Source organism: Streptosporangium sp. NPDC002721, from assembly GCF_042888905.1.
In the GTDB taxonomy this organism is placed as follows: Bacteria; Actinomycetota; Actinomycetes; order Streptosporangiales; family Streptosporangiaceae; genus Streptosporangium.
On sequence record NZ_JBIAQI010000041.1, the window covers coordinates 1 to 57,671 of the forward strand.

Annotated in this window: 2 protein-coding genes (1 of these 2 running past the window's edge); both read left to right on the plus strand. The window is 73.9% G+C overall.

Going from position 1 to position 57,671, the window contains the following annotated elements; genetic code table 11:
* Positions 1–16 precede the first annotated feature (16 nt).
* Positions 17–9,181, plus strand: a complete 9,165-nt coding sequence (locus tag ACFYWM_RS40040; RefSeq protein WP_389925590.1) for an SDR family NAD(P)-dependent oxidoreductase — start codon at positions 17–19, stop codon at positions 9,179–9,181.
* Positions 9,182–9,219: 38 nt separating this feature from the next.
* Positions 9,220–57,671, plus strand: partial view of a type I polyketide synthase gene (locus ACFYWM_RS40045; RefSeq protein ID WP_389925593.1) — the 5' portion only. Its footprint extends 598 nt past the window's final position; the window shows 48,452 of its 49,050 coding nt (coding positions 1–48,452); its start codon is at positions 9,220–9,222; the stop codon falls past the right edge of the window.

The window sequence follows — 57,671 nt, forward strand, 5'->3', positions numbered from 1 at the left end:
GCTGGCCGGGCTGCACGTGCACGGGGTACCGCTCGACTGGCAGGCGGTGTTGCCGGGTGGGCGGCGGGTGGAACTGCCCACCTACGCCTTCCGGCGTCAGCTGTTCTGGCCGGCCGGCAAGCGGGCCGGTGATGCCCGAACCCTGGGCCTGGCCGCGGCGGAGCATCCGCTGCTGAGCGCCTCCGTCGACCTGGCCGACTCCGACGGTGTGCTGCTGACCGGCCGGTTGTCCGTGCGGTCGCACCCGTGGGTGGCCGATCACGTCGTGGGCGGGATGGTGGTGTTCCCCGGCACCGGGTTCCTGGAGCTGGCGATCCGGGCCGGTGACCAGGTCGGCTGCGACCTGGTCGAGGAGCTGACGCTGACCGCGCCGCTGGTGCTGGGCGAGGACGAGGCCGTCGCGCTGCAGGTGTCGGTGGGGGCCCGGGACGAATCGGGCGGGCGGGTGCTCGGCGTCTATGCCCGCCCGGCCGAGGCTGAAGATCACACACCGTGGACACGGCACGCCACCGGCATACTGGCGGCCACCGGCCCGGTCGCCGGCGGACGTGGGCGGGATGCCGGGTTCGACGCCACGGAGTGGCCGCCGCGGGGCGCGACCGCGATCGAGCTGGACGGGCTGTACGACCGGCTCGCCGAGGGCGGCCTCGGCTACGGACCGATCTTCCAGGGCCTGAGGGCGGCCTGGCGGGGCGGGGACGGCGAGGTGTTCGCCGAGGTCGCCCTGCCGGAGCATGTCGCCGACGCCGGCTCGTTCACCATGCATCCGGCGTTGCTCGACTCCGCGCTGCACTCGGTGCCGTTCGCCGGGCTGGAGGCGGCGGGCGGCAGGTTGCCGTTCTCCTGGAGCGCGGTGAGCCTGCGGGCCGGAGGCGCGTCGGCACTGCGCGTGCGGCTGGCCAGGATCGGCGCCGACGCGGTGTCGCTGACCGCAGTGGACGCCGCCGGGGCGCCGGTGTTGTCGGCGCGCTCCCTGGTACTGCGTCCGGTCTCGGCCGACCAGCTCGCGGCGGCCTCCCATGACCGTGGGGTGGAGCGGGACTCGCTGTTCCAGCTGGACTGGGTCACCGTGCCGATGACGGTCTCACCGGTGGACGCCGTGATCGGGCTGGAGGTGGCCGAGCTCACCGGCGATCTCGATTCGCTGGAGCTGCCGTTCGGCAGGGTGCCCGAGCTGGTGACCGTCGAGGTCGACGTGGCCGGCTCCGCGGATGTGGTGGGGTCGGCGCACGCGCTCACCGCACGGGTACTGGGCCTGCTGCAGCAGTGGTTGGCCGACGAGCGGTTCAGCGACTCGCGCCTGGTGTTCGTCACGCGGGGCGCGGTCGCGACCGGTGCCGGCGAGACCGTGCCGAATCCGGCCGCGGCCACCGTGTGGGGACTGGTCCGTAGCGCCGAGGCGGAGAATCCGGGTCGCTTCCTGCTGCTCGACGTGGAGGAGCAGGAGACGGCCCTGTCGGCGCTGCCCGTCCTGCTGGCCTGCGGTGAACAGCAGGCGGCGGTGCGTAACTACGAAGCGCGGCTTCCGCGCCTCGCCCGGCTGTCGCGGGATGAGCATGCCGCCCGGGCCTGGAACCCGGAGGGCACGGTGTTGATCACCGGCGGCACCGGTGGCCTGGGCGCGCTACTGGCCCGGCACCTGGTGACCGAGCACGCGGTACGGCACCTGCTGCTGGTGAGCCGCAGCGGCCCGGACGCTCCCGGTGCGGCGGAGCTGCGGGCGGACCTGGTCGCGTACGGGGTCGAGGTGGAGATCGTCGCGTGTGACGTGTCCGATCGGGATCAGGTGGCGGACCTGCTGGCCGGGATCGACGCCGGGCATCCGCTGACGGCGGTGGTCCACACCGCGGGGGTGCTGGACGACGGGACGATCGCCTCGCTGACCCCCGGGCGTCTGGGCGAGGTGCTGCGTCCCAAGGTGGACGCGGCCTGGTACCTGCACGAGCTGACCCGGGACGCGGACCTGGCGGGGTTCGTGGTGTTCTCGTCGGTGGCGGGGACGTTCGGCGGGGCGGGGCAGGGCAACTACGCGGCGGCCAACGCCTTCCTGGACGGACTGGTCCAGCACCGGAGGGCCGCGGGGCTGCCGGCGGTGTCGCTGGCCTGGGGTCCGTGGTCGCAGGAGGTCGGGATGACCAGCCGGTTGTCGCAGGCGGACCTTCAGCGGTGGAACATGAGCGGCCTGTTGCCGATCTCGCCCGCGCAGGGCATGGCGCTGTTCGACGCGGCCGTGGCGTCCGGCGAACCGGCGGTGGCCGCGGTCCGGCTGAACATGCCGGCGTTGCGGGCGCACGAGGAACTGCCGCCGATGCTGACCGGCCTGGTTCCCGCCGTACGCCGCTCGACGGCTGCCGCCCCGCGGGCACGGAGCAAGCTGCTGGAGCGACTGGTTTCGCTGGGGGCCGCGGAACGCTTCGAGATCCTGCTGGATGTGGTGCGGATCGAGATGGCGCTGGTGCTGGGCCACACCACGCCGGACGCGGTGGAGGTGCGGCGGGAGTTCCGCGAGCTGGGCTTCGACAGCCTCACCGCGATCGAGTTGCGCAACCGGCTGAACACCGCGACGGGACTGCGCCTGCCGGCCACGCTGGTGTTCGACTACCCCACGCCGACCGTGCTGGTCAGACATCTGCTCGACGAACTGCTGGGGGCGCGGGCGGACGTCCCGGACACGGCGCCGCCGGTGCTACCGCCGGTGGCCGACGACCCGATCGTGATCGTGGGTATGGCGTGCCGCTATCCGGGCGGGGTCGCTTCCGCCGAGGACCTGTGGCGGCTGGTGATCGGGGGTGAGGACGGGATCAGCGAGTTCCCGACGACCCGAGGCTGGGATCTCGACGGGTTGTACAACCCGGACCGGGAGCGCCGAGGGACCAGCTACGTGCGCGAGGGTGGTTTCCTGCACGAGGCGGGGGAGTTCGATCCGGGGTTCTTCGGGATCTCCCCGCGTGAGGCGCTGGCGATGGATCCGCAGCAGAGGTTGTTGCTGGAGGTGTCGTGGGAGGCGATCGAGCGGACCGGGATCGACCCGGCCTCGCTGCGCGGCAGCCGTACCGGTGTGTTCGCCGGAGTGATGCACCATGACTACACGTCGAGCCGTCTGGAGTTCCCCCCGGACGTGATGAGCTTCATGGGGACCGGTACCGCCGGAAGCGTGCTGTCCGGCCGGGTCTCCTACCTGTTCGGGCTGGAGGGCCCGGCGGTGACGGTGGACACCGCGTGCTCGTCGTCGCTGGTGGCGACGCATCTCGCGGCGCAGGCGCTGCGCGGCGGCGACTGCTCGCTCGCCCTGGCCGGTGGTGTGACCGTGATGGCGACCCCGGGAGCGTTCATCGACTTCAGCGCCCAGGGCGGGCTGGCCGGTGACGGCCGGTGCAAGTCCTACTCCGACGCGGCCGACGGGGTGAGCTGGTCCGAGGGGGTGGGCGTGCTGGTGCTGGAGCGGCTGTCGGACGCCCAGCGCAACGGCCACCAGGTGCTGGCGGTGGTACGGGGTTCGGCGGTGAACCAGGACGGTGCCTCCAACGGATTGACGGCGCCGAACGGCCCCTCGCAGCAGCGGATGATCCGCCAGGCGCTGGCCGGTGCCGGGCTGTCGCCGTCCGAGGTGGACGTGGTGGAGGGCCACGGTACGGGGACGACGTTGGGTGACCCGATCGAGGCGCAGGCGTTGCTGGCGACGTACGGGCAGGACCGGCCGGAGGACCGGCCGCTGCTGCTGGGTTCGATCAAGTCGAACCTCGGTCACACCCAGGCGGCGGCCGGTGTGGCGGGTGTGATCAAGATGGTCATGGCGATGCGTCATGGGGTGCTGCCCCGGACGTTGCACGTGGACGCGCCGTCCTCGCATGTGGACTGGTCGGCGGGCGCGGTGGAACTGCTGACCGAGCCAGCGGAATGGCCGCGGACCGGTCGTCCGCGCCGGGCGGGGGTGTCGTCGTTCGGGATCAGTGGCACCAACGCGCACGTCATCATCGAGCAAGGGCCGTCGGAAACCCCGGAGGTGGCGGCCGAGGGTTCGGTGCCGGTATCGGATCAGGACGTGCCGGTGCTGGTGTCGGGCCGGTCGGTGGAGGCGTTGCGGGCGCAGGCCGGGCGGCTGGCGTCCTTCCTGGAGGACACGCCTGAGCTGGCCCTGGCCGACGCGGCGTTCTCGCTGGCGACGACGCGGTCGGCGTTCGAGCACCGGGCGGTGGTGGTCGCCGGGGATCGCGACGGCCTGCTGGCCGGCCTGCGGGCCGTGGCCGAGGACCGCCCGGGCTCGGGTGTGGTGCGCGGGGTGGCCGGGAGGCAGCCGAGGCTGGCGTTCCTGTTCACCGGTCAGGGCAGCCAGCGGGCCGGGATGGGCCGCGAGCTGTATGACCGTTTCCCGGTGTTCGCCCAGGCATTGGACGAGGTGATCGCCGAGCTTGACCCGCTGCTGGAGGGGTCGCTGCGGGACGTCATGTTCACCGATGCGGAGGCGCTGGATCAGACGGGTTGGGCGCAGCCGGCGTTGTTCGCGCTGGAAACCGGGCTGTTCCGGTTGGTCGAGTCGTGGGGGGTGCGGCCGGAGGTGCTGGCGGGCCACTCGGTCGGGGAGATCACCGCTGCTCACGTGGCCGGGGTGTTGTCCCTGAAGGACGCGTGCGCGCTGGTGGCAGCACGAGCCCGGCTGATGCAGGCGCTACCACAAGGTGGGGCGATGGTGGCGATCCAGTCCTCTGAGGAGGAACTGGCCGGGTTGCTGGCCGGGCGGGAGAAGGAGGTGTCGGTCGCGGCGGTGAACGGCCCGTCCTCGGTGGTGGTCTCCGGGGTGGAGGAGGCGGTTGTGGAGATCGCCGCGGCTCTGGAGGGGCGGGGAATCAGGACGAAGCGGCTGCGGGTGTCGCACGCGTTCCATTCGCCGTTGATGGACCCGATGCTGGAGGAGTTCCGCTCGGTGGCGCACGGGCTGACCTACGATCGGCCGCAGGTTCCGGTGGTCTCCACCCTGACTGGGGAAGTCGCCTCCGCCGAGCGGTTGTGTTCGCCGGAGTACTGGGTGGAGCAGGTGCGTGGCGCGGTCCGGTTCGCCGATGCCGTCCGGACGCTGTACGCGCAGGGAGTGCGGGCGTATCTGGAGGTGGGCCCCGACGGTGTGCTGACCGCGATGGCCGCCGACACGCTCGCGGCCGAGTCCGACACGGACGCGGACGAGCCGGACGCCGTGCTCGTACCGTTGTCGCGCAAGGACCGTGACGAGCCGACGGCGGCCATGACGGCCCTCGCCGGGCTGCACGCGCACGGGGTGGCGATGGAGTGGCAGGCCGTCCTCCCCGGCGCCCGCCGGGTCGACCTGCCGACGTACGCCTTCCAGCATCGGCGGTTCTGGCCCAAGGGACCGGCGTCTCGCGTGGGGAACGTGGCCGCCGCGGGGCTGGTGGTGGCCGGCCATCCGCTGCTGGGTGCGGCCGTGGGATTGGCCGACTCGGACGGGGTGCTGCTGACCGGGCGGCTGTCGCTGCGGTCGCATCCGTGGTTGGCCGATCACGCGGTGGGCGGGACGGTGATCTTCCCGGGGACCGGGTTCCTGGAGCTGGCGATCCGGGCCGGGGACCAGGTCGGCTGCGACCGGGTGGAGGAACTGACCCTGACCGCGCCGCTGGTGCTGGGCGAGGCCGACGCGGTCGCGCTGCAGGTGTGGGTGGGCGCCGCACAGGAGACGGGTCATCGGAGCGTGAGCGTTTACGCTCGCTCGGCCGAGGCCGCCGACGACGTGCCGTGGGTGCGGCACGCCACCGGCACGCTGGCCGTCGGGACTTCGGCCGCCGGTGTCCCCGGTGTCGGGCCGTTCGATGCGGCGGTGTGGCCCCCGGCCGGTGCGACCGTCGTTGAGGTGGACGGGTTGTACGAGGGGCTGGCCGCGGGCGGGTTCGAGTACGGCCCGGTGTTCCAGGGGTTGCGGGCGGCCTGGCGGGGTGAGGGTGGCGAGGTGTTCGCCGAGGTGGCGCTGCCCGAGCAGGCGGTGTCGGGCGCGGGCGCGTTCGGGGTGCATCCGGCGTTGCTGGACGCGGTGCTGCACGCGGTGAGCTTCGCCGGGCTGGAGCCGGTGGAGGGCGGCCGGTTGCCGTTCTCCTGGAGTGAGGTGAGCCTGCACGCGGGCGGTGCGTCGGTCCTGCGGGTACGCCTGGCCAGGACGGGTGACGACTCCGTGTCGCTGACGGCGGCGGATCCCGCAGGGAAGCCGGTGCTGTCGGCACGTTCGCTGGTGCTGCGGCCGGTCGCGACCGACCGGCTCGCCGTCGGCCGTGGTCGTGACGCAGAACGGGACGGGCTGTTCCGGCTGGAGTGGAGTGCGCTTCCCGAGGTTTCGACTGCCGATCCGGTGTCGGTGGCGGTGGTGGGTTTCGCGGGATGCGAGGCGGATGTGTTGGGTCTCGCGGCGGCGTGGGAGCCGGTGACGGTCCATCGCGACCTGCGGGCGCTGGGGGAGGCGGGGCCGGTGCCGGGGGTGGTGCTGGCCGAGGTCGCGTCCGGGCGGGACGGGGATGCCGCGGTCTCGGCGCGTACGGTGACGGCCGGGGTGCTGGGGTTGTTGCAGGGGTGGCTGGCCGATGAGCGGTTCGCCGGCTCGCGGCTGGTGGTGGTGACGCGGGGCGCGGTGGCCGCCGGGGACGGTGAGGCGGTGGCCGATCTGGGCGCGGCCGGGGTGTGGGGGCTGGTGCGGTCGGCCCAGTCGGAGAATCCGGGCCGGTTCGTGCTGGTGGATGTGGAGGAAGGGTTGTCCTCGCCGGTGCTGGCCGGGGTGCTGATGTCGGGCGAGCCGCAGGTGGCCGTACGTGACGGCAGGGTGAGGGCGCCGAGGCTGGCGGCCCTGACCTCGGGGGCGGGTCTGCTGCCTCCGCCGGGTGAGGTGGCGTGGCGGCTGGGCAGCCGGGCGAAGGGCAGCCTGGACGCGCTGGAGCTGCTTCCGTTCCCGGAGGCGGCCGGGCCGCTGGGAGCCGGGCAGGTTCGGGTGGCGGTGCGTGCGGCGGGGGTGAACTTCCGGGATGTGCTGGACGGGTTGAACGCGCTGGGCTGGTTCCAGGACAGGGTCGGCCTGATGGGCGGCGAGGCCGCGGGCGTGGTGTTGGAGGTCGGTCCCGGCGTCGAGGACCTGCGGGTGGGCGACCGGGTGGTCGGCCTGGCCGAGGGCGGCTTCGGCCCGGTGACGGTCACTCACGCCCGGGCCCTGGTCAGGATCCCCGACGGGATCTCGTTCGAGCAGGCGGCGACGATCCCGGTGGTGTTCCTGACGGCCTTCTACGGGCTGATGGACCTGGCCGGGTTGCGGGCGGGCGAGTCGCTGCTGGTGCATGCCGGTACGGGTGGTGTGGGCATGGCGGCGATCCAGCTGGCGCGGCGGCTGGGCGTGGAGGTGTTCGCCACGGCGAGTCCGGCGAAGTGGGAGGTGCTGCGCTCGCTGGGCATCCCGGAGGACCACATCGCCTCCTCGCGGAGTCTGGAGTTCGAGGAGCGGTTCCGCGCGGTGTGCGGCGAGGGCGGGATCGACGTGGTGCTCAACTCCCTGACGGGGGATTTCGTCGACGCCTCGGCGCGCCTGCTGCGCCCGGGTGGCCGGTTCGTCGAGATGGGCAAGCTCGACATCCGGGAACAGGAGAGCTTCCCCGGACTGGTGTACCACTGGTTCGACGTGCTGGACGCCGAGCCGGAGCGGTTGCGGCGGATCCTGGCCGAGTTGATGGAGCTGTTCGCGGCCGGTGAGCTGCGGCCGCTTCCCGTCACGGCGTGGGATGTGCGGCGGGGGCAGGAGGCGTTCCGGTTCATGAGCCAGGCCCGCCACACCGGCAAGATCGTGCTGACCATGCCCCGGAGCAGGGAACCGGAGGGCACGGTCCTGATCACCGGCGGGACGGGTGGTCTGGGCGCGGAGGTGGCCCGGCACCTGGTGACCGCGCGCGGCGTGCGGCACCTGCTGCTGGCCGGTCGCCGGGGGATGGACGCTCCGGGGGCGGAGGAGCTGCGGGCCGAGCTGGTCGCGTACGGGGCCGAGGTCACGGTCGCCGCCTGTGACGTGGCCGACCGGGACGCGGTGGCGGCCCTGCTGGCCGGGGTTCCCCGGGAGCACCCGCTGACCGCGGTGATCCACGCGGCCGGCGTGCTGGACGACGGGACGATCGCCTCGCTGACGCCGGAGCGGCTGGAGAACGTGCTGCGGCCCAAGGTGGACGCGGCCTGGCACCTGCACGAACTCACCGCGGAGCTGGACCTGGCCGGGTTCGTGGTGTTCTCCTCGCTGGCCGGGCTGATGGGCGGCGGCGGGCAGGGCAACTACGCGGCGGCCAACGCCTGGCTGGACGCGCTGATGGCCCGGCGCCGGGCACAGGGGTTGCCGGGACTGTCGCTGGCCTGGGGACTGTGGGCGCAAGCCACCGGGATGACCGGGAACATGTCGCGGGCCGACGTGCAGCGGATGGCCGCGGCCGGGCTGCCGCCGATCACCACCGAACAGGGACTGGCACTGTTCGACGCGGCCATCGGCTCGGACTCACCCCTCGTGATCCCGGTAAGGCTCGACCCGCCCGCACTGCCGCCGGAGCAGGTGCCACCGCTGTTCCGCGGTCTGGTGCGCGGCACCCGCCGTACGGCCGCCGCGCCGTCGGCGAACGGGGGTGGTGGCGCGGGCGAGGCGCTGTCCCGGCAGCTGGCCGGCCTGGCGCACCCCAAGCGGATCCGCCTGCTGTCCGACCTCGTCCGCACCCAGGCCGCCGCCGTCCTCGGACACGCCGACTCCACGGCGGTGGAGGTACGGCGGGAGTTCCGCGAGCTGGGCTTCGACTCGCTGACCGCGATCGAGCTGCGCAACCGGCTCAACGCCGCCGCCGGGCTGCGCCTGCCGGCCACCCTCGTCTTCGACTATCCGACGCCCGCCGTCCTCGTCGACCACCTCCTCGCGGAGATCGCCCCCGGCGAACCCGTGGCCGCGAAGCCGTCGTTGCTGTCTGACCTCGACCGGTTCGAGGTCGCGCTTTCCGAGGACACGCTCGACGAGATCACCCGGAACGGCATCGCGACACGGCTCCGGCAGCTGCTGGGGAAGGTGAGCGGGGGCGGCTCAGAAACTAGTGAAATCGCTGTCGAGGACATGCTCGAATCGGCGAGTACCGAGGACATTCTCGGCTTCATCGAAAGCGAACTGGGTCACCTGAAAGAGCTGTGATCCCGGCTCGCCTCGGAGTACTTCGGAGGTACGCGCCGATGTCGCAGGACCGGAAGCTCGTTGACTACCTCAAGTCGGTTGCCGCCGATCTGCGCGAGACCCGTCGGCGGCTCCAGGAGGTCGAGTCGGGCAGGCACGATCCGATCGCGATCGTGTCGATGGCGTGCCGCTTCCCGGGCGATGTCAGCTCTCCCGAGGACCTGTGGCGTCTGGTGGCCGAGGGTGGCGACGGGATCGGGGAGTTCCCGACGTCGCGGGGCTGGGACCTCGGGATGGTGTACAACTCGGACCGGGAGAGCCGGGGCACCAGCTACGTGCGTGAGGGCGGTTTCCTGCACGAGGCCGGTGAGTTCGATCCGGGGTTCTTCGGGATCTCCCCGCGTGAGGCGCTGGCGATGGACCCGCAGCAGCGCCTGCTGCTGGAGGTGTCGTGGGAGGCCTTCGAGCGGGCCGGGATCGACCCGGTCTCGCTGCGGGGCAGCCACACGGGCGTGTTCGCGGGTGTGATCTACCACGACTACGGCCCGAGCGTCGAGTTCCCGCTGGACGTGCGGGGCTTCGTCAGCACCGGGACCGCCGGGAGCATCGCCACCGGCCGTATCGCCTACGCGCTGGGCCTGGAGGGGCCCGCGGTCACGGTGGACACCGCCTGCTCGTCCTCCCTGGTGGCGCTGCACCTGGCGGCGCAGGCGCTGCGCTCGGGCGAGTGCGACCTCGCCCTGGCGGGAGGCGTGACCGTGATGGCCACGCCCGGGATGTTCATCGACTTCAGCGCCCAGGGCGGGCTCGCCGGCGACGGGCGCTGCAAGGCGTTCGCCGAGGCGGCCGACGGCACGAACTGGTCCGAGGGCATCGGCATGCTGGTCCTGGAACGGCTGTCGGACGCGCAGCGCAACGGCCACCAGGTGCTGGCGGTGGTGCGTGGCTCCGCGGTGAACCAGGACGGCGCGTCCAACGGCCTGACCGCGCCGAACGGCCCCTCCCAGCAGCGGGTGATCCGCCAGGCCCTGGCCGGTGCCGGGCTCACCCCCGCCAGCGTGGACGCGGTGGAGGCCCACGGCACGGGGACGACGCTGGGCGACCCGATCGAGGCCCAGGCCCTGCTGGCGACGTACGGACAGGACCGGGACGTGGACCGTCCGCTGCTGCTGGGCTCGGTGAAGTCGAACATCGGCCACACGCAGGCGGCGGCGGGTGTCGCCGGTGTGATCAAGATGGTCATGGCGATGCGCCAGGGGCTGCTGCCCAGGACGTTGCACGTGGACGCCCCGTCGTCCCACGTGGACTGGGCCTCGGGCGCGGTGGAGCTGCTCACCGAGACCAGGCCCTGGCCCCAGGTGGATCGGCCCTGGCGGGCCGGGGTGTCGTCGTTCGGTTTCAGCGGCACCAACGCGCACGTCATCCTCGAACAGGGCCCGGCGACTCCCGACACCGAGCCGGACGCGGACGAGCGGGCACCGGAGACCGCGGGTGTGGTGCCGGTGCCGGTGCTGGTGTCGGGCCGTACGGCGGAGGCGTTGCGGGCGCAGGCCGGGCGGCTGGTGTCGCTCCTGGACGGCGAGGCCGGTCCGGGCCTGGACGACGCCGCGTTCTCGCTGGCCACGACGCGGTCGGCGTTCGAGCACCGGGCGGTCGTGCTGGCCGGTGACCGTGACGGCGCGCTGACCGGGCTGGGCGCGCTGGCCGGGGACCTGCCGGGCGCCGGTGTGGTGCGCGGGGTGGCCGGGGCGCAGCCGGAGCTCGCGGTGCTGTTCACCGGCCAGGGCAGCCAGCGGGCCGGAATGGGCCGCGAGCTGTATGACGGCTTCCCGGTGTTCGCGAAGGCGCTGGACGAGGTGATCGCCGAGTTCGACCCGCTGCTGGAGGGGTCGCTGCGCGAGGTGCTGTTCACCGAAACGGAGGCGCTGGATCGGACGGGGTGGGCGCAGCCCGCGCTGTTCGCGGTGGAGACCGCGCTGTTCCGGCTGGCGGAGTCGTGGGGAGTGGTGCCGGACGCGCTGGCGGGCCACTCGATCGGCGAGATCACCGCCGCGCACGTCGCCGGGGTGCTGTCGCTGAGGGACGCGTGCGCCCTGGTGGCGGGCCGGGCGCGGCTGATGCAGGCGCTGCCGGCCGGCGGGGCGATGGTGTCGGTCCGGGCCGCCGAGGAGGAGGTCGCCGGCCTGCTGGCGGGCCGGGAGAAGGAGGTGTCGGTCGCGGCCGTCAACGGTCCCGCGTCGGTGGTGATCTCCGGGGTGGAGGAGGCGGTTCTTGAGGTCGCCGCCGCCCTGGAGGAGCGCGGCATCAAGACGAAGCGCCTGCGGGTGTCGCACGCGTTCCACTCGCCGCTGATGGACCCGATGCTGGAGGACTTCCGCGCCCTGGCCCGGACGCTCACCTACGACCCGCCGAAGATCCCGGTGGTCTCCACCCTGACCGGTGAGGCGGCCACCGACGAGCAGCTGTGCTCGCCGGACTACTGGGTGGACCAGGTCCGTGGCACGGTCCGCTTCGCCGACGGCGTGCGGGCCCTGCACGCTCAGGGGGTACGGGCCTATCTGGAGCTGGGCCCCGACGGGGTGCTGACCGCGATGGCCGCCGACACCCTCGCCACCGGCTCGCACGAGTCGAGTGCCGTGCTCGTACCGATGCTGCGCAAGGACCGCGACGAGCGGACGGCGTCCATGACGGCGCTGGCCGAGCTGCACGTGCACGGGGTGGCGGTGGACTGGCGGGCGGTGCTCCCGCGCGGACGCCGGGTCGACCTGCCCACCTACCCGTTCCAGCACGAGTGGTACTGGCCCCGCGAGCGGCGGCTGGGCGACGCCCGGAACCTGGGACAGGCCGCGGCGGGACACCCCCTCCTGGGAGCGGCCGTGGCGCTCGCCGCCTCGGACGGCGTGCTGCTGACCGGCCAGCTGTCGCTGCGGTCGCAGCCCTGGCTGGCCGACCACGTCGTGGGCGGACGGGTGCTGTTCCCCGGCACCGCGTTCCTGGAGCTGGCCGTCCGGGCCGGTGACCAGGTCGGCTGCGACCTGGTGGAGGAGCTGACGCTGGCGGTGCCGCTCGTGCTGAACGAGACCGACGCCGTCGCCGTGCAGGTGTGGGTGGGCGCGGAGGAGTCGGGCAGGCGCGACCTGAGCGTCTACACCCGGCCCGCCACGGCCGACGACGACGAGCCGTGGGTACGGCACGCGGTCGGTGTCCTCGCCGCCGGGGGCCAGACCGCCGAGCGGCTCGACACCGACGTCTGGCCGCCCCGGGGCGCGTCCGCGATCGAGCTGGACGGGCTGTACGAGCAGCTGGCCGAGGGCGGGCTGAGCTACGGGCCGCTGTTCCAGGGCCTGCGGGCGGCCTGGCGGCGTGACGACGAGATCTTCGCCGAGGTGAGCCTGCCGGGCAGGCTCGAATCGGACGCCGGTTCGTTCGGGGTGCACCCGGCCCTGCTGGACGCGGCACTGCACGTGGTGACGTTCGCGGGGCTGGACGAGTCCGAGGGCAGCCGGTTGCCGTTCTCCTGGGACCGGGTGAGCCTGCACGCCGGTGGCGCGCCGGCGCTGCGGGTGCGGCTGGCCAGGACCGAGGGCGACGCCGTCTCGCTGACGGTGGCCGATGTCACGGGTGAGCCGGTGCTGACGGCACGGTCGCTCGTACTGCGCCCGATCGCGGCGGCCACCGGCGAGGGCGGCCGGAGGAACGAGCGGGAACCCCTGTTCAGGGTGGAGTGGACGGCGCTGCCGTCGGCGCGGGTGGTACCGGCGGCCGACCCCGCGCCGACCGTGGCCGTGGTCGGTATCGACACGCTCGACCTCGCGGGCCCGGCGGCGTTCGGGGACACGGACCGGGCGCCGGGCGTCGTGGTGACCGAACTGGTCTCCGGCCGGACCGGTTCGGTGGTGGACGCGACGCACGCGCTCACCGCGCGCGTTCTCGACCTGCTGAGCGGGTGGTCGGCCGACGACCGGTACCGCGATTCACGGCTGGTGTTCGTGACGCGGGGCGCGGTCGCGGCCGAGGACGGCGAGGTGGTGTCGGACCTGCCCGCCGCCGCGGCGTGCGGACTGGTCCGCTCGGCCCAGTCGGAGAACCCGGGCCGGTTCCTGCTGGTCGACCTGGACGAGGACGGGGAGTCGCTGTCGGCCCTGCCCGGGATGCTGCCCATGCTGTTCGCCTCCGGTGAGCCGCAGGTGGCGGTACGCGCCGGTGCGGTGCGGGTGCCGAGGCTGGTGTCGCTGGCCTCGGGGGCGGGCCTGCTGCCCCCCGCGGGCGGAGGGCCGTGGCGGCTGGGCAGCCGGGCGAAGGGCAGCCTGGACGCGCTGGAGCTGCTTCCGTTTCCGGCGGCGGCCGAGCCGCTGGAGGCCGGGCAGGTTCGGGTGGCGGTGCACGCGGCGGGGGTGAACTTCCGGGATGTGCTGGACGGGTTGAACGCGCTGGGGTGGTTCCAGGACAGGGTCGGCCTGATGGGCGGCGAGGCCGCGGGCGTGGTGTTGGAGGTCGGTCCCGGTGTCGAGGACCTGCGGGTGGGCAATCGGGTGGTCGGCCTGGTCGAGGGCGGTTTCGGCCCGGTGGTGGTCGCCGGCGCCGGTGGGGTGACGAGGATCCCCGACGAGGTCTCCTTCGAGCAGGCCGCGACGATCCCGGTGGCGTTCCTCACCACCTTCTACGGGCTGATGGACCTGGCCGGGTTGCGGGCGGGGGAGAAGCTGCTGGTGCACGCGGGCGCCGGCGGGACCGGGATGGCCGCGATCCAGCTCGCCCAGCGGCTTGGGGTGGAGGTGTTCGCCACCGCGAGCCCGGCCAAGTGGGAGGTGCTGCGCTCGCTGGGCATCCCGGAGGACCACATCGCCTCCTCGCGTTCGCTGGAGTTCGAGGAGCGCTTCCGCGAGGTGGTCGGCGACCAGGGGATCGACGTGGTGCTCAATTCGCTGACGGGTGAGTTCATCGACGCCTCGGCGCGCCTGTTGCGGCCGGGTGGCCGGTTCGTGGAGATGGGCAAGCTCGACATCCGCGATCAGGAACAATTCCCGGGGTTGGAGTATCACTGGTTCGACGTCCTGGATGCCGGGCCGGAGCGGCTGCGGGAGATCCTGGTCGAGTTGATGGGGCTGTTCGCGGCCGGTGAGCTGAAGCCGCTGCCGGTGACGGCGTGGGATGTGCGCCGGGGCCGGGAGGCGTTCCGGTTCATGAGCCAGGCCCGTCACACCGGCAAGATCGTGCTGACCATGCCCTGCCGGTGGGACCCGCAGGGCACGGTCCTGATCACCGGCGGTACGGGCGGTCTGGGGGCTCTGTTCGCGCGGCACGTGGTGGCCGAGCGCGGCGTACGGCACCTGCTGCTGGCCAGTCGGCGAGGACTGGACGCTCCGGGTGCGGCGGAGCTGCGGGCGGAGCTGGTCGCGCACGGGGTCGAGGTCGAGGTCGAGGTCGCGGCGTGTGACGTGGCCGACCGGGAGCAGGTGGCGGCGCTGCTGGCGCGGGTGGACCCCGAGCATCCGCTGACCGCTGTGATCCACACCGCGGGCGTGCTGGACGACGGGACGATCGCCTCGCTGACGCCGGAGCGGCTGGAGACGGTGCTGCGGCCGAAGGTGGACGCGGCCTGGCACCTGCACGAGCTCACCCGCAACGAGGACCTGGCCGACTTCATCGTGTTCTCGTCGGTGGCGGGCGTGATCGGAACTCCCGGCCAGGGCAACTACGCCGCGGCCAACTCGTTCCTCGACGCGCTGGCCCAGCACCGGAGGGCCGCCGGGCTGCCCGCGCTGTCGCTGGCCTGGGGCGCGTGGGCGCAGGACGGCGGGATGACCGGCACGCTGAGCGACGGGGACATGGAGCGGCTGGCCCGTGCCGGTACGCCGCCGCTCGCACCCGACCAGGGCGTCGCCCTGTTCGAGGCGGCGGTCCGTGCCGCCGACCCCGTCGTGGCCCCGGTCCAGCTGGACCTGCCGGTGCTCCGCGCGCGGGGCGAGGTCCCGCCGCTGTTGCGCAAGCTGGTGCGGGGAAGGCGCCGGTCCGCCGCGGGAAGGTCGGAGACGGCAGGCACGCTGCTGCAGCGGCTCGCCCCGCTCACGGCGGCAGAACGCGCCGAGGTCCTGGTGGACCTGGTGCGGACCGAGGTGGCGATGGTGCTGGGCCACGTCTCGCCGGAGACGGTGGAGGTGCGGCGGGAGTTCCGGGAGCTGGGCTTCGACTCGCTGACCTCGGTGGACCTCCGCAACAGGCTGAACGGCACGACCGGGTTGCGGCTGCCGTCCACGCTGGTCTTCGACTACCCGACGCCGGCCGTGCTGGCGGAGTTCCTGCTGGGCGAGCTGCTCGGCGAGCACGGCGACGCGGTGGTCCCCGCCGCGATCCGGCCGGTGGCCGACGACCCCATCGTGATCGTGGGCATGGCCTGCCGCTACCCGGGCGGGGTCGCCTCACCGGAGGACCTCTGGCAGCTGGTCAGCGAGGGTACGGACGCGATCTCGCCGTTCCCGACGACGCGGGGCTGGGATCTGGCGGCCTTCTACAACCCCGACCGGGAAAGCCGGGGCTCCAGCTACGTGCGTGAGGGTGGCTTCCTGCACGAGGCCGGGGAGTTCGACCCCGGCTTCTTCGGGATCTCCCCGCACGAGGCGCTCGCGATGGACCCGCAGCAGAGGTTGCTGCTGGAGACGTCCTGGGAGGCGATCGAGCGGGCCGGGATCGACCCCGCTTCGCTGCGGGGGAGCCGCACCGGCGTGTTCGCCGGGGTGATGTACCACGACTACGCGACCAGCGTGTCGTTCCCGCCGGAGGTGATGGGCTTCGTCGGCACCGGCACCGCCGGAAGCGTCGCGACCGGCCGCCTGTCCTACACCCTCGGCCTGGAGGGTCCGGCGGTCACGGTCGACACCGCCTGCTCGTCCTCCCTGGTGGCGTTGCACCTGGCCGCGCAGGCGCTGCGCTCGGGTGACTGCTCGCTGGCCCTGGCCGGTGGCGTGACCGTGATGGCGAACCCGGGGCCGTTCATCGACTTCAGCGCGCAGGGCGGGCTCGCCGGTGACGGGCGCTGCAAGTCCTACTCGGACGCGGCCGACGGGGTGAACTGGGGCGAGGGCACGGGCATGCTCGTGCTGGAGCGCCTGTCGGACGCGCGCCGTAACGGCCACGAGGTGCTGGCGGTGGTGCGTGGCTCCGCGGTGAACCAGGACGGCGCGTCCAACGGCCTGACCGCGCCGAACGGTCCTTCCCAGCAGCGGGTGATCCGCCAGGCGCTGGCCGGTGCCGGGCTCTCGGTGTCCGAGGTGGACGCGGTCGAGGGGCACGGCACCGGTACGACGCTGGGCGACCCGATCGAGGCGCAGGCGTTGCTGGCGACGTACGGCCAGGACCGGGACGAGGACCGGCCGCTGCTGCTCGGCTCGGTCAAGTCGAACCTCGGCCACACCCAGGCCGCCGCGGGTGTGGCGGGTGTGATCAAGATGGTCATGGCGATGCGGCACGGCGTGCTGCCCCGGACGCTGCATGTGGACGCGCCGTCCTCGCATGTGGACTGGTCGGCGGGCGCGGTCGAGGTGCTGACCGAGCCGGTCGAGTGGCCGGAGACGGGTCGTCCGCGCCGGGCGGGTGTGTCGTCGTTCGGGATCAGCGGCACGAACGCGCACGTGATCCTGGAGCAGGGTCCGGTGGAGGTCGCGGGCCCGGTGTCTGAGGAGCCTGCGGGTGTGGTGCCGTGGGTGGTGTCGGGCAAGAGCGAGGAGGCGGTACGGGCGCAGGCTCGTCGTCTGGGCGCGCACCTGGAGGCGAACGGCGATCTTGGCCTGGTGGATGTGGGGTCGTCGCTGGTGGTGTCGCGGTCGGTGTTCGAGCACCGCGCGGTGGTGGTCGGCGGCGAGCGCGAGGGCCTGCTGGCGGGACTGAGGGCGATCGCCGATGGCGAGCCTGCGGCCGGTGGTGTGGTCGGGGGTGTGGCCGACGTGGTCGGCAGGTCGGTGTGGGTGTTCCCGGGTCAGGGTGCGCAGTGGGTGGGGATGGGGGCTGCTCTGCTGGAGGAGTCGGCGGTGTTCGCGGGCCGGATGGCCGAGTGTGCGGCGGCGTTGGAGCCGTTCGTGGACTGGTCGTTGCTGGAGGTGGTGCGGGGGGGTTCGGGGTTGGATCGGGTGGATGTGGTCCAGCCGGTGTCGTTCGCGGTGATGGTGTCGCTGGCGGCGGTCTGGGAGTCGCTCGGGGTCCGCCCGGATGCGGTGGTGGGCCACTCACAAGGAGAGATCGCGGCGGCGGTGGTCGCGGGCGGTTTGTCGTTGCAGGACGGCGCCAGGGTGGTGGCGCTGCGTAGCCGTCTGATCGGGGAGAGGTTGGCCGGGCTGGGGGCGATGGCGTCGGTGGCGTTGCCGGTGGAGCGGGTGCGTGAGCGGGTGGCGGCGTGGGAGGGGAGGGTGTCGGTGGCGGCGGTCAACGGCCCGGCCTCGGTGGTGGTGTCGGGTGAGGTCCGCGCGGTCGAGGAGCTGGTCGAGCGGTTGGCTGGGGAGGGGGTGCGGGTCCGGCGGATCGCGGTGGACTACGCCTCGCATTCGGCGCAGGTGGATCTGATCGGTGAGGAGTTGGCACAGGTCCTGGCGGAGGTGGCGCCAAGACCAGTGCGGGTGCCGATGTTGTCGACGGTGACCGGTCAGTGGCTGGAAGGGCCGGAGCTGGGAGCCGGGTATTGGTGTGAGAATCTGCGGCGCACGGTCGGTTTCGCCGCGGCGGTGGAGACGTTGCTGGAGCAGCGCCACCGCGCGTTCGTGGAGGTGAGTCCGCATCCGGTGCTGACGGTCGGCGTCGGGGAGTGCGTGGACGCGGTCGAGGTGGAGGCCGTGATCGCCGGGACGTTGCGTCGTGACGACGGCGGCCTGGACCGGGTGCTGACCTCGGCGGCCGAGCTGTTCGTGCGTGGCGTGACCGTGGACTGGCGGCAGGTGCTGCCGGGCGGTCGCCGGGTCGACCTGCCGACCTACGCCTTCCAGCACCAGTGGTACTGGCCGGCGAGGGCGGGTTCCCAGGTGGGGAACGTGGCGGCGGCGGGTCTGGCTCCCGCTGGACATCCGCTGCTGGGTGCGGCCGTGGGCCTCGCCGACTCCAACGGGGTGCTGCTGACCGGCCGCCTGTCGCTCTCGTCGCACCCGTGGCTGGCCGACCACGCGGTGGCCGGAACGGTGATCTTCCCGGGGACCGGGTTCCTGGAGCTGGCGATCCGGGCCGGTGACCAGGTCGGCTGCGACCGGGTGGAGGAGCTGACCCTGACCGCGCCGCTGGTGCTGGGCGAGGACGACGCGGTCGCGGTGCAGGTGTGGGTGGGCGCCGCGCAGGAGATGGGCCACCGGAGCGTGAGCCTCTACGCCCGCTCGGCCGAGGCCGCCGACGACGTGCCGTGGGTGCGGCACGCCACCGGCACGCTGGCCACGGGCACCCCCACGGCCGGTCCCGTCCCGACCGTGCCGTTCGACACGGCGGTGTGGCCTCCCCAGGGCGCGACCGCCATCGAGCTCGACGGGTTGTACGAGGGACTGGCCGCGGGCGGGTTCGAGTACGGCCCGGTGTTCCAGGGGCTGCGGGCGGCCTGGCGCGGTGCCGGAGGTGAGGTGTTCGCCGAGGTCGCGCTGCCCGAGCAGGCGGCGTCGAGCGCGGGTGCGTTCGGGGTCCACCCGGCGCTGCTGGACGCGGCGCTGCACGCGGTCGCCTTCGCCGGGCTGGACGATTCGGAGGGCGGCCGGTTGCCGTTCTCCTGGGACCGGGTGAGCCTGCACGCCACCGGCGCGACGATGCTGCGCGTACGGCTGATCCGGGCCGCCGGCGACTCGGTCACGCTGACGGCGGTGGACGCCGCCGGGGAGCCGGTGCTGTCGGCGCGCTCGCTGGTGCTGCGCCCGTTCTCGCCCGGCAGGTTCGCAGGCGGCGGCCAGGTGACGGAACGGGACGGGCTGTTCCGGCTGGAGTGGAGCTCGCTCTCCGAGGTCCCGGTGGCCGATCCGGCGCCGGTGACGGTGGTGGGTTTCGCGGGGTTCGAGCCGGACGCGCTGGGTCTCGCGGCGGCGTGGGAGCCGGTGACGGTCCATCGCGATCTGCGGGCGCTGGGCGAGGCGGGGCCGGTGCCGGAGGCGGTGCTGGTCGAGGTCGCGTCCGGGACGGCCGGGGACGCGCTGGTCTCGGCGCACGAGGTGACCGCCGGGGCGCTGGGCCTGCTGCAGGAGTGGCTGGCCGACGAGCGGTTCGGGGCCTCGCGTCTGGTGTTCGTCACGCGGGACGCGGTCGAGGCGCGGGAGGGCGACGTGGTCGCCGATCTGGCGGCCGCGGCGGTGTGGGGTCTGGTGCGCTCGGCGCAGTCGGAGAACCCGGGCCGGTTCGTGCTGGTCGACGTCGAGGACGAGCTTTCCTCGTCCGTGCTGGCGGGGGTGCTGGCGTGTGGCGAGCCGCAGGTGGCGGTACGTGAGGATGGGGTACGGGTGCCGAGGCTGGCGTCGCTGGCCTCGGGCGCGGGGTTGTTGCCCCCGCCCGGTGAGGTGGCGTGGCGGCTGGGCAGCCGGGCCAAGGGCAGCCTGGACGCGCTGGAGCTGCTCCCGTTCCCGCAGGCGACCGAACCGTTGCAGGACGGGCAGGTCCGGATGGCGGTGCACGCGACCGGGGTGAACTTCCGGGACCTGCTGGACGGGCTGAACGCGCTGGGCTGGTTCCAGGACAAGGTCGGCCTGATGGGCAGCGAGTCCGCCGGGGTGGTGCTGGAGGTCGGCCCCGGTGTCGAGGACCTGCGAGTGGGTGACCGGGTGGTCGGCCTGGTCGAGGGCGGTTTCGGCCCGGTGGTGGTCACCGGCGCCGGTGGGGTGACGAGGATCCCCGACGAGGTCTCGTTCGAGCAGGCCGCGACGATCCCGGTGGCGTTCCTCACCACCTATTACGGGCTGATGGATCTGGCCGGGTTGCGGGCGGGGGAGAAGCTGCTGGTGCACGCGGGCGCCGGCGGGACCGGGATGGCGGCGATCCAGCTCGCCCAGCGGCTTGGGGTGGAGGTGTTCGCCACCGCGAGCCCGGCCAAGTGGGAGGTGCTGCGCTCGCTGGGCATCCCCGATGACCACATCGCCTCCTCACGCACCCTGGAGTTCGAGGAGCGGTTCCCCGCGCAGGGGATCGACGTGGTGCTGAACTCCCTGACGGGTGAGTTCATCGACGCCTCGGCACGCCTGCTGCGGCCGGGTGGGCGGTTCGTGGAGATGGGCAAGCTCGACATCCGCGATCAGGATCAGTTCCCGGGGTTGGAGTATCACTGGTTCGACGTCCTGGATGCCGGGCCGGAGCGGCTGCGGCAGATCCTGGTCGAGTTGATGGGGCTGTTCGCGGCCGGTGAGCTGAAGCCGCTGCCGGTGACGGCGTGGGATGTGCGCCGGGGCCGGGAGGCGTTCCGGTTCATGAGCCAGGCCCGCCACACCGGCAAGATCGTGCTGACCATGCCCCGCCGCTGGGACCCGCAGGGCACGGTGCTGATCACCGGAGGCACCGGTGGCCTGGGCGCGGAGCTGGCCCGGCACCTGGTGGCCGAGCGGGGCGTACGGCACCTGCTGCTGGCCAGCCGGAGAGGCCCCGACGCCCCCGGTGTGGCAGAGCTTCACCGGGAGCTGAGCGACCAGGGGGCCCTGGTCACCGTCGCCGCCTGTGACCTGGCCGACCGGGACGCGGTGGCGGAGCTGCTGGCCGGGGTGCCGGTCGAGCATCCGTTGACGGCGGTGATCCACGCGGCTGGAGTCCTGGATGACGGGACGATCGCCTCGTTGACGCCGGAGCGGCTGGAGACGGTGTTGCGGCCGAAGGTGGACGCGGCCTGGCACCTGCACGAGCTCACCGCAGACAGTGACCTGGCGGGGTTCGTGGTGTTCTCCTCGCTGGCCGGGTTGATGGGTGGTGCGGGTCAGGGCAACTACGCGGCGGCCAACGCCTGGCTGGACGCGTTGATGGCCCGGCGGCGGGCGCAGGGTCTGCCGGGGTTGTCGCTGGCGTGGGGGCTGTGGGCGCAGGCCACCGGGATGACCGGCGGCATGTCGCGGGCCGACGTACAGCGGATGACCGCCGCGGGGCTGCCGCCGATCACCACCGAGCAGGGGCTGGCACTGTTCGACGCCGCCATCGGCTCCGACGCCTTCCTCGTGGTTCCCGTGCGCCTCAACCCGCAGGCGATGTCCGCCCAGCTGGTGCCGCCGCTGCTGCGCGGCCTGGTGCGCGGCACCCGCCGTACGGCCGCCTCGGCGTCCGCCGGTGAGGGGATGCTGAAGCGGCAGCTGGCCGGGCTGACGCAGGCCGACCGGACCCGGTTCGTGGTCGATCTGGTCCGGGCCCAGGCCGCCGCCGTCCTCGGCCACCCTTCCCCGGAAGCGGTGCAGGTCCGCCGCGAGTTCCGCGAGCTGGGCTTCGACTCCCTCACCGCGATCGAGCTGCGCAACCGGCTCAACACCGCCACCGGGCTGCGCCTGCCCTCCACCCTCGTCTTCGACTACCCCACCCCCACCGTCCTCGGCGAGTACCTGCTCGGCGAGGTGCTCGGCGCGCACGGCGACGCGATCCTCCCGGTGGCCGCGGTCCCGGTCGGGGACGACCCGATCGTCATCGTCTCGATGGCCTGCCGCTACCCCGGAGGGGTGAACTCCCCGGAGGACCTGTGGCGGCTGGTCGCCGAGGGGCGGGACGCCATCACCCCGCTGCCGACCGACCGTGGCTGGCAGGCCCACGGCCACCTCGACCTGAAGGGCGGGTTCGTCTTCGACGCGCCCGAGTTCGACGCGGAGTTCTTCAGGATCTCGCCGCGCGAGGCGCTGGCGATGGACCCGCAGCAGCGCCTGCTGCTGGAGGCCGCCTGGGAGGTCCTCGAACGCGCCGGCGTCGATCCGGACTCGTTGCGCGGCAGCGACACCGGCGTCTTCATCGGCTCCGTCGGCTCGGGCTACATGCCCGGCGAGGAGTCGCGCGGGCACATCATGACCGGCCAGCTGGCCAGCGTGGCCTCCGGCCGGATCTCGTACACCTTCGGGCTGGAGGGCCCGGCGGTGACGGTCGACACGGCGTGCTCGTCGTCGCTGGTGACCATCCACATGGCGGCCCAGGCGCTGCGCAACGGGGAGTGCTCGCTCGCCGTGGCCGGCGGGGTCACCGTCATATCGACGCTCGCGGCGTTCGGTGAGCTCGGCGAGCAGGGCGGCCTGGCGCCGGACGCCCGGTGCAAGGCGTTCTCCGACTCGGCGGACGGCATCGGCTGGTCCGAGGGCGTCGGCCTGGTGATGCTGGAGCGGCTGTCGGACGCGCGCCGCAACGGGCACCGGGTGCTGGCGGTCGTGCGCGGCTCGGCGATCAACCAGGACGGCGCGTCCAACGGCCTGACCGCGCCGAACGGCCCATCGCAGCGGCGGGTGATCAGGAAGGCCCTGGCCGTCGCCGGTCTGTCCCCCGCCGACGTGGACGCGGTGGAGGCGCACGGCACCGGTACGGCACTGGGCGACCCGATCGAGGCGCAGGCGGTCCTGGCGACGTACGGCCAGGACCGGCCGGAGGACCGGCCGCTGCTGCTGGGCTCGGTGAAGTCGAACATCGGTCACACCCAGGCGGCGGCCGGTGTGGCGAGCGTGATCAAGATGGTGATGGCGCTCCGGCACGGGGTGCTGCCCCGGACGCTGCACGTGGACGAGCCGTCGTCCCACGTGGACTGGGCCTCGGGCGCGGTGGAGGTGCTGACCGACCGGGTCGACTGGCCGGAGACCGGCCGTCCGCGCCGGGCGGGTGTGTCGTCGTTCGGGATCAGCGGCACGAACGCGCACATGATCCTGGAGCAGGGACCGGCGGAGGTCGCGGAGCCGGCGGCGGAGCGGCCCGCGGGTGTGGTGCCGTGGGTGATCTCGGGCAAGACCGATCAGGCGCTGCGCGATCAGGCGGCTCGTCTGGGCGCGCACCTGGAGGCGAACGGCGATCTTGACCTGGTGGACGTGGGGTCGTCGCTGGTGGTGTCGCGGTCGGTGTTCGAGCATCGCGCGGTGGTGGTCGGGGGCGAGCGCGAGGAACTGCTGGCGGGGCTGGGCACGCTGGCCTCCGGTGAGCCGGCGCCCCGGGTGGTCACCGGCGTGGCGGACATCGAGGGCAGGTCGGTGTGGGTGTTCCCGGGTCAGGGTGCGCAGTGGGTGGGGATGGGGGCTGCTCTGCTGGAGGAGTCGGCGGTGTTCGCGGGCCGGATGGCGGAGTGTGCGGCGGCGTTGGAGCCGTTCGTGGACTGGTCGGGCTGGTCGCTGCTGGAGGTGGTCCGGCAGGCGGAGGGCGCTCCGGGGCTGGATCGGGTGGACGTGGTGCAGCCGGTGTCGTTCGCGGTGATGGTGTCGCTGGCGGCGGTGTGGGAGTCGCTGGGGGTTCGTCCGGATGCGGTGGTGGGTCACTCGCAGGGGGAGATCGCGGCTGCGGTGGTCGCGGGCGGGTTGTCGTTGCAGGACGGTGCGCGGGTGGTGGCGTTGCGCAGTCGTCTGATCGCCGAGAAGTTGTCCGGGCGTGGGGTGATGTTGTCGGTGATGGCTCCGGTGGAGCGGGTGCGTGCGGCGCTGGCCGCCGACGACCTGCTGGACCGCATCTCGATCGCGGCGGTCAACGGGCCCGGGGTGGTCACGGTCGCCGGTGACGGCGAGGCGGTGCGGGTGCTGGAGCGGAGGTTGTCGGCCGAGGGGGTCATGCGCTGGCAGCTTGCGGGTGCGGACTTCGCCGCGCATTCCCCCCAGGTCGAGCGGTTCCGCGAGGAACTGTTGACGGACCTGGCGGAGGTGGCACCGCGCACGAGCCGGGTGCCGATGCTGTCGACCGCGACCGGGCGGTGGCTGGACGGCTCGGAGCTGGACGCGGGCTACTGGTACGAGAACGTGCGGCGGACGGTGGAGTTCGGATCGGCGGTCGAGCAGCTGTTGCGGGAGCGCTATCGGATCTTCCTTGAGGTGGGTTCGCATCCGTTGCTGGCGTTGGGGATCGAGCAGGCGGTGGACGCGGCGGGGGTCGGCGCTGCGGTGGTCGCCGGGACGTTGCGCCGCGACGAGGGCGGCCTGGACCGGGTCCTGCTGTCGGCCGCCGAGCTGTTCGTGCGCGGGGTGACCGTGGACTGGCGGCAGGTGCTGGCGGGCGGCCGCCACGTCGACCTGCCCACCTACGCCTTCCAGCACCACAGGTTCTGGCCGAGCGGGATGCGGATCGCCGACGCCCGGGGCCTGGGGCTCGCCGCGGCGGGGCATCCGCTGCTGGGCGCCGCCGTCGGGCTCGCCGACTCCGACGGCGCGCTGCTCACCGGCCTGATGTCGGTGCGGACGCACCCCTGGCTCGCCGATCACGCGGTGGCCGGTACGGCGCTGTTCGCCGGCACCGGGTTCCTGGAGCTGGCGATCCGGGCGGCGGACCAGGTCGGCTGCGACCGGGTGGAGGAGATCACCCTGGCCGCCCCTCTGGTGCTCGGCGCGGACGACGCCGTCGCCGTCCAGGTGGTGGTGAGCGCGTCCGACGAGACGGGCCGCAGGAACCTGGCGATCTACGCCCGGCCGGCCGACGCGCCGGACCGGCCCTGGGTGCGGCACGCGGCCGGCGTGCTGGGGGTCGGGGCGCGCACGGCGCGGCTCGACACGGCCGTGTGGCCGCCCGAGGGCGCGGTGCCCGTCGACCTGGACGGGCTGTACGACGACCTGGCCGGGAGCGGCGTGGTCTACGGGCCGACCTTCAGGGGGCTGCGGGCGGTCTGGCGGCGCGACGAGGAGATCTTCGCCGAGGTCGCGGTGCCCGAGGAGGTCGGCGACGCGGGCTCGTTCGGTCTGCATCCCGCCCTGCTGGACGCGGCGCTGCAACCGGCCGCGTTCATGGACCTGGTGGAGCCGGGCCAGGGACGGCTGCTGTTCTCCTGGGGCGGGGTGTGCCTGCACGCGGGCGGCGCCTCGGCGCTGCGGGTGCGGCTGGTCAGGACCGGGAGCGGTTCGGTGTCGCTGGTGGCGGTGGACGCCGAGGGCGCGCCGGTGCTGACGGCGGAGTCGCTGGTGTTCCGCCCGGTGTCGGCGGACCAGATGCTCGCCTCCGGCGGTGGAGGACCGGAGCGGGACGCGCTGTTCACGCTGGAGTGGACGGTCGCGCCGACGGTCGTCTCCCCGGTGGACGCGGTGGCCGGGCTGGACTGCGTCGAGCTGGACTGGTCGGAACTGAACTCGTCGGAGCTGGACTGGTCGGAACCGGACGGCTCCGGGCCGGGGCGGCCCGGACTGGGCGACCTGCGCTGGTCCGAACCGGGCAGGGGCGAGCCGGTGGCGGGCCTCGTGTCGCTGGACCGGGTGCCGGACGTCGTGGCCGTCGAGATCGCGCCGCCCGCGGAACTGACCGGCGCGCCGGCGGCGCGGGAACTGACCGGCCGGGTGCTCGACCTGCTGCGGCAGTGGCTGGCCGACGACCGGTTCACCGAGTCGAGGCTGGCACTGGTCACCAGGGGCGCGGTCACCGGCATCAACGCCGGCCCCGAAGACAGGACCAAGAACGGGACCGAAGCCGGGACCAAGGACAGGACCGGGGGCGGCACCGAAGACGGGGCCAAGAACGGGACCAAGGACAGGACCGAGAACGGGACCAAGAACGGGACCGAGGGCGGCACCGAAGGCGGGACCAAGGACAGGACCGAGGGCGGGGCCAACAACGGGATCGAAGGCGGGACCAAGGACGGCGCCGAGAACGGCGCCGAAGGCGGGACCGGGGACGGGACGACCGTGGACCCGGCGGCGGCCGCGGTCTGGGGTCTCGTGCGCGTCGCGCAGGCCGAGAACCCCGGCCGCTTCCTGCTCGTCGACGTGGACGGGCGGGAGACCGCGCTGTCGGCGCTGCCCGAGGCGCTGGCCTGCGGCGAGCCCCAGGTGGCGATCCGCGATCACGTCGCCCGCGTTCCCCGGCTGGTCCGCCTGGCGCCGGGCGGGGACGCCGCGCCGAGGCTGGACCCCGACGGCACCGTCCTGATCACGGGCGGCACGGGTGGCCTGGGCGGCAACCTGGCCCGCCACCTGGTGGCCGAGCACGGGGTACGGCACCTGCTGCTGGCCGGCCGCCGGGGCCCGGACGCCCCGGGCGCGGTGGCACTGCGGGCCGAACTGATCGCCCACGGAGCCGAGGTCACCGTCGTCGCCTGCGACACGGCCGACCGGGACCAGGTGGCGGAGCTGCTCGCGGGCGTGCCCGCCGAGCACCCGCTCACCGCGGTCGTCCACGCGGCGGGCGTACGTGACGACGGGATGATCCAGTCGCTGGACGCGCGGCGGCTGGCCACCGTGTTCGAGCCCAAGGCGGACGGCGCCTGGCACCTGCACGAGCTGACGCGGGACCTCGACCTGGCCGCCTTCGTCATGTACTCATCGATGGCCGGCCTGTTCGGCGGCGCCGGGCTGGGCGGCTACGCGGCGGCCAACGCCTACCTGGACGCGCTGGCCCAGTACCGCCGGGCCCAGGGCATGCCGGGCCTGTCCCTGGTGTGGGGCCCGTGGGCGGCGGACGCCGGTATGGCCGGCGAGCTCACCGAGACCGACCTCCGCCGGTTGACGGCCGCGGGATTCCACCTGTTCTCCTTCGCGGAGGGGCTGGCGCTGTTCGACGCTGCCCTCGGCTGCGACACGCCGGTGGTGGCCCCGGTCCGGTTCGACCTGCCGGCGCTGCGGGCGTTCGGCGAGGTTCCGCCGCTGCTGCGCTCGCTGGTGCGCGGCACCCGCCGTACGGCGGCGGCCCCGGTGTCCGGCGCGGACAGGGCGCTGCTGCGGCAGCTGGCCGGGCTCGCCCCCGCCGACCGCCTCCGGCTGGTGATCGAGCTGGTCCGGGCCCAGGCCGCCACCGCGCTGGGACACACCTCCCCTCAGATGGTGGACGTGCGGCGGGAGTTCCGCGAGCTGGGCTTCGACTCCCTCACCTCGGTCGAGCTGCGCAACCGGTTGAACGCCGCGACCGGGCTGCGGCTGCCCGCCACCCTGGTGTTCGACTACCCGACACCCGTGGTGCTGGCGGAGTTCCTGCTGGCCGAGATGCTGGGCGAGCACGGAGACGGCATCGCCCCGGCGACGATCGCGTCGGTGGCCGACGACCCGATCGTGATCGTGTCGATGGCGTGCCGCTACCCGGGCGGGGTGCGCTCGCCGGAGGACCTGTGGCGGCTCGTCACCGAGGGGCGTGACGCGGTCTCCCCGCTGCCGCTCGACCGGGGCTGGCAGGTGAACGGCGAGCTGGACTTCCAGGGCGGGTTCATGGCCGACGCCGCGGAGTTCGACGCCGGGTTCTTCGGGATCTCGCCGCGCGAGGCGCTCGCGATGGACCCGCAGCAGCGCGTGCTGCTGGAGACCACCTGGGAGGCGGTCGAGCGCGCCGGGATCGACCCGCTCTCGCTGCGGGGCAGCGAGACGGGCGTCTACGTCGGCGCCAGCGGTTCGGGCTACATCCCGCCGGACGAGGCCCGTGGCTTCATGGTGACGGGCCAGGCGGGCAGCGTGACCTCGGGCCGGCTGTCCTACACCCTGGGCCTGGAGGGCCCGGCGCTGACGGTGGACACCGCCTGCTCGTCCTCCCTGGTCGCGATGCACCTGGCCGCGCAGGCGCTGCGCTCGGGCGAGTGCTCGCTGGCGCTGGCGGGAGGCGTGACCGTGGTGGCCACGCCGATGGGGATCGCGGAGTTCAGCGCCCAGGGAGGGCTCGCCGCCGACGGGCGGTGCAAGTCCTACTCGGACGCCGCCGACGGCACCAGCTGGTCCGAGGGCGCGGGCATGGTCGTCCTGGAGCGCCTGTCGGACGCGCGGCGCAACGGCCACCGGGTGCTGGCGGTCCTTCGTGGTTCGGCGGTGAACCAGGACGGAGCCTCGAACGGCCTGACCGCGCCGAACGGTCCCTCGCAGCAGCGGGTGATCCGCCAGGCGCTGGCCGGCGCGGGGCTTTCCCCCGCCGAGGTGGACGCGGTCGAGGGCCACGGCACCGGTACGGCGCTGGGCGACCCGATCGAGGCGCAGGCGCTGCTGGCGACGTACGGCCAGGACCGGGACCGCCCGCTGCTGCTGGGCTCGGTGAAGTCGAACATCGGCCACACGCAGGCGGCGGCCGGTGTCGCCGGTGTGATCAAGATGGTCATGGCGATGCGGTACGGCACGCTGCCCAGGACCCTGCATGTCGACGAGCCGTCCACGCACGTGGACTGGGCCTCCGGCGCGGTGGAGCTGCTGACCGAGCCCGCCGAATGGCCGCGCGCCGACCATCCGCGCCGGGCCGGGGTGTCGTCGTTCGGCATCAGCGGCACCAACGCGCACGTGATCATCGAACGGGCCGAGACGCCGGACGCGGAGCCCGAGAGCCAGGAGCCCCAGGCGGACGGTTCCGTGCCGATCCTGGTCTCCGGCCGGTCGGCGGAGGCGTTGCGGGCACAGGCCGGACGGCTCGCGTCGTTCGTGGAGAACGAGCCCGGACGGCTCGCGTCGTTCACGGAGGGCGAGGCCGGACAGCCGGCGGCGTACGTGGACGGTGGGCCCGGTCCGAGGCTCGGCGACGTGGCGTTCTCGCTGGCCACGACGCGCTCGGCGTTCGAGTACCGCGCGGCCGTGGTGGCCGCCGACCCCGGGAGCGCGGTCGCCGGCCTGCGGGCCCTGGCCGAGGACCGGCCGGGCGCGGGCGTGCTGCGAGGGCAGGCCGCGGCCGACCCGAGGCCCGCGGTGCTGTTCACCGGCCAGGGCAGCCAGCGAGCGGGGATGGGCCGCGAGCTCTACGACCGGTTCCCGGTGTTCGCGACGGCGCTGGACGAGGTGATCGCGGAGCTGGACCCGCTGCTCGACGGATCGCTGCGCGAGGTCCTGTTCGCCGAGCCGGGCATTGAGCAGGCGCGGGCACTGGATCGGACCGGGTGGGCGCAACCGGCGTTGTTCGCCGTGGAGACGGCGCTGTTCCGGCTGGTCGAGTCCTGGGGCCTGCGGCCGGAGGTCGTGGCCGGACATTCGATCGGGGAGATCACCGCCGCCCACGTGGCGGAAGTGTTGTCGTTGAAGGACGCGTGCGCGCTGGTGGCCGCGCGGGGCCGGTTGATGCAGGCGCTGCCGCAGGGCGGGGCGATGGTGGCGGTACGGGCGTCCGAGGAGGAGGTCGCCGAGCTGCTGGCCGGCCGGGAGAAGGAGGTCTCGGTCGCGGCCGTCAACGGCCCGTCCTCGCTGGTGCTCTCCGGCCTGGAGGAGCCGGTGCTGGAGGTCGCCGCCGCCCTGGAGGAGCGCGGGATCAAGACGAAGCGGCTGCGGGTCTCGCACGCCTTCCACTCGCCGTTGATGGACCCGATGCTGGAGGACTTCCGGGAGGTGGCCCGGACGCTGTCGTACAGCCCGCCGAAGATCCCCGTGGTGTCCACCCTGACCGGGGAGACCGCCACGGCCGGGCGGCTGTGCTCGCCGGACTACTGGGTGGAGCAGGTCCGTGGCGCGGTGCGGTTCGCCGACGCGGTGCGGGCGCTGCACCGGCAGGGCGTGACGGCCTACCTGGAGCTCGGGCCGGACGGCGTGCTCACCGCGATGGCCCAGGACACCCTGGCCGAGCTCGCCGCCCCCGGCTCGCCGGACCGGCCCTCCGGCGCCGGCCCGGTCCTGGTGCCGGTGCTGCGCGGGGACCGCGACGAGCACGTGGCGGTGACGACGGCGCTGGCCGAGCTGCACGTGCACGGGGTGCCGCTGGACTGGCGGGCGGTGCTCCGGGGCGGGCGCCGGATCGACGTGCCGACGTACGCGTTCCAGCGGCAGCGCTTCTGGCCCGACGGCACCGGTTCCCGGCTGAGGAACGTGGCGGCCGCGGGCCTGGCCGCCACCGGGCACCCGCTGCTGGGCGCAGCGGTCGGGCTCGCCGACTCGGCCGGGGTGCTGCTGACCGGGCGGCTGTCGCTGCCGTCGCATCCGTGGCTCGCCGACCACGCGGTGGGCGGCATGGTGATCTTCCCGGGTACGGGGTTCCTGGAGCTGGCGATCCGGGCGGGCGACCAGGCCGGCTGCGACCTGGTGGAGGAGCTGACCCTCACCGCGCCGCTGGTGCTGGGCGAGCGGGACGCCGTCGTGGTGCAGGTGTGGGTGGGCTCGGCGGCGGAGTCCGGCCGCCGCAGCCTGAGCGTCTACGCCCGGTCGGCCGAGGCCGCCGACGAGGAGCCGTGGGTGCGGCACGCCACCGGCGTGCTCGCGGTGGCCGACGGCCGGACCCGCACCGGCGACGTGGCCGCCTTCGACGCGGCGACGTGGCCGCCCGGGGAGGCCACGCCCATCCCGGTGGACGGGCTGTACGACCGGTTCGCCGCGGGCGGGTTCCACTACGGGCCGGTGTTCCAGGGGCTGCGGGCCGCGTGGCGAGGTGCCGGCGGCGAGGTGTTCGCCGAGATCGCCCTGCCCGAGCAGGCGCGGTCGAGCGCGGGCTCGTTCGGGGTGCACCCGGCGCTGCTGGACGCGGCGCTGCACGCGGTGGCCTTCGCCGGGCTCGACGACGCCGAGGACGGCCGGATGCCGTTCTCCTGGGAGCAGGTGAGCCTGCACGCCGGTGGCGCCTCGGTGCTGCGGGTGCGGCTGGCCAGGACCGGCGGCGACGCGGTCTCGGTGATCGCGACGGACGCCGCGGGGGAGCCGGTGCTCTCGGCGCGGTCACTGGTGCTGCGGCCGATCACCGCCGACGGCCTGGCCGAGGGCGGCGCCCGCGACCCGTACCGGGACTCGCTGTTCCGGTTGACCTGGCCCGCGCTGCCCGAGACGTCGGCGGACGGCGACGAGTCCGCCCCGGTCGAACCGGTCGAGCCGGTCCTGGATCTGGCGTCGGACCCGGTGGCGGCGCTGGCGGCGCTCGCGGCGGTACCGGAGACGGTGACCGTCACGGTCGCCTCCACGGAGCGTTCCGATGTGGTCACCCGGGTTCACGAGCTGACCGCCGCCGCGCTGGGCCTGCTGCACGCGTGGCTGGCCGACGACCGCTGCCGCCGTTCCCGGCTGGTCTTCGTGACCGGGGGGGCCGTCGCGACGGGCGATGACGAGACCGTCACGGACCTGGCCGCCGCCGCGGTGTGGGGCCTGGTCCGCTCGGCGCAGTGGGAGGAACCGGGTCGCTTCGTGCTGGTCGACGCCGACGGCGAGTTCCCCTCGTCGGTACTCGCCCTGGGCGAACCGCAGCTGGCGGTACGCGAGGGCGAGGTGCGGGTCCCGCGCCTGGCGCGGGTGGCACCGGCCGGCGAGGCCGGTCGGCCCTGGGACCCGGACGGCACGGTGCTCGTCACCGGCGGCACCGGCGGCCTGGGAGCGCAGTTCGCGCGGCACGTGGTGGCCGAGCGCGGCGTACGGCACCTGATGCTGGCCAGCCGCCGGGGCCCGGACGCCCCCGGCGCGGCGGAACTGCGGGCCGAGCTGGTCGCGTACGGCGCCGAGGTCGAGATCGCGGCCTGTGACATGGCCGATCGTGAGCAGGTGGCGGCCCTGCTGGCCGGGGTCCCGGCCGAGCACCCGCTGACCGCGGTGATCCACACCGCCGGAGTGCTGGACGACGGGACGATCCTGTCACTGACGCCCGAGCGGCTGGACACCGTGCTGCGGCCGAAGGTGGACGCCGCCTGGCACCTGCACGAGCTCACCAGGGACCTGGACCTGGCGGCGTTCGTGGTCTTCTCCTCCCTCGCCGGGGTGATGGGCAACGCCGGGCAGGGCAACTACGCCGCGGCCAACGCCTTCCTGGACGCGCTGGCCCGGTCGCGCCGGGCCGAGGACCTGCCCGCGCTCTCGCTGGCCTGGGGCGCCTGGACCCAGGACGTCGGGATGACCGGCACGCTGGACGACGCCGACATGCGCAGGATGGCGCGGGCCGGAATGCCGTCGCTCTCGGTGGAGCAGGGCCTGGCGCTGTTCGAGGCCGCGACCGCGCTCGATGAGGCGCTGCTGGTCCCGGTCCGGCTGCACCTGCCGTCGCTGCGGGCGCAGGGTGACGTACCGGCGGTGTTGCGCGGTCTGGTACGGGGTGGGCGCCGGTCGGCGGCGTCCGGCTCGGTGGTGGCCGCGACGTTGCTGCAGCGGCTGGCCCCGCTGGGCCTGGCCGAGCGCACCGAGGTCCTGCTGGACCTGGTGCGGACCGAGGTCGCGGTCGTGCTCGGACACGCGTCGCCGGAGACGGTGGAGGTGCGGCGGGAGTTCCGCGAGCTGGGCTTCGACTCGCTGACCGCCGTCGAGCTGCGCAACCGGCTGAACGGGGCGAGCGGGCTGCGGCTGCCGTCCACGCTGGTCTTCGACTACCCGACGCCGAGCGCGCTGGCGGAGTTCCTGCTGGGCGAGCTGCTCGGCGAGAACGCCGACGTGGTCATCCCCGCGTCGGTGGTGCCGGTCGCGGACGACCCGATCGTGATCGTTGGCATGGCGTGCCGCTATCCGGGCGGGGTCACCTCCCCGGAGGACCTGTGGCGGCTGGTCAGCGAGGGCGGGGACGCGATCACCCCCTTTCCGACGACGCGCGGCTGGAACCGTGGCCGCGCCGAGGGGAGCGCCGAGAGCCGGGCCGTCAACTACGTGGAGGCGGGCGGCTTCCTGCACGAGGCCGGGGAGTTCGACCCCGGCTTCTTCGGGATCTCCCCGCGTGAGGCCCTGGCGATGGACCCGCAGCAGCGCCTGCTGCTGGAGACCACCTGGGAGGCGGTCGAGCGGGCCGGGATCGACCCGACCTCGCTGCGCGGCAGCCGCACCGGCGTGTTCGCCGGGGTCATGTACCACGACTACGCGACCAGCGTGCCGTTCCCGGCGGACGTGCTGGGCTTCATGGGCACCGGTACGGCGGGAAGCGTGGCGACCGGCCGCATCTCCTACACGCTGGGCCTGGAGGGCCCGGCGGTGACGGTCGACACCGCCTGCTCGTCCTCGCTGGTGGCGCTGCACCTGGCCGCGCAGGCGCTGCGCGGCGGCGACTGCTCGCTGGCCCTGGCCGGTGGCGTGACCGTGATGGCCACCCCGAACTCGTTCATCGACTTCACCGGGCAGGGCGGGCTCGCCGGTGACGGGCGCTGCAAGTCCTACTCGGACGCGGCCGACGGCGCGGGCTGGTCCGAGGGCGTGGGCATGCTGGTGCTGGAGCGCCTGTCGGACGCGCGCCGCAACGGCCACGAGGTGCTGGCGATCGTCCGTGGCTCGGCGGTGAACCAGGACGGCGCCTCCAACGGGCTCACCGCGCCGAACGGTCCGTCGCAGCAGCGGGTGATCCGCCAGGCGCTGGCGGGTGCGAGGCTGTCGCCGTCCGAGGTGGACGCGGTCGAGGGCCACGGGACCGGTACGGTCCTGGGCGACCCGATCGAGGCTCAGGCGCTGCTGGCCACCTACGGCCAGGACCGGGACGAGGACCGTCCGCTGCTGCTGGGGTCGATCAAGTCCAACCTCGGCCACACCCAGGCTGCCGCCGGTGCGGCCGGTGTGATCAAGATGGTCATGGCGATGCGGCACGGCGTGCTGCCCCGGACGCTGCACGTGGACGCCCCGTCGTCGCACGTGGACTGGGCCTCCGGTGCGGTGGAGGTGCTGACCGAGCCGACCGAGTGGCCCGAGACAGGGCGTCCGCGCCGGGCCGGAGTGTCGTCGTTCGGCATCAGCGGCACCAACGCACACGTGATCATCGAGCAGCCCGACGCCGCGCTGGTGGCCCGTCCCCACGACCCCGACGTGGAGGAACCGCCGGTGGTTCCGGTGGTGGTGTCGGGCCGTACGGACGAGGCGTTGCGGGCGCAGGCCGGGCGGCTCGTGGCGCACCTGGAGGGTGAGCCCGGTCTCGGGCTGGCCGATGTCGCGTTCTCGCTGGCGACGTCGCGGTCGGTGTTCGAGCATCGCGCGGTGGTGGTCGGGAGCGACCGCGAGGGTTTGCTGGCGGGTGTCGGCGCGCTGAGCGCGGGTGAGCCGGTGGCCGGTGTGGTCACCGGCGTGGCGAACGTCGAAGGCAAGTCGGTGTGGGTCTTCCCGGGTCAGGGTGCGCAGTGGGCAGGGATGGGGGCCGCTCTCCTTGAGGAGTCGGCGGTGTTCGCGGGCCGGATGGCGGAGTGTGCCGCAGCACTGGAGCCGTTCGTGGACTGGTCGCTGCTGGAGGTGGTGCGGGGGGCTTCGGGGCTGGATCGGGTGGATGTGGTCCAGCCGGTCTCCTTCGCGGTGATGGTGTCGCTGGCGGCGGTCTGGGAATCGCTCGGGGTCCGCCCGGATGCGGTGGTAGGCCACTCACAAGGAGAGATCGCGGCGGCGGTGGTCGCGGGCGCTCTGTCGTTGCAGGACGGCGCCAGGGTGGTGGCGCTGCGCAGCCGTCTGATCGGCGAGCGGCTGGCCGGGCTGGGGGCGATGGCGTCGGTGGCGTTGCCGGTGGAGCGGGTGCGTGAGCGGGTGGCGGCGTGGGAGGGTCGGGTGTCGGTCGCGGCGGTCAACGGCCCGGCCTCGGTGGTGGTGTCCGGTGAGGTCCGCGCGGTCGAGGAGCTGGTCGAGCGGTTGGCCGAGGAGGGGGTGCGGGTCCGGCGGATCGCGGTGGACTACGCCTCGCACTCGGCGCAGGTCGACCTGATCGGCGAGGAGCTGGCACAGGTCCTGGCGGAGGTGGCACCAAGACCAGTACGGGTGCCGATGTTGTCGACGGTGACCGGCCAGTGGCTGGAAGGGCCGGAGCTGGGAGCCGGGTATTGGTGTGAGAATCTGCGGCGCACGGTCGGTTTCGCCGCTGCGATAGAGACGTTGCTGGAGCAGCGCCACCGTGCGTTCGTGGAGGTGAGTCCGCATCCGGTGCTGACGGTCGGCGTCGGGGAGTGCGTGGACGCGGCCGAGGTGGAGGCCGTGATCGCCGGGACGTTGCGTCGCGACGACGGCGGCCTGGATCGGGTGCTGACCTCGGCGGCCGAGCTGTTCGTCCGTGGCGTGACCGTGGACTGGCGGCAGGTGCTGCCGGGCGGTCGCCGGGTCGACCTGCCCACCTACGCCTTCCAGCGTCGGTGGTTCTGGCCCGACGGGACAGCGAGTGGTGCGGGGAACGTGACCGCGGCGGGTCTGGCCGCGACGGATCACCCGCTGCTGGGCGCGGCGGTGGGCCTGGCCGACTCGGACGGCGTGGTGCTGACCGGCCGGTTGTCACTGCGGTCGCACCCCTGGCTGGCCGACCACGCGGTGGCCGGGATGGTGATCTTTCCGGGGACCGGGTTCCTGGAGTTGGCGGTCCGGGCCGGTGACCAGGTCGGCTGCGACCTGGTGGAGGAGTTGACGTTGGCCGCCCCGCTGGTGCTGGGTGAGGATGACGCGGTCGTGGTGCAGGTGGCGGTGGGTGCGCCGGAGGAGAGCGGTCGCCGGACTGTGAGTGTCTACTCCCGGTCGGCGCAGGCCGGGGAGGAGACGCCGTGGGTGCGGCACGCCACCGGCACGCTCGCCACCGGTGCCCCGGAGGCCGTGCCGTTCGACGCGACGGTGTGGCCCCCGGCCGGAGCGACCGCGATCGAGCTGGACGGGCTGTATGACGAGCTGGCCGTTCGGGGGCTGGGGTACGGCCCGGTGTTCCAGGGGCTGCGGGCCGCATGGCAGCACGACGGAGAAGTCTTCGCCGAGGTCGCGCTGCCTGAGCAGGCGGCCTCGAACGCCGGTTCGTTCGGGGTGCACCCGGCACTGCTGGACGCGGCGCTGCACGCGGTGAGCTTCGCCGGGCTGGACGTGGCCGAGGGCGGCTGGCTGCCGTTCTCCTGGGACCAGGTGAGCCTGCACGCGGGCGGCGCGGCGCTGCTGCGGGTCCGGCTGACCAGGACGGGAACCGACTCGGTCGCGCTGACGGCGGTGGACCTGGCCGGGGAGCCGGTGCTGTCGGCGCGCTCGCTGATCGTGCGTCCCTTCACCCCCGACCAGCTCGTCGGCGCCGGTGGCGGGCGCGGGGTGGAGCGGGACTCGCTGTTCGGGGTGGACTGGGTCGCGTTGGCGGAGGTGTCGGGCGCGAGGGCCGACGCGAGCATGGTCGAGCTGAGCGGGGATCTCGCCTCGCTGGATCCGGTGCCGGACGTGGTCACGTTCACCGTGGGATCGGCGGATGCCGGGAGCGTGGTGGAGTCGACGCACGAGCTGGTCGCCCGCGTTCTGGGCCTGCTGCAGGAGTGGCTGGCCGACGAGCGGTTCGGGGCCTCGCGCCTGGTGTTCGTCACGCGGGGCGCGGTCGAGGCGCGAGAGGGCGACGTGGTCGCCGATCTGGCGGCCGCGGCGGTGTGGGGTCTGGTGCGGTCGGCGCAGTGGGAGAACCCGGGCCGCTTCGTGCTGGTCGACACCGACGACGAGTTCCCCTCGTCGATACTCGCCCTGGGCGAACCGCAGCTGGCGGTACGCGAGGGCGAGGTGCGGGTTCCGCGCCTGGCGCGGGTGGCGCCCGAGGAGGAGACCGGACGGTCGTGGGACCCCGAGGGGACGGTGTTGATCACCGGTGGCACCGGTGGCCTGGGGGGCAGCCTGGCCCGGCACCTGGTGTCCGAACGAGGCGTGCGGCACCTGCTGCTGACCAGCCGCCGGGGCCCGGACGCCCCCGGCGCGACGGAGCTGCGGGCCGAGCTGATCGCGTACGGCGCCGAGGTCACGGTCGCCGCCTGTGACATGGCCGACCGGGAGCAGGTGGCGGCGCTGCTGGCGCGGGTGGACGCCGAGCACCCGCTGACCGCGGTGATCCACACCGCCGGTGTGCTGGAGGACGCGACGATCCCGTCCCTGACACCGGAGCGGCTGGGCAGGGTCCTGCGGCCCAAGGTCGACGCCGCCTGGCACCTGCACGAGCTCACCCGCGATCTGGACCTCGCGGCGTTCGTCACGTACTCGTCGCTGTCGGGTGTGATGGGGGCACCCGGGCAGGGCAACTACTCGGCCGCGAACACGTTCCTCAACGCCCTGGCGCAGGCGCGCCGGGCCGAGGGGCTGCCCGCGCTGTCGCTGGCCTGGGGCGCCTGGACCCAGGAGACCGGGATGACCGGCACGCTGAGCGACGCCGACATGCGGCGGATCACCCGGACGGGCATGCCGCCGCTCTCGGTGGAACAGGGGCTGGCGCTGTTCGACGCCGCCGGGCGGGTGGCCCGGCCGGTGGTGATCCCGCTCCGGCTGGAGCTGGCGGTGCTGCGCGCCCACGGCGAGGTGCCGGCGTTGTTGCGGGGGCTGGTACGGGGTGGGCGCCGGTCGGCGGCGTCCGGCTCGGTGGTGGCCGCGACGTTGCTGCAGAAGCTGGCCCCGCTGGGGGCGGCCGAGCGCGCCGAGGTCCTGGTGGACCTGGTGCGTATCGAGGTGGCCATGGTGCTGGGCCACGTCTCGCCGGAGACGGTGGAGGTGCGGCGGGAGTTCCGCGAGCTGGGCTTCGACTCCCTCACCGCCGTGGAGCTGCGCAACCGGCTGAACACGGTGACCGGGCTGCGGCTGCCGTCCACGCTGGTCTTCGACTACCCGACGCCGACCGTGCTGGCGGAGTTCCTGCTGGCCGAGCTGCTCGGCGAGGACGCCGACGCGATCATCCCCGCGTCCGTCACGCCCCTGAGCGACGATCCGATCGTGATCGTGGGCATGGCCTGCCACTTCCCCGGTGAGGTCGACTCCCCGGAGGACCTGTGGCGGCTGGTCTCCGAGGACGGGGACGCGATCTCCGAGTTCCCGACCACCCGCGGCTGGGACCTGGGGGCGCTGTACGACCCGGATCCGGCGAAGCGGGGCACCAGCTACGTGCGCGAGGGCGGTTTCCTGGAGAGCGCCACGCAGTTCGACCCGGGGTTCTTCGGGATCTCGCCGCGTGAGGCCCTGGCGATGGACCCGCAGCAGAGGTTGCTGCTGGAGACGTCGTGGGAGGCGATCGAGCGGGCGGGCGTGGACCCGACCTCCCTGCGCGGCAGCCAGACGGGCGTCTTCGCGGGCATCTTCTACCACGACTACGGGATGGGCGCCCAGTTCCCGCCGGAGGCGATGGGCTTCGTCGGCACCGGTACGGCGGGAAGCGTCGCGACCGGCCGCATCTCCTACACCCTCGGCCTGGAGGGCCCGGCGGTGACGGTGGACACCGCCTGCTCGTCCTCCCTGGTGGCACTGCACATGGCGGCGCAGGCGCTGCGCTCGGGTGACTGCTCGCTGGCCCTGGCCGGTGGTGCGACCGTGATGGCCACCCCGGTGGCGTTCATCGACTTCAGCGCCCAGGGCGGGCTCGCCCCCGACGGCCGGTGCAAGACGTTCTCCGACACCGCGGACGGCACCAGCTACTCCGAGGGCGTGGGCATGCTGGTGCTGGAGCGCCTGTCGGACGCCCGGCGCAACGGTCACCGGGTGCTGGCGATCGTCCGTGGCTCGGCGGTGAACCAGGACGGTGCCTCCAACGGCCTGACCGCTCCGAACGGGCCGTCGCAGCAGCGGGTGATCCGCCAGGCGCTGGCGGGTGCGAGGCTGTCGCCGTCCGAGGTGGACGCGGTCGAGGCACACGGCACCGGCACGACGCTGGGCGACCCGATCGAGGCGCAGGCACTGCTGGCCACCTACGGCCAGGACCGGGACGAGGACCGGCCTCTCCTGCTGGGGTCGATCAAGTCGAACCTCGGTCACACCCAGGCGGCCGCCGGTGTGGCCGGTGTGATCAAGATGGTGATGGCGCTCCGGCATGGTGTCCTGCCCCGGACGCTGCACGTCGACGCCCCCTCCTCGCACGTGGACTGGTCGGCCGGTGCGGTGGAGCTGCTGACCGAACCGACCGAGTGGCCGGAGACGGGCCGTCCGCGCCGGGCGGGTGTGTCGTCGTTCGGGATCAGCGGCACGAACGCGCACGTGATCCTGGAGCAGGGTCCGGTGGAGGTCGCGGGACCGGCGTCGGACGAGCCTGCGGATGTGGTGCCGTGGGTGGTGTCGGGCAAGAGCGAGGAGGCCGTCCGGGCGCAGGCGCGTCGTCTGGGCGCGCACCTGGAGGCGAACGGCGATCTTGGCCTGGTGGATGTGGGGTTGTCGCTGGTGGTGTCGCGGTCGGTGTTCGAGCATCGCGCGGTGGTGGTCGGGAGTGACCGTGAGGGTTTGCTGGCGGGTGTGGGTGCGCTGAGCGCGGGTGAGCCGGTGTCTGGCTTGGTCACCGGCGTGGCGAACGTCGACGGCAGGTCGGTGTGGGTGTTCCCGGGTCAGGGTGCGCAGTGGGTGGGGATGGGGGCTGCTCTCCTTGAGCAGTCGGCGGTGTTCGCGGGCCGGATGGCCGAGTGTGCCGCAGCACTGGAGCCGTTCGTGGACTGGTCGCTGCTGGAGATGGTGCGGGGGGCTTCGGGGTTGGATCGGGTGGATATGGTCCAGCCGGTCTCCTTCGCGGTGATGGTGTCGCTGGCGGCGGTGTGGGAGTCGCTCGGGGTCCGCCCGGATGCGGTGGTGGGCCACTCACAAGGAGAGATCGCGGCGGCGGTGGTCGCGGGCGGGTTGTCGTTGCAGGATGGTGCGCGGGTGGTGGCGCTGCGTAGCCGTCTGATCGGTGAGCGGCTGGCCGGGCTGGGGGCGATGGCGTCGGTGGCGTTGCCGGTGGAGCGGGTGCGTGAGCGGGTGGCGGCGTGGGAGGGTCGGGTGTCGGTGGCGGCGGTCAACGGCCCGGCCTCGGTGGTGGTGTCCGGTGAGGTCCGCGCGGTCGAGGAGCTGGTCGAGCGGTTGGCCGAGGAGGGGGTGCGGGTCCGGCGGATCGCGGTGGACTACGCCTCGCACTCGGCGCAGGTCGACCTGATCGGTGAGGAGCTGGCGCGGGTCCTGGCGGAGGTGGCACCAAGACCAGTACGGGTGCCGATGTTGTCGACGGTGACCGGTCAGTGGCTGGAAGGGCCGGAGCTGGGAGCCGGGTATTGGTGTGAGAATCTGCGGCGCACGGTCGGGTTCGCCTCGGCGGTGGAGACGTTGCTGGAGCAGCGCCACCGGGCCTTTGTCGAAGTGAGTCCGCATCCGGTGCTGACGGTCGGCATCGGGGAGTGCGTGGACGCGGCCGAGGTGGAGGCCGTGATCGCCGGGACGTTGCGTCGTGACGACGGCGGCCTGGACCGGGTGCTGACCTCGGCGGCCGAGCTGTTCGTCCGTGGCGTGACCGTGGACTGGCGGCAGGTGCTGCCGGGCGGTCGCCGGGTCGACCTGCCGACCTACGCCTTCCAGCACCAGAGGTTCTGGCCGAACGCGCGGCAGGGCGGGGACGCTCGCGGGCTCGGGCTGGCCGCGACGGATCACCCGCTGCTGGGCGCCGCCGTGGGCCTCGCCGGCTCGGACGGCGTGCTGCTGACCGGTCGCGTGTCGGTGAGCGCGCAGTCCTGGCTGGCCGATCACGTGGTGGCGGGTTCGGTGGTGGTGCCGGGGACGGCGTTCGTGGAGCTGGCGGTCCGGGCCGGTGACCAGGTCGGCTGCGACCTGGTGGAGGAGCTGACGCTGGACGCCCCGCTGGTGCTGGGCGAGGACGAGGCGGTCGCGGTCCAGATCGCGGTCGGCGCGCCGGAGGAGAGCGGTCGCCGGAACGTGAGTGTGTACGGCCGTCCGGCGGACGCCGCTGACGACGTGCCGTGGGTGCGGTACGCGACAGGCACGCTCGCGGTCGGTGCTCCGGAGGCCGTGCCGTTCGACGCGACGGTGTGGCCCCCGGCCGGGGCGACCGCGATCGAGCTGGAGGGGCTGTACGAGGACCTGGCCGAGGGCGGCTTCGCCTACGGTCCGGCGTTCCAGGGACTGCGGGCGGCCTGGCGGCGCGACGACGAGGTGTTCGCCGAGCTGAGGTTGTCGGAGCAGACCGGTGGGGCCGCCTCGTTCGGGCTGCACCCGGCGTTGCTGGACGCGGCGCTGCACGCGGTGCCGTTCGCCGGGCTGGAGCCGGTGGAGGGTGGCCGGATGCCGTCCGCCTGGGCACAGGTGTGCCTGCACGCGGGTGGCGCCTCGGCGCTGCGGGTGCGGCTGGCCAGGACGGGGCCGGACGCGGTGTCGCTGAGCGCGGTGGACGCGGCCGGGGAGCCGGTGCTGTCGGCGCGGTCGGTGGTGCTGAGGCCGGTCTCGGCGGAGTGGCTGGGAGCCGCCCCCGACGGTCGCGAGGCAGGCCGGGACACGTTGTTCCGGGTGGAGTGGGCGCCCGTGGCTTCTTCGCCGGAAGCCGACGGGGTACCGGTGGCGGTGCTGGGTCCGGACACGCTGGGCGTCGCTCCCGCGTTGCGGGCCTCCGGGGAACCGGACGGCCTCCCGGTGTACGCGGAGCTGTCCTCGCTGGCGGAAGCGGAAGTAGAAGCGGTGCCGGCCGTCGTGCTGGTGGAGGCGGTCCCGGATCCGGTGGACGGAGTGGTGGAGTCGGCGCACGCGCTGGCCGCTCGCGTTCTGGGCCTGTCGCAGGGCTGGCTGGCCGATGACCGGTTCGCCGATTCACGGCTGGTGTTCCTCACCCGGGGCGCGGTCGCGACCGGTGCCGCCGTGGAGGACGGCGCGGCGCCGGACCCGGTCGCGGCGGCGGCGCGAGGGTTGGTCCGCAGTGCCCAGTCGGAGAACCCCGGCCGTTTCGGGCTGATCGACGTGGACGATCAGGAGTCCTTGCTCGCGGTGCTGCCCGGGGTGCTGGCCTCGGGCGAGCCGCAGGTGGCGGTACGCGGGGGCGAGGTGTGGGTGCCTCGCCTGACCCGAGTCACGTCCAGCTCCGACCCGACGGCTCCGGGTGAGGACAGCCGGGCCTGGGACCCGGAGGGCACGGTGCTGATCACCGGTGGCACCGGTGGTCTGGGCGCGCTGTTCGCGCGGCACGTGGTGGCCGAGCGCGGCGTACGGCACCTGCTGCTGGCCAGCCGCAGGGGCCCGGACGCGCCCGGCGCGACGGAGCTACAGGCTGAGCTGATCGCCCACGATGTCGAGGTCACGATCGCCGCCTGCGATATGTCCGACCGAAATGCAGTAGCGGCGCTGCTGGCGCAAGTGGACGCCGAGCATCCGCTGACGGCGGTGATCCACACCGCCGGTGTGCTCGCCGACGGCACGATCCCCTCCCTTACGCCCGAGCGGCTGGAGGCTGTGCTGCGGCCGAAGGTGGACGCGGCCTGGCACCTGCACGAGCTCACCCGCGACGCGGATCTGGCGGCGTTCGTGGTGTTCTCCTCCATGGCGGGGGTGATGGGCAACGCCGGGCAGGGCAACTACGCGGCGGCGAACGCGTTCCTCGACACGCTGGTCCAGGCGCGCAGGGCCGAAGGGCTGCCCGGACTGTCGCTGGCCTGGGGCCTGTGGGCGCAGGAGACCGGCATGACCGGCGGGCTGGGGACGATAGACCTGCAGCGGATGGCGCGGGCCGGGATGCCGGCGCTGCCCGCCGAGCAGGGGCTCGCGACGTTCGAGCTGGCCGCCGCGTCGGACCACGCGGCGGTGGTGGCCGCGCGGCTGGAGCTGTCGGTGCTGCGCACGTTCCCCGAGGTGCCGCACCTGATGCGCGGCCTGGTGCGCGCGGGACGCCGCCTGGCGGTCTCCACCTCGGCGGGCGGGGACGCGGAGCTGGTACGGCGGCTGGCCGGGCTGGACGAGGCCGAGCAGGTGCGGCTGGTGGTTGAGCTGGTACGCGCCCAGGCGGCGGCCGTGCTGGGGCACGCCTCGGGAGAGGCCGTCCAGCCCGGCCGGGAGTTCCGCGAGCTGGGCTTCGACTCCCTCACCGCCGTCGAGCTGCGCAACCGGCTGAACGTGGCCACCGGGCTGCGGCTGCCCGCGACGTTGGTGTTCGACTACCCGACGCCGACGGTGCTGGCGCGATTCCTGGTGCCGGAGCTGCTCGGCCGGCAGGACCTGGCCGTCGGGTCGGGTCCGGTGGCCGGGCCGAGGGCGTCGGTGGCGGACGACCCGATCGTGATCGTGGGCATGAGCTGCCGGTTCCCCGGCGGGGCGAACTCGCCCGAGGAGCTGTGGCGGTTGCTGTCCGAGGGCGGGGACGCGATCTCGTCCTTCCCCGCCGACCGGGGCTGGGACCTGGAGATGCTGTCGGCGGGCTCCGGCGGTCAGGGCGGCAGCGCGACCGGCCAGGGTGGCTTCCTCGCGGACGCGGCCGGGTTCGACGCGGGGTTCTTCGGGATCTCGCCGCGTGAGGCGCTGGCGATGGACCCGCAGCAACGGTTGCTGCTGGAGGGGGTGTGGGAGGCGGTCGAGCGGGCCGGCATCGACCCGGTCTCGCTGAAGGGCAGCTCCACCGGGGTGTTCGTGGGCACCAACGGCCAGGACTACGCGAGCCTGGTGATGAACGCTCAGGCGGACGTACAGGGTCACGCCATCACCGGTATGGCGGCGAGCGTGCTGTCGGGCCGGCTGTCCTACACCCTGGGCCTGGAGGGCCCGGCGGTGACGGTGGACACCGCCTGCTCCTCCTCGCTGGTCGCGATGCACATGGCCGCGCAGGCGCTGCGCTCCGGCGAGTGCGGCCTGGCGCTGGCGGGCGGTGTCACGGTGATGACCACCCCGCTCGGGTTCATCGGCTTCAGCGCCCAGGGCGGGCTGGCGCCCGACGGCCGGTGCAAGGCGTTCTCCGACGATGCCGACGGCACCAGCTGGTCCGAGGGCCTGGGCGTGCTGGTGCTGGAGCGCCTGTCGGACGCGCGCCGCAACGGCCACGAGGTGCTGGCGATCGTCCGTGGTTCGGCGGTGAACCAGGACGGCGCCTCCAACGGTCTGACGGCGCCGAACGGCCCGTCGCAGCAGCGGGTGATCCGCCAGGCGCTGGCCAGTGCGGGGATGACCCCCGCCGAGGTGGACGCGGTCGAGGCGCACGGCACCGGCACCAGGCTGGGTGACCCGATCGAGGCCCAGGCGCTGCTGGCCACCTACGGCCAGGACCGGGACCGTCCGCTGTTGCTGGGCGCGATCAAGTCGAACCTGGGCCACACCCAGGCCGCGGCAGGTGTCGCGGGTGTGATCAAGATGGTGATGGCGATGCGGCACGGCGTGCTGCCCAGGACGTTGCACGTCGACGAGCCGTCCTCGCACGTGGACTGGGCCTCGGGTGCGGTGGAGCTGCTGACCGAGGCGACCGAGTGGCCGGAGAACGGCCATCCGCGCCGGGCGGGGGTGTCGTCGTTCGGCATCAGCGGCACCAACGCCCACGTCATCCTGGAACAAGGACCGCAGGTCGAGGCCGCGACGGCGACACCGGGCGCGGACGTGCCGCCGGTGCTGGTGTCGGCCCGTACGGCGGAGGCGTTGCGCGCGCAGGCCGGGCGGCTGGCCGCGCACCTGGGGGAGCGCGCCGAGGTGGCGCCGGCAGACATCGCGTTCTCGCTGGCCACGACCCGTCCGGCGTTCGAGCACCGGGCGGTGGTGCTCGCCGCCGACCGCGACGGGGTGCTGGCCGGGCTGGACGCCCTGGCCGAGGACCGGCCGAGCGCGAGCGTGGTGCGCGGCGTCGCGGGCGGCGAGCCGAGGCTCGCGGTGCTGTTCACCGGCCAGGGCAGCCAGCGGGCCAGGATGGGCCGCGAGCTCTACGACCGGTTCCCGGTGTTCGCGCGGGCGCTGGACGCGGTGATCGCCGAGCTGGAGCCGATGCTGGACGGGTCGCTGCGCGAGGTCCTGTTCACCGGACAGGCGGACGCGCTGGACCAGACGGGGTGGGCGCAGCCGGCCCTGTTCGCGGTGGAGACCGCCCTGTTCCGGCTCGTCTCCTCGTGGGGTATCCGGCCGGAGGTGCTGGCCGGTCACTCGATCGGGGAGATCACCGCCGCCCACGTGGCCGGTGTGCTGTCCCTCCCGGACGCGTGCGCGCTGGTGGCGGGCCGGGCGCGGCTGATGCAGGCACTGCCGCCCGGCGGGGCGATGGTGTCGGTACGGGCCGCAGAGGAGCGGGTCGCCGAGCTGCTGGCCGGGCACGAGGAGCAGGTGTCGATCGCGGCGGTGAACGGTCCCGCCTCGGTGGTGATCGCCGGAGCCGAGGAGCCGCTGCTCGCGATCGTCGCGGCGCTGGAGGACGGCGGGGTGAGGACAAGGCGGCTGCGGGTGTCGCACGCGTTCCACTCCCCGTTGATGGAACCGATGCTGGAGGACTTCCGCGCGCTGGCGAGCAGGCTCACCTACAACCCACCGAAGATCCCCGTGGTGTCCACCCTGACCGGGGAGACGGCCACGGCGGAACAGCTGTGCTCGCCGGACTACTGGGTGGAGCAGGTACGCGGCACGGTCCGCTTCGCCGACGGCGTCCGCACCCTGCACGGCCGGGGCGTGCGGGCCTACCTGGAGCTCGGCCCCGACGGCGTGCTCACCGCCATGGCCCAGGACACGCTGGCGGCGGACCCGGATCCGGACCTGGACCAGGGCCCGGACGTGGTGCTGGTGCCCGCGCTACGCGGCGACCGGGACGAGCACGAGGCCGTCACCGAGGCGATGGCCCGCCTGCACGTGCACGGCGTGCCGGTCGACTGGCGGGCGGTGCTGCCGCGCGGTCGCCGGGTCGACCTGCCCACCTACGCCTTCGAGCACCGGCGGTTCTGGCCCGAGAACGGCGCCCCCGCCAGGGGTGCCGCCGCGGCGGACCCGGTGGACGCGGAGTTCTGGGCCACCATCGAGCGCGAGGACCTCCAGTCCCTCGCGGCACGGCTGGACGTGGAGCAGGAAACGCTCGGCTCGGTGCTGCCGGCGCTGACGTCGTGGCGCCGGGCGCGGCGCGAGACGTCCGTCGCGGACTCCTGGCGCTACCGCGTCGTCTGGAAGCCGCTGGCCGGTGTCTCGGCCGAGGTCGTGCCGGGCACCTGGCTCGTCGTGGTGCCCGCGGAACCGGCCGGTGACGCCTGGGTGGAGTCCGTGGTCCAGGTGTTCGGGGCGGCGGCCGTACGGCTGGAGGTGTCCGGCCAGGACCGAGCCGCGCTCGCCGGGCTGGTGCGCGAGCACCTGGGTGCGTGCGAGGCGTCGGTCGAAGGGCTGGCCGGGGTGGTCTCGCTGCTGGCGCTGCGCGAGTCCGCGGAACAGGACGTCTCCGACGTCTCGGCGCTGACGACGACCTTGCTGCAGGCGCTGGGCGACGCCGGTGTCGAGGCGCCGCTGTGGTGCCTCACGAGGGGCGCGGTCTCGCTCGGGCGGTCCGACATGGCGCCGGTCCCGGCCCAGGCGGCGGTGTGGGGCCTCGGCCGGGTGGCCGCGCTGGAGTACCCGCAGCGCTGGGGCGGCCTGATCGACCTTCCGCAGGCGCTGGACCGGCGGGTGGTGACCGGGCTGGCGGGCGTCCTCACCGTGCCCGGCCTCGAGGACCAGGTGGCGATCCGCTCGACCGGCGTCCACGGCCGCAGGGTCGCTCACGCTCCCTACCGGGGCACCGACGCCACGCCGCGACCGCGCGGCACGGTCCTGATCACCGGTGGCACCGGCGCGCTCGGCGCGCACGTGGCCCGGTGGCTGGCCGCCCAGGGCGCCGAACACCTCGTACTCACCAGCAGGCGGGGCATGGAGGCCGAGGGCGCGGCCGGGCTGCGCGACGAGCTGACCGCGCTGGGCGCCAGGGTGAGCGTCGTGGCGTGCGACGTGGCCGACGCGGACGCGCTCGCCGCCGTGCTCGCCGACCTCCCGGCCGAGTACCCGCTGACCGGGGTGGTCCACGCCGCGGGCGTCAGCCCGGCGAACAGCCTGGACGGGCTGGACGCCGGCGAGCTCGCCGAGGTGATGCGGGCGAAGGTCACCGGCGCGCTGAACCTCGACGCGCTGCTGGGCGACCGCGAGCTCGACTTCTTCGTCATGTTCTCCTCGATCGCCGCGATGTGGGGCAGCGGCGGCCAGGCGGCCTACGCCGCGGCCAACGCCTCCCTCGACGCCCTCGCCGACCGGCGGCGGGCACGCGGGGCCGTGGCGACCTCGGTCGCCTGGGGCCCGTGGGCCGGGGACGGCATGGCCGCCGCCGACGGGGCACAGGACTACCTGTCCAGGCGCGGCGTGCGGGCGATGGCGCCGGGAGCGGCCGTCACCGCCCTGTGGCGGGCGGTCGCGCACCGGGACGCGACGGTGGCCGTCGCGGACATCGCCTGGGAGCAGTTCGCCCTGACGTTCACCGCCGTACGGCAGAGCGCCCTGCTCGGCGACCTGCCGGAGGTGCTGAGCCTGGCCGAGGCGGGACGTGCCGTCAGGGAGGAGGAGCAGTCGGCCGTCTCCGCCCTGCGGGCGCGGCTGCGCGAGCTGCCGGCGGGCGAGCGGTCGCAGGTCCTGCGGGGCATGGTCCGCGAGCAGGTGGCCGTGGTGCTGCGGCACTCCGGCGCGGAGGCCGTCGAGGTCGAGCGGGCCTTCAAGGACCTCGGGTTCGACTCGCTGACCGCGGTCGAGCTCCGCAACGCGCTCCGCGCCGCGACCGGCCTGAGCCTGCCCGCGACGATGGTGTTCGACTACCCGACACCGGCCGTCCTGGCGGACTTCCTGCTGGCCGAGATACTGGGTGAGGTGCCGGGCGAGGCGTCGGGCGAGCAGGCGCACGCGGGGACGCCGTCGGCCGTGGTGCCGGTGGCGGACGACCCGATCGTGATCGTGTCGATGGCGTGCCGCTACCCGGGCGGGGTGAGCTCTCCGGAGGACCTGTGGCGGCTGGTCGCCGAGAACCGGGACGCCATCACCCCCCTGCCCCGGGACCGGGGCTGGCAGACGCGTGGCGAGCTGGACTTCCAGGGCGGGTTCATCCGCGACGCGGCCGACTTCGACCCAGGCTTCTTCGGGATCTCGCCGCGTGAGGCCCTGGCGATGGACCCGCAGCAGCGGCTGCTGCTGGAGACGTCCTGGGAGGCGATCGAGCGGGCCGGGATCGACCCGGTCTCGCTGCGCGGCAGCCGCACCGGCGTGTTCGCCGGGGTGATCTACCACGACTACGGGACGAGCGCCGACTTCCCGCCGGACGTGATGACCTTCGTCAGCAACGGCAGCGCCGGGAGTGTCGTCACCGGTCGCGTCGCGTACGCGCTGGGGCTGGAGGGCCCGGCCGTGACGGTCGACACGGCGTGCTCGTCGTCGCTGGTGGCGATGCACATGGCCGCGCAGGCACTGCGCTCGGGTGAGTGCAGTCTCGCCCTGGCCGGAGGCGTGACGGTGATGGCGTCGCCGCTGGTGTTCGTCGACTTCAGCGGTCAGGGCGGGCTGTCGCCCGACGGCCGCTGCAAGGCGTTCTCCGACGCGGCCGACGGCACGACCTGGTCCGAGGGCGTGGGCGTGCTCGTGCTGGAGCGGCTGTCGGACGCGCGCCGCAACGGCCACCAGGTGCTGGCGGTCCTTCGTGGTTCGGCGGTGAACCAGGACGGCGCGTCGAACGGGCTGACGGCGCCGAACGGTCCGTCGCAGCAGCGGGTGATCCGTCAGGCTCTCGCCGCTTCGGGGTTGTCGTCGGCCGAGGTGGACGTGGTCGAGGCGCACGGCACCGGCACCACGCTGGGTGACCCGATCGAGGCGCAGGCGCTGCTGGCGACGTACGGCAGGGAGCGGGGCGAGGACCGCCCGCTGCTGCTGGGGTCGATCAAGTCGAACATCGGTCACACGCAGGCCGCGGCCGGTGTGGCCGGTGTGATCAAGATGGTCATGGCGATGCGGCACGGTGTGCTGCCCAGGACCTTGCACGTCGACGAGCCGTCCTCGCACGTGGACTGGGCCTCGGGTGCGGTGGAGCTGCTGACCGAGCCGGCCGAGTGGCCCGAGAACGGCCATCCGCGCCGGGCCGGGGTGTCGTCGTTCGGGGTCAGCGGCACGAACGCGCACATGATCCTGGAGCAGGGGCCGGAGGCGCCGCGGGCCGAGCATCGGGCGGAGGGCACGGCGCCGTGGGTGATCTCGGGCAAGACCGATCAGGCGCTGCGCGATCAGGCGGCTCGTCTGGGCGCGCACCTGGAGGCGAACGGCGATCTTGACCTGCTGGACGTGGGGTCGTCGCTGGTGGTGTCGCGGTCGGTGTTCGAGCACCGCGCGGTGGTGGTCGGCGGCGAGCGCGAGGGCCTGCTGGCGGGGCTCGCCGCCGTCGAGGCCGGTGAACCGGCGTCCGGGACGATCACGGGTGTGGCGGACGTGGACGGCCGGATGGTGTGGGTGTTCCCGGGCCAGGGGGCACAGTGGGCCGGGATGGGGGCTGCTCTGCTGGAGGAGTCGGCGGTGTTCGCGGGCCGGATGGCGGAGTGCGCGGCGGCACTGGAGCCGTTCGTGGACTGGTCGGGCTGGTCGCTGCTGGAGGTGGTCCGGCAGGCGGAGGGCGCTCCGGGGCTGGATCGGGTGGACGTGGTGCAGCCGGTGTCGTTCGCGGTGATGGTGTCGCTGGCGGCGGTGTGGGAGTCGCTGGGGGTTCGTCCGGATGCGGTGGTGGGTCACTCGCAGGGGGAGATCGCGGCTGCGGTGGCCGCGGGCGGTCTGTCGTTGCAGGACGGTGCGCGGGTGGTGGCGTTGCGCAGTCGTCTGATCGCCGAGAAGTTGTCCGGGCGTGGGGTGATGTTGTCGGTGATGGCTCCGGTGGAGCGGGTGCGTGCGGCGCTGGCCGCCGACGACCTGCTGGACCGCATCTCGATCGCGGCGGTCAACGGGCCCGGGGTGGTCACGGTCGCCGGTGACGGCGAGGCGGTGCGGGTGCTGGAGCGGAGGTTGTCGGCCGAGGGTGTCATGCGCTGGCAGCTTGCGGGTGCGGACTTCGCCGCGCATTCCCCCCAGGTCGAGCGGTTCCGCGAGGAACTGTTGACGGACCTGGCGGAGGTGGCACCGCGCACGAGCCGGGTGCCGATGCTGTCGACCGCGACCGGGCGGTGGCTGGACGGCTCGGAGCTGGACGCGGGCTACTGGTACGAGAACGTGCGGCGGACGGTGGAGTTCGGATCGGCGGTCGAGCAGCTGTTGCGGGAGCGCTATCGGATCTTCCTTGAGGTGGGTTCGCATCCGTTGCTGGCGTTGGGGATCGAGCAGGCGGTGGACGCGGCGGGGGTCGGCGCTGCGGTGGTCGCCGGGACGTTGCGCCGCGACGAGGGCGGCCTGGACCGGGTCCTGCTGTCGGCCGCCGAGCTGTTCGTGCGCGGCGTGACCGTGGACTGGCGGCAGGTGCTGGCGGGCGGCCGCCACGTCGACCTGCCCACCTACGCCTTCCAGCATCAGCGGTTCTGGCCGGGGCCGAGGCATGGTGGGGACGCGCGGGCGTTGGGTCAGGCGTCCACGGGGCATCCGTTGCTGGGTGCGGCGGTCGGGCTGGCCGGTTCGGACGGGGTGTTGCTGACGGGTCGGTTGTCGGTGGCGTCGCACGCGTGGCTGGCCGATCATGTGGTGGCCGGTTCGGCGGTGGTGCCGGGCTCGGCGTTCGTGGAGCTGGTGGTGCGGGCGGCCGACCAGGTGGGTTGCGCGGTGGTGGAGGAGCTGAGCGTGCGGGCGCCGCTGGTCCTGGACGGGACCGGCGCGGTGGCGGTGCAGGTGCGGGTCGGCGAGGCGGAGGAGTCGGGTCGCCGGGCGGTGAACGTGTACGCGCGTCCGTCCGAGGCCGAGGAGAGCCGGGCCTGGGTGCGGCACGCGACCGGGACGCTCGTGGCCGGTGTCGCGCAGGGGATGTCGTTCGACGCGGCGGTGTGGCCCCCGGCCGGGGCGAGCGTGATCGAGCTGGAGGGGTTGTACGAGGACCTGGCGCGGGAGGGACTGGAGTACGGTCCGGCGTTCCAGGGGCTGCGGGCGGCGTGGCGGGGAGCCGAGGGCGAGATCTTCGCCGAGGTGAACCTGCCCGAACAGGCACAGTCGAGCGCGGGCACGTTCGGGCTGCACCCGGCGCTGCTGGACGCGGCGCTGCACGCGGTGGGCTTCGCCGGGCTGGACGCGGCGGATCGTGGCCGGTCGCCGCTGTCCTGGGGCGGGGTGTGCCTGCACGCGGGCGGGGCGTCGGTGCTGCGGGTGCGGCTGGTCAGGACCGGCGGTGACACGGTGTCGCTGAGCGCGGTGGACGCGACCGGGGAGCTGGTCGTGTCGGCGGACTCGGTGGTGGTCCGGCCGGTTCCGGCCGAGTGGCTGGGGGCCGTTTCGGCCGGTCGTGGGATCAGCCGGGAGGCGCTGTTCGGGGTGGAGTGGGTCGCGCTGGGTGAGGTCCCGGCGGCCGAGCCGGTGGCGGTCGCCGTCCTGGGGGCGGCGGCGTTCGCAGCGGGTGCGGAACCGGTGTACGCGGATCTGGACTCGCTGGCCGGGGCGGCTCCGGTGCCGGACGTGGTGGTGGCCGAGGTGGTCTCCGATCGGGCCGACGGTCCGGTGGAGTCGGCGCACGCGCTGACCGGCCACGTGCTGGACCTGCTGCAGCGGTGGCTGGCGGACGAGCGGTTCGAAGCTTCGCGGCTGGTGTTCGTCACCCGGGGCGCGGTCGCGACCGGTGAGGAGGAGGTGGTCACCGATCTGGCGGCCGCGGCGGTGGGTGGCCTGGTCCGGTCGGCGCAGTCGGAGAACCCTGGCCGGTTCGTCCTGGTCGACCTGGACGTGGCCGACGACGACGGCGATGGCGGCGATGGCGGCGACGACGGCGATGGCGGCGACGCGGTGGAGCCGGGCCGGTCGGTGCCGGCGGGCACGGACGCCGCGACGGTGCCGGTCTCGGTGCTGGCTTCGGTGCTGGCGTCGGGTGAGCCGCAGGTGGCGGTGCGCGACGGTGAGATGTTGGTGCCGCGCCTGGCCCGGGTGGCCCCGGCCCGGCAGGCGGAACGGCCCTGGAACCTGGAGGGCACGGTCTTGATCACCGGTGGTACCGGTGGTCTGGGCGCGCTGTTCGCGCGGCACGTGGTGGCCGAGCGCGGCGTACGGCATCTGCTGCTGACCAGCCGCAGGGGCCCGGACGCGCCCGGCGCGACGGAGCTGCGGGCCGAGCTGATCGCGCACGGCGCCGAGGTCACGGTCGCCGCCTGCGATGTGTCGGACCGGGAGCAGGTGGCGGCGCTGCTGGCGCGGGTGGACGCCGAGCATCCGCTGACGGCGGTGATCCACACCGCCGGTGTGCTCGCCGACGGCACGATCCCGTCCCTCACCCCCGAGGGCCTGGAGGCGGTGCTGCGGCCGAAGGTGGACGCCGCCTGGCACCTGCACGAGCTCACCCAGGATGCGGATCTCGCGGCGTTCGTGGTGTTCTCCTCGTTCGCCGGGGTGATCGGCAACGCCGGGCAGGGCAACTACGCGGCGGCGAACACCTTCCTGGACGCGCTGGTCCAGGCGCGCCGCGCCCGTGGGCTGGCGGGCTTGTCGCTGGCCTGGGCGCTGTGGGCGCAGGAGACCGGGATGAGTAGCTCGCTGGGTGAGGTCGATCTGCGCAGGATGGCGCGGGCCGGGATGCCCGCGTTGTCGGCCGAGCAGGGGCTGGCGGCGTTCGAGGCGGGCCTGGTGGCGGGGCGTGCGTTGGTGGCGGTGGCGCGGTTGGACCTGTCGGTGTTGCGGGCGGCTCCGGAGGTGCCGCACCTGCTGCGCGGCCTGGTACGCACGGGCCGCCGGTCGGCGGTCTCGACCGCGGCCGGTGGGGATGTGGAGCTGGTGCGGCGCCTGGCCGGGCTGGAGCACGCCGAGCAGGTGCGGCTGGTGCTGGAGCTGGTACGCGCCCAGGCGGCGGTGGTGCTGGGACACGCCTCGGCCGAGACGGTCCAGGTGCGGCGGGAGTTCCGGGAGCTGGGCTTCGACTCCCTCACCGCCGTCGAGCTGCGCAACCGGCTCAACGCCGCCACCGGGCTGCGGCTGCCCGCGACGCTGGTGTTCGACTACCCGACACCGACGGTGCTGGCGGAGTTCGTGCTGTCGAAGCTGCTCGGCCGGCAGGACCTGGCCGTCGTGTCCGGTCCGGTGGCCGGGACGAGGACGGCGGTGACGGACGACCCCGTGGTGATCGTGGGGATGAGCTGCCGGTTCCCCGGCGGTGTGGACTCCCCGGAAGGTCTGTGGCGGTTGCTGCTCGACGGCGAGGACGCGACCTCGCCGGTCCCGGCCGACCGGGGCTGGGACCTGGGGATGCTGTCCGGGACGAGCCTCGATGTCCGGGGCGGGTTCCTGGCGGACGCGGTGGGATTCGACGCGGGGTTCTTCCGGATCTCGCCGCGTGAGGCCCTGGCGATGGACCCGCAGCAGCGGTTGCTGCTGGAGACGTCCTGGGAGGCGGTCGAGCGGGCCGGGATCGACCCGGCCTCGCTGAAGGGCAGCCACACCGGCGTCTTCGTCGGTACCAGCGGCCAGGACTACGCGAGCCTGATCGTGAGCGCCCAGGCGGACATCGGGGGGCACGGTGTCACCGGTCTGGCGGCGAGCGTGCTGTCGGGCCGGCTGTCCTACACCCTGGGCCTGGAGGGCCCGGCGGTGACGGTGGACACCGCCTGCTCCTCCTCGCTGGTCGCGATGCACATGGCCGCCCAGGCGCTGCGCTCCGGCGAGTGTGATCTGGTGCTGGCCGGTGGAGTGACCGTGATGACCACCGCGCTGGGATTCATCGGCTTCAGCGCCCAGGGCGGGCTGGCGCCCGACGGCCGGTGCAAGGCGTTCTCCGACGGCGCGGACGGCACCAGCTGGGGCGAGGGCGTCGGCATGCTGGTGCTGGAGCGGTTGTCGGACGCGCGGCGCAACGGTCACGAGGTGCTGGCGATCGTGCGTGGTTCGGCGGTGAACCAGGACGGCGCCTCCAACGGTCTGACGGCGCCGAACGGTCCGTCGCAGCAGCGGGTGATCCGCCAGGCGCTGGCGAGCGCGGGGATGACCCCCGCCGAGGTGGACGCGGTCGAGGCGCACGGCACCGGCACCCGGCTGGGTGACCCGATCGAGGCCCAGGCGCTGCTGGCCACCTACGGCCAGGACCGGAACGAGGACCGGCCTCTCCTGCTGGGGGCCGTCAAGTCGAACATCGGCCACACGCAGGCCGCTGCCGGTGTCGCCGGTGTGATCAAGATGGTGATGGCGATGCGGCACAGCGTACTGCCCAGGACCTTGCACGTCGACGAGCCGTCCTCGCACGTGGACTGGGCCTCGGGTGCGGTGGAGCTGCTGACCGAGGCGACCGAGTGGCCGAGGAACGGCCATCCGCGCCGGGCGGGGGTGTCCTCGTTCGGCATCAGCGGCACCAACGCCCACGTCATCCTGGAACAAGGACCGCAGGTCGAGGCCGCGACGGCGACACCGGACGCGGACGTGCCGCCAGTGCTGCTGTCGGCCCGTACGGCCGAGGCGTTGCGCGCGCAGGCCGGGCGGCTGGCGTCGTTCCTGGACGGCGAGCCTGACCTGAGCCTGGCCGACACCGCGTTCTCGCTGGCCACGACGCGGTCGGCGTTCGAGCACCGGGCGGTGGTCCTGGCCGGAGACCGTGACGGTGTGCTGGCCGGGCTGGGCGCGCTGGCCGAGGACCTGCCCGGCGCCGGTGTGGTACGCGGCGTCGCGGCAGCGGAACCGAAGCTGGCGGTGCTGTTCACCGGCCAGGGCAGCCAGCGGGCCGGGATGGGCCGGGAGCTCTACGACCGCTTCCCGGTGTTCGCGCAGGCGCTGGACGAGGTGATCGCCGAGTTCGACCCGCTGCTGGAGGGGTCGCTGCGGGACGTCCTGTTCGGCGACCGGGCGGAGGAGCTGGATCGGACCGGCTGGGCGCAGCCCGCGCTGTTCGCGGTGGAGACCGCCCTGTTCCGCCTCGTCTCCTCGTGGGGCATCCGGCCGGAGGCGCTGTCCGGGCATTCGGTCGGGGAGATCACCGCCGCCCATGTGGCCGGGGTGCTCTCGCTGGCCGACGCGTGCGAGCTGGTGGCCGCGAGGGCGCGGTTGATGCAGGAGTTGCCGTCGGGCGGGGCGATGGTGGCGGTGGCGGCACCGGAGGAGGAGGTCGCCGCCCTGCTGGTCGGCCGGGAGGACGAGGTGTCGGTCGCGGCGGTGAACGGCCCGTCCTCGGTGGTGATCTCCGGGGTCGAGGAGCCGGTTCTGGAGATCGCCGCCACCCTGGAGGAGCGTGGAATCAGGACGAAGCGCCTGCGGGTGTCGCACGCCTTCCACTCGCCGCTGATGGACCCGATGCTGGAGGACTTCCGGGCGGTGGCCCGCGGGCTGTCCTACGACCCGCCGAAGATCCCCGTGGTGTCCACCCTGACCGGGGAGACGGCCACGGCCGAGCAGTTGTGCTCGCCGGACCACTGGGTGGACCAAGTGCGCGGCGCGGTCCGCTTCGCCGACGGCGTCCGCACCCTGCACGCGCAGGGCGTGCGGGCGTACCTCGAACTGGGCCCCGACGGGGTGCTGACCGCGATGGCCGACGGCACGCTCGAGGCGGACGCGCACGACACCGGCGTGGTGCTGGTGCCGGTGCTTCGCAAGGATCGGGACGAGCACACGGCGGTGATGGCGGCGCTGGCCGAGCTGCACGCGCACGGGGTGCCGGTCGACTGGCGGCGGGTGCTGCCGGGTGGCCGCCGGGTCGACCTGCCCACCTACCCCTTCGAGCACCGGCGCTACTGGCCCGAGACATCCGGCCCCCGGGTGGGGAACATGGCGGCCGCCGGACTCGCGTCCACGGGGCATCCGTTGCTGGGTGCGGCGGTCGGGCTGGCCGGTTCGGACGGGGTGTTGCTGACCGGGCGTCTGTCGGTGGCCTCGCATGCGTGGCTGGCCGATCATGTGGTGGCCGGTTCGGCGGTGGTGCCGGGCTCGGCGTTCGTGGAGCTGGTGGTGCGGGCGGCCGACCAGGTGGGCTGCGCGGTGGTGGAGGAGCTGAGCGTGCGGGCGCCGCTGGTCCTGGACGGGACCGGCGCGGTGGCGGTGCAGGTGCGGGTCGGCGAGGCGGAGGAGTCGGGTCGCCGGGCGGTGAACGTGTACGCGCGTCCGGCCGAGGCCGAGGAGAGCCAGGCGTGGGTGTGCCACGCGACCGGGACGCTCGTGGCCGGTGTCGCGCAGGCGGCGCCGTTCGACGCGGCGGTGTGGCCCCCGGCCGGGACGACCGCGATCGAGCTGGACGGGCTGTATGAGGAGCTGGGATACGGTCCGGCGTTCCAGGGGCTGCGGGCGGCGTGGCGGGGAGCCGAGGGCGAGGTCTTCGCCGAGGTGAGCCTGCCCGAGCGGGCCGGTGGTGCCGCTTCGTTCGGGCTGCATCCGGCGCTGCTGGACGCGACGCTGCACGCGCTGCTGGACCCGTCGGACGGCCGGATGCCGCTGTCCTGGGGCGGGCTGTGCCTGCACGCGGGCGGGGCGTCGGAGCTACGGGTGCGACTGGTCGGGACGGGGCCGGACACGGTGTCGCTGAGCGCGGTGGACGCGACCGGGGAGCCGGTCGTGTCGGCGGACTCGGTGGTGGTCGGACCGGTTCCGGCCGAGTGGCTGGAGGCCGTTTCGGCCGATCGTGAGATCAGCCGGGAGCCGCTGTTCGGGGTGGAGTGGGTCGCGCTGGGTGAGGTCCCGGCGGCCGAGCCGGTGGCGGTCGCCGTCCTGGGGGCGGCGTCGTTCGCAGTGGGTGCGGATCTGGAGGCGCTGGCCGGGGCGGCTCCGGTGCCGGACGTGGTGGTGGCCGAGGCGGTCTCCGATCGGGGCGACGGTCCGGTGGAGTCGGCGCACGCGCTGACCGGCCACGTGCTGGACCTGCTGCAGCGGTGGCTGGCCGATGATCGTTTCGCTGACTCGCGACTGGTGGTCCTCACCCGGGGCGCGGTCGCGACCGGTGAGGATGAAGTGGTCACCGATCTGGCGGCCGCGGCGGTGGGTGGCCTGGTCCGGTCGGCGCAGTCGGAGAACCCTGGCCGGTTCGTCCTGGTCGACGTGGACGACCGGGAGTCCCCGCTCACGACGCTGCCCCGGGTCCTGGCCTCGGGCGAGCCGCAGGCGGCGGTACGCGACGGTGAGGTGTGGGCCCCGCGCCTGGCCCGGGTGGCCCCGGCCAGGCAGGCGGAACGGCCCTGGGCCCCGGAGGGCACGGTGCTGATCACCGGTGGCACCGGTGGTCTGGGCGCGCTGTTCGCGCGGCACGTGGTGGCCGAGCGCGGCGTACGGCATCTGCTGCTGACCAGCCGCAGGGGCCCGGACGCGCCCGGCGCGACGGAGCTGCGGGCCGAGCTGATCGCGCACGGCGCCGAGGTCACGATCGCGGCCTGCGACGTGGCCGACCGGGAGCAGGTGGCGGCCCTGCTGGCGCGGGTGGACGCCGAGCATCCGCTGACCGCGGTGATCCACACCGCCGGTGTGCTCGCCGACGGCACGATCCCGTCACTGACGGCTGAGGGGCTTGCCACCGTGCTGCGTCCCAAGGTGGACGCCACCTGGCACCTGCACGAGCTCACCAGGCACCTGGATCTGGCCGGCTTCGCGGTGTTCTCCTCGATGGCCGGTGTCGTGGGTGCTCCCGGGCAGGGTAACTACGCGGCGGCGAACGCCTTCCTGGACGCCCTGTCCGAGCATCGCCGGGCCGAGGGGCTGGCCGCGCTGTCGCTGGCGTGGGGCGCCTGGTCGCAGGCTCACGGAATGACCGGCACGCTGGGCGAGATCGAGATGCGCCGGATCAACCGGACCGGCATGCCCCCGCTCTCGGCCGAGCAGGGGCTGGCGATGTTCGAGGCGGCCGACGCGTCGGATCACCCGATGGTGGTGGCGGTGCCGCTGGACCTGTCGTCGCTGCGCGGCCTTCCCGAGGTGCCGCA